The sequence below is a fragment of the Pseudomonas sp. 24 E 13 genome, assembly GCF_900004715.1.
GTDB lineage: Bacteria > Pseudomonadota > Gammaproteobacteria > Pseudomonadales > Pseudomonadaceae > Aquipseudomonas > Aquipseudomonas orientalis_A.
Genome location: NZ_CVTO01000125.1, coordinates 7,028 through 64,404 on the forward strand (window position 1 = coordinate 7,028; position 57,377 = coordinate 64,404).

The 57,377-nt window shown below is 60.4% G+C and carries 49 protein-coding genes and 1 tRNA gene (1 of these 50 cut by a window edge); 20 read left to right on the plus strand and 30 right to left on the minus strand.

All coding sequences use genetic code 11. From position 1 onward, the window contains the following. Nucleotides 1-371 precede the first annotated feature (371 nt). From BFP90_RS15105 to BFP90_RS15120, 4 genes are all read left to right on the plus strand, one after another. The gene (locus BFP90_RS15105) at nt 372-2,177 is read left to right on the plus strand and encodes a phenylacyl-CoA dehydrogenase (protein ID WP_065885477.1); all 1,806 of its coding nucleotides are present in this window, start codon (nt 372-374) and stop codon (nt 2,175-2,177) included. Between the two features lie 341 nt (nt 2,178-2,518). Further along, a complete protein-coding gene (locus tag BFP90_RS15110; RefSeq protein WP_065897230.1) occupies nt 2,519-3,808 on the plus strand; it encodes a GGDEF domain-containing protein in 1,290 nt (429 codons plus the stop codon). A 90-nt stretch (nt 3,809-3,898) separates the two neighbouring features. Then, entirely contained in the window at nt 3,899-5,668 is a 1,770-nt protein-coding gene (locus BFP90_RS15115; protein WP_065897233.1) for an acyl-CoA dehydrogenase C-terminal domain-containing protein, read from the plus strand. 145 nt (nt 5,669-5,813) lie between these two features. Continuing rightward, nucleotides 5,814-7,592 (plus strand): acyl-CoA dehydrogenase C-terminal domain-containing protein, encoded by a 1,779-nt coding sequence (locus BFP90_RS15120; RefSeq protein WP_065897238.1) that lies wholly within the window; start codon nt 5,814-5,816, stop codon nt 7,590-7,592. Between the two features lie 226 nt (nt 7,593-7,818). On the opposite strand, the gene BFP90_RS15125 is transcribed toward BFP90_RS15120, so the two are convergent. After that, nucleotides 7,819-8,718, minus strand: coding sequence for a LysR family transcriptional regulator (locus tag BFP90_RS15125; protein WP_065885481.1), 900 nt, complete (start codon nt 8,716-8,718; stop codon nt 7,819-7,821). Nucleotides 8,719-8,927: 209 nt separating this feature from the next. On the opposite strand from BFP90_RS15125, the gene BFP90_RS15130 reads away from it, so the two are divergent. The 4 genes from BFP90_RS15130 (at nt 8,928) to BFP90_RS15145 (ending at nt 11,334) form a co-directional block, all read left to right on the plus strand. After that, nucleotides 8,928-10,190, plus strand: coding sequence for an aspartate aminotransferase family protein (locus BFP90_RS15130; RefSeq protein ID WP_065897239.1), 1,263 nt, complete (start codon nt 8,928-8,930; stop codon nt 10,188-10,190). 223 nt (nt 10,191-10,413) lie between these two features. Beyond that, a complete protein-coding gene (locus BFP90_RS15135) occupies nt 10,414-10,779 on the plus strand; it encodes a type II toxin-antitoxin system RelE/ParE family toxin (RefSeq protein ID WP_065885483.1) in 366 nt (121 codons plus the stop codon). After that, entirely contained in the window at nt 10,763-11,083 is a 321-nt protein-coding gene (locus BFP90_RS15140; RefSeq protein WP_065885484.1) for a helix-turn-helix domain-containing protein, read from the plus strand. The genes BFP90_RS15135 and BFP90_RS15140 overlap by 17 nt, the downstream gene beginning before the upstream one ends. A gap of 92 nt (nt 11,084-11,175) precedes the next feature. After that, the gene (locus tag BFP90_RS15145; protein ID WP_003194776.1) at nt 11,176-11,334 is read left to right on the plus strand and encodes a YqaE/Pmp3 family membrane protein; all 159 of its coding nucleotides are present in this window, start codon (nt 11,176-11,178) and stop codon (nt 11,332-11,334) included. Nucleotides 11,335-11,339: 5 nt separating this feature from the next. Here BFP90_RS15145 and pqqE read toward each other — a convergent pair whose 3' ends face one another. The 9 genes from pqqE to BFP90_RS15190 all read right to left on the minus strand — a co-directional run bounded on the left by pqqE (nt 11,340) and on the right by BFP90_RS15190 (nt 20,239). Further along, nucleotides 11,340-12,470, minus strand: a complete 1,131-nt coding sequence (gene pqqE, locus BFP90_RS15150) for a pyrroloquinoline quinone biosynthesis protein PqqE (RefSeq protein WP_057723647.1) — start codon at nt 12,468-12,470, stop codon at nt 11,340-11,342. Then, the gene (pqqD, locus tag BFP90_RS15155; RefSeq protein ID WP_065885486.1) at nt 12,463-12,738 is read right to left on the minus strand and encodes a pyrroloquinoline quinone biosynthesis peptide chaperone PqqD; all 276 of its coding nucleotides are present in this window, start codon (nt 12,736-12,738) and stop codon (nt 12,463-12,465) included. Before pqqD ends, pqqE begins: the two co-directional genes overlap by 8 nt. Further along, nucleotides 12,735-13,487, minus strand: a complete 753-nt coding sequence (pqqC, locus tag BFP90_RS15160) for a pyrroloquinoline-quinone synthase PqqC (RefSeq protein ID WP_065885487.1) — start codon at nt 13,485-13,487, stop codon at nt 12,735-12,737. Before pqqC ends, pqqD begins: the two co-directional genes overlap by 4 nt. A gap of 10 nt (nt 13,488-13,497) precedes the next feature. Then, the gene (gene pqqB, locus BFP90_RS15165; protein ID WP_065897240.1) at nt 13,498-14,409 is read right to left on the minus strand and encodes a pyrroloquinoline quinone biosynthesis protein PqqB; all 912 of its coding nucleotides are present in this window, start codon (nt 14,407-14,409) and stop codon (nt 13,498-13,500) included. Nucleotides 14,410-14,479: 70 nt separating this feature from the next. Further along, nucleotides 14,480-14,554: a pyrroloquinoline quinone precursor peptide PqqA gene (pqqA, locus tag BFP90_RS15170; protein ID WP_003194766.1), complete on the minus strand. Its 75-nt coding sequence runs from the start codon at nt 14,552-14,554 to the stop codon at nt 14,480-14,482. Nucleotides 14,555-14,713: 159 nt separating this feature from the next. Further along, complete coding sequence (pqqF, locus tag BFP90_RS15175) at nt 14,714-17,089, minus strand: pyrroloquinoline quinone biosynthesis protein PqqF (protein WP_065897242.1); 2,376 nt, start codon at nt 17,087-17,089, stop codon at nt 14,714-14,716. A gap of 48 nt (nt 17,090-17,137) precedes the next feature. Beyond that, nucleotides 17,138-17,932, minus strand: coding sequence for a carbon-nitrogen hydrolase family protein (locus BFP90_RS15180; protein ID WP_065897244.1), 795 nt, complete (start codon nt 17,930-17,932; stop codon nt 17,138-17,140). 10 nt (nt 17,933-17,942) lie between these two features. Further along, nucleotides 17,943-19,625 carry a flavin monoamine oxidase family protein gene (locus BFP90_RS15185; RefSeq protein ID WP_065897275.1) on the minus strand — a complete coding sequence of 561 codons (1,683 nt, stop codon included), beginning with the start codon at nt 19,623-19,625 and terminating at the stop codon, nt 17,943-17,945. A gap of 167 nt (nt 19,626-19,792) precedes the next feature. Continuing rightward, the gene (locus BFP90_RS15190; protein ID WP_065885491.1) at nt 19,793-20,239 is read right to left on the minus strand and encodes an Lrp/AsnC family transcriptional regulator; all 447 of its coding nucleotides are present in this window, start codon (nt 20,237-20,239) and stop codon (nt 19,793-19,795) included. A gap of 263 nt (nt 20,240-20,502) precedes the next feature. Here BFP90_RS15190 and BFP90_RS15195 point away from each other — a divergent pair, with 263 nt between their 5' ends. Then, nucleotides 20,503-20,751, plus strand: coding sequence for a CsbD family protein (locus BFP90_RS15195; RefSeq protein WP_065885492.1), 249 nt, complete (start codon nt 20,503-20,505; stop codon nt 20,749-20,751). Nucleotides 20,752-20,915: 164 nt separating this feature from the next. Here the strand turns inward: BFP90_RS15195 and BFP90_RS15200 are convergent, their stop codons facing one another. The 7 genes from BFP90_RS15200 to rpsU all read right to left on the minus strand — a co-directional run bounded on the left by BFP90_RS15200 (nt 20,916) and on the right by rpsU (nt 29,995). Continuing rightward, complete coding sequence (locus BFP90_RS15200; RefSeq protein ID WP_065894155.1) at nt 20,916-21,203, minus strand: type II toxin-antitoxin system RelE family toxin; 288 nt, start codon at nt 21,201-21,203, stop codon at nt 20,916-20,918. A 9-nt stretch (nt 21,204-21,212) separates the two neighbouring features. Next, on the minus strand, nt 21,213-21,503 hold the full coding sequence (locus BFP90_RS15205; protein WP_065894157.1) for a Phd-YefM: 291 nt from the start codon (nt 21,501-21,503) through the stop codon (nt 21,213-21,215). 344 nt (nt 21,504-21,847) lie between these two features. Continuing rightward, nucleotides 21,848-21,924 (minus strand) — tRNA-Ile (locus BFP90_RS15210). Between the two features lie 17 nt (nt 21,925-21,941). Beyond that, entirely contained in the window at nt 21,942-25,313 is a 3,372-nt protein-coding gene (locus BFP90_RS15215; protein WP_065894159.1) for a bifunctional diguanylate cyclase/phosphodiesterase, read from the minus strand. 135 nt (nt 25,314-25,448) lie between these two features. Then, the gene (gene rpoD / locus BFP90_RS15220; protein ID WP_065897245.1) at nt 25,449-27,299 is read right to left on the minus strand and encodes an RNA polymerase sigma factor RpoD; all 1,851 of its coding nucleotides are present in this window, start codon (nt 27,297-27,299) and stop codon (nt 25,449-25,451) included. Nucleotides 27,300-27,366: 67 nt separating this feature from the next. Further along, a complete protein-coding gene (gene dnaG, locus BFP90_RS15225; protein WP_065885495.1) occupies nt 27,367-29,337 on the minus strand; it encodes a DNA primase in 1,971 nt (656 codons plus the stop codon). A 442-nt stretch (nt 29,338-29,779) separates the two neighbouring features. Next, nucleotides 29,780-29,995: a 30S ribosomal protein S21 gene (gene rpsU, locus BFP90_RS27480; protein WP_002551877.1), complete on the minus strand. Its 216-nt coding sequence runs from the start codon at nt 29,993-29,995 to the stop codon at nt 29,780-29,782. A 202-nt stretch (nt 29,996-30,197) separates the two neighbouring features. Here rpsU and tsaD point away from each other — a divergent pair, with 202 nt between their 5' ends. Further along, nucleotides 30,198-31,223 (plus strand): tRNA (adenosine(37)-N6)-threonylcarbamoyltransferase complex transferase subunit TsaD, encoded by a 1,026-nt coding sequence (tsaD, locus tag BFP90_RS15235; RefSeq protein ID WP_065885497.1) that lies wholly within the window; start codon nt 30,198-30,200, stop codon nt 31,221-31,223. Nucleotides 31,224-31,241: 18 nt separating this feature from the next. Here tsaD and plsY read toward each other — a convergent pair whose 3' ends face one another. Then, nucleotides 31,242-31,811: a glycerol-3-phosphate 1-O-acyltransferase PlsY gene (gene plsY, locus BFP90_RS15240; protein ID WP_057723660.1), complete on the minus strand. Its 570-nt coding sequence runs from the start codon at nt 31,809-31,811 to the stop codon at nt 31,242-31,244. Between the two features lie 74 nt (nt 31,812-31,885). Between plsY and folB the strand changes: the two genes are divergently transcribed. Both folB and folK read left to right on the plus strand, forming a co-directional pair. Beyond that, the gene (gene folB / locus BFP90_RS15245; RefSeq protein ID WP_065894165.1) at nt 31,886-32,239 is read left to right on the plus strand and encodes a dihydroneopterin aldolase; all 354 of its coding nucleotides are present in this window, start codon (nt 31,886-31,888) and stop codon (nt 32,237-32,239) included. Further along, complete coding sequence (folK, locus tag BFP90_RS15250; RefSeq protein WP_065897247.1) at nt 32,230-32,748, plus strand: 2-amino-4-hydroxy-6-hydroxymethyldihydropteridine diphosphokinase; 519 nt, start codon at nt 32,230-32,232, stop codon at nt 32,746-32,748. The genes folB and folK overlap by 10 nt, the downstream gene beginning before the upstream one ends. 72 nt (nt 32,749-32,820) lie before the next feature. On the opposite strand, the gene BFP90_RS15255 is transcribed toward folK, so the two are convergent. From BFP90_RS15255 to BFP90_RS15305, 11 genes are all read right to left on the minus strand, one after another. Further along, entirely contained in the window at nt 32,821-34,053 is a 1,233-nt protein-coding gene (locus BFP90_RS15255; protein WP_065897249.1) for a multifunctional CCA addition/repair protein, read from the minus strand. A 63-nt stretch (nt 34,054-34,116) separates the two neighbouring features. After that, nucleotides 34,117-35,682 carry a SpoVR family protein gene (locus BFP90_RS15260; protein ID WP_065885501.1) on the minus strand — a complete coding sequence of 522 codons (1,566 nt, stop codon included), beginning with the start codon at nt 35,680-35,682 and terminating at the stop codon, nt 34,117-34,119. Then, complete coding sequence (locus BFP90_RS15265) at nt 35,679-36,950, minus strand: YeaH/YhbH family protein (protein ID WP_065885502.1); 1,272 nt, start codon at nt 36,948-36,950, stop codon at nt 35,679-35,681. The genes BFP90_RS15260 and BFP90_RS15265 overlap by 4 nt, the downstream gene beginning before the upstream one ends. Nucleotides 36,951-37,063: 113 nt before the next feature. Beyond that, nucleotides 37,064-38,986, minus strand: a complete 1,923-nt coding sequence (locus tag BFP90_RS15270) for a PrkA family serine protein kinase (protein WP_065885503.1) — start codon at nt 38,984-38,986, stop codon at nt 37,064-37,066. A gap of 285 nt (nt 38,987-39,271) precedes the next feature. Next, nucleotides 39,272-39,601, minus strand: a complete 330-nt coding sequence (glpE, locus tag BFP90_RS15275; protein WP_065894173.1) for a thiosulfate sulfurtransferase GlpE — start codon at nt 39,599-39,601, stop codon at nt 39,272-39,274. 9 nt (nt 39,602-39,610) lie between these two features. Continuing rightward, the gene (locus BFP90_RS15280; protein ID WP_065897251.1) at nt 39,611-40,462 is read right to left on the minus strand and encodes a symmetrical bis(5'-nucleosyl)-tetraphosphatase; all 852 of its coding nucleotides are present in this window, start codon (nt 40,460-40,462) and stop codon (nt 39,611-39,613) included. Beyond that, nucleotides 40,462-40,842: a Co2+/Mg2+ efflux protein ApaG gene (gene apaG / locus BFP90_RS15285; protein ID WP_065885506.1), complete on the minus strand. Its 381-nt coding sequence runs from the start codon at nt 40,840-40,842 to the stop codon at nt 40,462-40,464. The genes BFP90_RS15280 and apaG overlap by 1 nt, the downstream gene beginning before the upstream one ends. 201 nt (nt 40,843-41,043) lie before the next feature. Beyond that, nucleotides 41,044-41,862, minus strand: a complete 819-nt coding sequence (gene rsmA / locus BFP90_RS15290; protein WP_065885507.1) for a 16S rRNA (adenine(1518)-N(6)/adenine(1519)-N(6))-dimethyltransferase RsmA — start codon at nt 41,860-41,862, stop codon at nt 41,044-41,046. Beyond that, nucleotides 41,859-42,848 carry a 4-hydroxythreonine-4-phosphate dehydrogenase PdxA gene (gene pdxA, locus BFP90_RS15295; protein ID WP_065897252.1) on the minus strand — a complete coding sequence of 330 codons (990 nt, stop codon included), beginning with the start codon at nt 42,846-42,848 and terminating at the stop codon, nt 41,859-41,861. Before pdxA ends, rsmA begins: the two co-directional genes overlap by 4 nt. Beyond that, entirely contained in the window at nt 42,845-44,179 is a 1,335-nt protein-coding gene (locus tag BFP90_RS15300) for a peptidylprolyl isomerase (RefSeq protein ID WP_082632017.1), read from the minus strand. The genes pdxA and BFP90_RS15300 overlap by 4 nt, the downstream gene beginning before the upstream one ends. Continuing rightward, nucleotides 44,160-46,937, minus strand: coding sequence for an LPS-assembly protein LptD (locus BFP90_RS15305; RefSeq protein WP_065897254.1), 2,778 nt, complete (start codon nt 46,935-46,937; stop codon nt 44,160-44,162). Before BFP90_RS15305 ends, BFP90_RS15300 begins: the two co-directional genes overlap by 20 nt. 130 nt (nt 46,938-47,067) lie before the next feature. On the opposite strand from BFP90_RS15305, the gene BFP90_RS15310 reads away from it, so the two are divergent. The 3 genes from BFP90_RS15310 to BFP90_RS15320 are packed head-to-tail and all read left to right on the plus strand — an operon-like array spanning nt 47,068 to nt 49,533. Beyond that, nucleotides 47,068-48,093: an aminoglycoside phosphotransferase family protein gene (locus tag BFP90_RS15310; protein ID WP_065897256.1), complete on the plus strand. Its 1,026-nt coding sequence runs from the start codon at nt 47,068-47,070 to the stop codon at nt 48,091-48,093. Beyond that, on the plus strand, nt 48,090-48,764 hold the full coding sequence (gene murU, locus BFP90_RS15315) for an N-acetylmuramate alpha-1-phosphate uridylyltransferase MurU (RefSeq protein WP_065894184.1): 675 nt from the start codon (nt 48,090-48,092) through the stop codon (nt 48,762-48,764). The genes BFP90_RS15310 and murU overlap by 4 nt, the downstream gene beginning before the upstream one ends. A gap of 1 nt (nt 48,765) precedes the next feature. After that, nucleotides 48,766-49,533: a TerB family tellurite resistance protein gene (locus BFP90_RS15320; protein ID WP_065894185.1), complete on the plus strand. Its 768-nt coding sequence runs from the start codon at nt 48,766-48,768 to the stop codon at nt 49,531-49,533. Nucleotides 49,534-50,125: 592 nt separating this feature from the next. On the opposite strand, the gene BFP90_RS15325 is transcribed toward BFP90_RS15320, so the two are convergent. Next, on the minus strand, nt 50,126-51,094 hold the full coding sequence (locus BFP90_RS15325; protein ID WP_065897258.1) for an alpha/beta hydrolase family protein: 969 nt from the start codon (nt 51,092-51,094) through the stop codon (nt 50,126-50,128). 75 nt (nt 51,095-51,169) lie between these two features. Here BFP90_RS15325 and BFP90_RS15330 point away from each other — a divergent pair, with 75 nt between their 5' ends. The 5 genes from BFP90_RS15330 to BFP90_RS15350 form a co-directional block, all read left to right on the plus strand. Further along, nucleotides 51,170-53,164: a sensor histidine kinase gene (locus tag BFP90_RS15330; protein WP_065897260.1), complete on the plus strand. Its 1,995-nt coding sequence runs from the start codon at nt 51,170-51,172 to the stop codon at nt 53,162-53,164. Nucleotides 53,165-53,182: 18 nt separating this feature from the next. Continuing rightward, nucleotides 53,183-53,812, plus strand: coding sequence for a response regulator (locus tag BFP90_RS15335; RefSeq protein WP_057723679.1), 630 nt, complete (start codon nt 53,183-53,185; stop codon nt 53,810-53,812). A gap of 204 nt (nt 53,813-54,016) precedes the next feature. Next, on the plus strand, nt 54,017-55,129 hold the full coding sequence (locus BFP90_RS15340) for an ABC transporter ATP-binding protein (protein WP_065885515.1): 1,113 nt from the start codon (nt 54,017-54,019) through the stop codon (nt 55,127-55,129). A 43-nt stretch (nt 55,130-55,172) separates the two neighbouring features. Beyond that, a complete protein-coding gene (locus tag BFP90_RS15345; RefSeq protein ID WP_065894189.1) occupies nt 55,173-56,213 on the plus strand; it encodes an ABC transporter substrate-binding protein in 1,041 nt (346 codons plus the stop codon). A gap of 148 nt (nt 56,214-56,361) precedes the next feature. Next, nucleotides 56,362-57,377, plus strand: partial view of an ABC transporter permease gene (locus BFP90_RS15350; RefSeq protein ID WP_065897264.1) — the 5' portion only. Its footprint extends 211 nt past the window's final position; 1,016 of the gene's 1,227 nt are visible here — the first part of the coding sequence; it begins with the start codon at nt 56,362-56,364; its stop codon lies off the right edge, out of view.

Sequence of the window (57,377 nt, forward strand, 5' to 3'; positions counted from 1 at the left end):
CGGCCCAGAGGCCGCCATCGGGGGCAAGCCCCCTCCCACATTTGGACCTCGGAGCGTCAGGTAGATACGCTTTAGCTCCCTCGCCAAAGGTGCGGTGTCGCACCGAAATTGTGTAGATGCCTATGGCCATCGGGGGCAAGCCCCCTACCACATTGTTTTGTGCCCTCTCGCTTAACTCCTACACTTCTTAATCATGTGGCATCACGCCACAGGCTTGGCCGTGCGCGCCATTGACCCGCATCAAGACAAACGGCGTCGGGCCGACGCTTGACAACCCCAGGTCGTAAACGTATGTTTCAAACACCTGTTTGACCGCCATCATCCTTTCACGCGGTTGTTCATCCCAGATACATCAGCAGAGGTTTATCGCTATGCCTGACTACAAGGCCCCCTTGCGTGATATTCGCTTCGTTCGTGACGAACTGCTCGGTTATGAAGCGCACTATCAGAGCCTGCCGGCTTGCCAGGACGCTACCCCGGACATGGTTGACGCCATTCTCGAAGAAGGCGCCAAGTTCTGTGAGCAAGTGCTGGCGCCGCTGAACCGCGTGGGTGACATCGAAGGGTGTACCTGGAGCGAGTCAGGCGTTAAAACCCCTGCCGGTTTCAAAGAAGCCTACAAACAGTTCGTCGAAGGCGGCTGGCCAAGCCTGGCCCATGACGTGGAGCACGGTGGCCAAGGCCTGCCGGAGTCCCTGGGCCTTGCCGTGAGTGAAATGGTCGGCGAAGCCAACTGGTCGTGGGGCATGTACCCAGGCCTGTCCCACGGCGCGATGAACACTATTTCCGAGCACGGCACGCCGGAGCAGCAAGAGGCCTACCTGACCAAGCTGGTGTCGGGCGAGTGGACCGGCACCATGTGCCTGACCGAGCCGCACTGCGGCACCGACCTGGGCATGCTGCGCACCAAGGCCGAACCTCAGGCTGACGGCTCCTACAAAGTCTCCGGCACCAAGATCTTCATCTCGGCCGGTGAGCACGACATGGCCGACAACATCGTCCACATCGTACTGGCGCGCCTGCCCGATGCACCGGCCGGTACCAAGGGTATCTCGCTGTTTATCGTGCCCAAATTCCTGCCCAACGCCGATGGTTCGATCGGTGAGCGCAACGCGGTGACCTGTGGCTCCCTGGAGCACAAGATGGGCATCCACGGCAACGCCACCTGCGTGATGAACTTCGACGCGGCCACCGGTTACCTGATCGGCCCGGCGAACAAAGGCCTGAATTGCATGTTCACCTTCATGAACACCGCTCGCCTGGGAACCGCGCTGCAAGGCCTGGCCCACGCCGAGATCGGTTTCCAGGGTGGCCTGAAATATGCGCGTGACCGCCTGCAAATGCGTTCCCTGACCGGCCCGAAAGCGCCGGAAAAAGCCGCCGACCCGATCATCGTGCACCCTGACGTGCGCCGCATGCTGCTGACCATGAAAGCCTTTGCTGAAGGCAACCGTGCGATGGTGTACTTCACCGCCAAGCAAGTGGACATCGTCAAGTACGGCACCGATGACGAAGCCAAGAAACAGGCCGATGGCCTGCTGGCCTTCATGACCCCGATCGCCAAGGCGTTCATGACCGAAGTCGGTTTCGAGTCCGCCAACCACGGCGTACAGATCTACGGCGGTCACGGCTTCATCGCCGAGTGGGGCATGGAGCAGAACGTTCGCGACAGCCGCATTTCGATGCTGTACGAAGGCACCACCGGTATCCAGGCCCTCGACCTGCTCGGCCGTAAAGTGCTGATGACCCAGGGCGAAGCGCTCAAGGGTTTCACCAAGATCGTGCACAAGTTCTGCCAGGCCAACGAAGGCAACGAAGCCGTCAAGGAATTCGTTGCACCGCTGGCGGCGCTGAACAAAGAGTGGGGCGAGTTGACCATGAAGGTCGGCATGGCTGCGATGAAAGACCGTGAAGAAGTCGGTGCCGCCTCGGTGGACTACCTGATGTATTCCGGTTATGCCTGCCTGGCTTACTTCTGGGCCGACATGGCGCGCCTGGCTGCCGAGAAACTGGCCGCCGGCACCAGCGAAGAGGCGTTCTACACCGCCAAGCTGCAGACCGCGCGCTTCTACTTCCAGCGCATCCTGCCGCGTACCCGCACCCATGTAGCGACCATGCTGTCGGGCGCCAAAAACCTGATGGACATGAAAGAAGAAGACTTCGGCCTGGCTTACTAAGCCTTACCGGGTTCAGAAAAACCGCTTCCTTCCGGGGAAGCGGTTTTTTTTGTGTGTGCGAAGGCCGCTGACCAAGCATTGAAGTGCGGTGAATGTGGGAGGGGGCTTGCTCCCGATTGCGGTATGTCAGCTACACGATTCGGCGGCTGTCACACTGCAATCGGGAGCAAGCCCCCTCCCACATGCGTTCTGTGCCGATCCGAAAAATGCGCGCTGACGCTAAGGCTTTAATGAAGCGTGCCGTTACAGTGATGGCAATGTGATACAGGTCGGACGGGTTGTGTTTAACTGGCTGTGTAGAAGCACCATGCCATTACTTTTTGCGGGTCGGAGTTCTACCCTTGTTACGCGTGTCCGCTGTGCGGTTCAGTCATTTCCTACCCTCGTTGCTGCTGTTGATGGCTGGGCTCTCGGCTGCTTATCTCAAGGACCTCAACGTTTTCTTCACCTCGCTGTTCAACGTGCTGCCGACCCTGGTGCTGTTGCTCGGCGGAGCGTACTGCGCGGTGTATCGGCGCCAGCGTGAGTTGTTCCTGATGGTCACGGTGTACGTCGTCTATTTCCTGCTGGACACCCAGACCGATTTCTACCGCGACAATGGTCGCGTGCGCGAAGACGCCGCCGTCGTGTTTCACCTGTGCTGCCTGCTGCTGCCCTTGCTGTTCAGCATGTACGCGCTGTGGCAGGAAAAGACTCACCTGTTCCGTGACTTTGTCGCGCGTTGCGCGGTGCTGTTGGCCGTCGGCAGCGTGGCGTTTGCGCTGGAGCAACGTTACCCACAGGGCGTGCTGGACTGGTTGGCCGAGATTCGCTGGCCGGCGCTGCATGGCGCGTGGATGAGCTTGATCCAGCTTTCATACCCGATGTTTCTGATTGGCTTTATCACCCTGGCCGCCCAGTACTGGTATCAGCCGCGCCCGCTGCACGCTGCGCAATTGGTGGGGTTGCTGGGGATGTTCTGGATGCTGCCGCAAACCTTCATCCTGCCGTTTACGCTCAACATCATGTGCAGCCAGGTGATGCTGATGATCGCTGCCGGTGTGGCGCATGAGGCGTATCAAATGGCCTTTCGCGATGAGCTGACCGGCTTGCCGGGCCGCCGCGCCCTGAACGAACGCATGCAGCGGCTGGGGCGCAACTATGTGTTGGCGATGAGCGATGTGGACCACTTCAAGCGTTTCAACGATACCCACGGCCATGACGTGGGCGACCAGGTGTTGCGCCTGGTGGCGAGCAAACTGTCCAAGGTCAGCGGCGGCGGGCGCGCCTACCGTTACGGCGGTGAAGAGTTCGCCGTGGTGTTTGCCGGCAAGAGCCTGGATGAATGCCTGCCGCACCTGGAGGCGATCCGCGAAAGCATAGCCACCTATGCGATCAAGTTGCGCAACCCGGACCGCCCCAATGACGACCATCAAGGTCGCCAGCGTCGGGCCGCCAGTGGTGCGTCCAGTGTGTCGGTGACGGTCAGCATCGGCGTGGCCGAACGTCAGGCCGAGCAGCGTAGTCCTGAAGAAGTGCTCAAGTGCGCCGATCAGGCGCTCTATGCCGCCAAGGGCGCCGGGCGCAATTGCGTGATCGCGGCCGGGCAGAACCGTCGCGGCGCCGTGCGCATGGAAAGCGCTGCCGGTTGAGTAATGGCGCTGTATTCAGCAGCGCTACAGTGATTGTTCGCGGCGTTGGCCGGCAGTAGGTTGAGTCCATCTGCCGCCGGAGACATCGCCATGCCTGAGTACAAAGCTCCCCTGCGCGACATGCGCTTTCTGATCGATAACGTGTTCGATTTCCATGGTCACTACGCGGCCCTGGGCGCGACGGACGCCAGCCCCGACATGGTCAGTGCGATTCTCGAAGAAGGCGCGAAGTTCTGCGAAAACGTCCTCGCGCCGCTCAATCGTAGCGGCGACGAGGAAGGCTGCCATTTTGACAATGGCGTCGTGACCACGCCCAAGGGTTTCAAGCAAGCCTTCGCCCAGTACGTCGAAGGCGGCTGGCACGGCGTGGCGGCGGACCCGGCCTACGGCGGCCAGGGGTTGCCGCAGTCCCTCGGGCTGGTGCTGAGCGAGATGATCGGCTCCAGCAATACGTCCTGGGGCATGTACCCGGGCCTGACCCACGGCGCAATGTCGGCGATTCACGCCCACGGCACCGACGAACAGAAAGCCACGTACCTGCACAAACTCACCGCCGGCGAGTGGACCGGCACCATGTGCCTGACCGAAGCCCACTGCGGCACCGACCTGGGTTTGATCAAGACTCGCGCCGTTCCCCAGGCCGATGGCAGTTATGCGCTCACCGGCAGCAAGATCTTCATCTCGGCCGGTGAGCACGACATGAGTGCCAATATCATCCATCTGGTGCTGGCCAAGCTGCCGGATGCACCGGCGGGGACCAAAGGCATCTCGTTGTTCATCGTGCCCAAGTTTCATGCCGATTCCGGCGAACGCAACGCCGTGCAGTGCGGCTCCATCGAACACAAGATGGGCATCAAGGCTTCGGCCACCTGTGTGCTGAACTTCGACGGCGCCAGGGGTTTCCTGATTGGCGAAGCCAACAAAGGCCTCAACTGCATGTTCACCATGATGAACCACGCGCGCCTGGGCACCGGGATGCAGGGGCTGTGCAATGGCGAGGCAAGCTTTCAGGGCGCGATCAAATATGCCGGGGAGCGCCTGCAAATGCGCTCGCTGACCGGCGCCAAGTCCCCGGACAAACCCGCCGACCCGATCATCGTGCATGCTGATGTACGTCGCATGTTGCTGACCATGAAAGCCTTCAACGAGGGCAACCGTGCGCTGACCTACTTCACCGCCCAGTTGCTCGACACCGCGCACTTGAGCCGCGACGCCGCCCAGCGCCAGGAGGCCGAGGACCTGTTGGCCTTCCTCACGCCGATCTGCAAAGCCTTCATGACCGAAACCGGGCTGGAGGTGACCAACCACGGTATGCAAGTGTTCGGCGGCCATGGCTATATTCGCGAGTGGGGCATGGAGCAACTGGCGCGTGATGCGCGGATTGCGCCGATCTACGAAGGCACCAACGGCATCCAGGCGCTCGATCTGCTGGGGCGCAAGGTGCTGGGCAGCCAGGGCAAGTTGCTGCGCGGCTTTACCAGAATCGTGCATAAGTTCTGTGCCGCCAATGCCGAACATCCGCAACTCAAGGCCCATGTCGAACAGCTCAATCAGTTGAACCAGCAATGGGGCGAGCTGACGCTGAAGGTCGGTACGGCGGCGATGAGCAATCCCGACGAAGTGGGAGCGGCGGCCATGGACTACCTGATGTACAGCGGCTACATCATCCTCGCCTACCTGTGGTTGCGCATGGCGATTGCGGCGCAGGCGCACGACGACCCAGGGTTTGCCCAGGCCAAGCAGGCGACGTGTGACTTTTATTTCAAGCGCCTGTTACCGCGCACCACGGTGCACAGGGCTGCCGTGGAGGCGGGCAGCGAATGCCTGATGAGCCTGCCGGCGCAGGCATTTGCATTGTAAACGTGCGGCAACAGCCTGGTTCGTGACTTACAAATACTTGTCGGTCACGAACGGACCCTATGTGTCTTAAAAGTTGTTCGGGTACACTCGGAGCCTGTAAAACCGATCCTATCGAATCACTTTTCACGTTCTCACGAGGTTTGCCATGGCTGATTACAAAGCGCCGTTGCGTGATATGCGCTTCGTCCTCAACGAAGTTTTTGACGTCGCCACCACCTGGGCGCAGTTGCCTGCCCTGGCAGACACGGTTGACGCCGAAACCGTTGAAGCCATCCTCGAAGAGGCCGGCAAGGTCACCGCCAAGTCCATCGCGCCGTTAAGCCGTGGCGGTGATGAGCAAGGCTGCCGCTGGGTGGACGGTGCCGTCAGCACGCCGGACGGTTTCCCACAGGCTTACGCGACCTATGCCGAAGGTGGCTGGGTGGGCGTCGGCGGCGATCCGGTGTATGGCGGTATGGGCATGCCCAAGGCGGTGTCGGCGCAGGTCGAGGAGATGATCAACTCGTCCAGCCTGGCGTTCGGCCTGTACCCGATGTTGACCTCGGGCGCTTGCGTGTCGATCAATACCCACGCCAGCGACGAACTCAAGGCCACCTACCTGCCGAAGATGTATTCCGGCGAATGGGCCGGTTCCATGTGCCTGACCGAAGCCCATGCCGGTACCGACCTGGGCATGATTCGCACCAAAGCCGAGCCGCAGGCGGATGGTTCCTACAAAGTCAGCGGCACCAAGATTTTCATTACCGGCGGTGAACACGACCTGACCGAAAACATCATCCACTTGGTGTTGGCCAAGCTTCCTGATGCACCGGCGGGGCCCAAGGGCATCTCGCTGTTCCTGGTCCCCAAGTTCATGGTGAACGCCGACGGCAGCCTCGGTGCCCGCAACCCGGTGACCTGCGGCTCTATTGAACACAAGATGGGCATCCAGGCCTCCGCGACGTGCGTGATGAACTTCGACGAAGCCGTCGGCTACCTCGTCGGTGAGCCCAATCGTGGCTTGGCGGCGATGTTCACCATGATGAACTACGAGCGCCTGGGGGTGGGTATCCAGGGCCTGGCTTCCGGCGAGCGCTCCTATCAGAACGCGATTGAATATGCCCGCGATCGGGTGCAGAGCCGTTCGCCATTGGGCGCCCAAGCCAAGGATAAACCGGCCGATCCGATCATCGTGCACCCGGACGTGCGCCGCATGCTGCTGACCATGAAGGCGGCGAACGAGGGCGGTCGTGCGTTCTCCACCTATGTGGCCACGCAGTTGGACATCGCCAAGTTCAGCGAAGACGCTGCTGCCCGTGAGCGCGCCGACAACCTGGTGGCGCTGCTGACGCCGGTCGCCAAGGCGTTTCTCAGCGACCTGGGCCTGGAAACCACCGTGCTCGGCCAGCAAGTGTTCGGTGGCCACGGCTACATTCGCGAGTGGGGTCAGGAGCAATTGGTGCGTGACGTGCGCATCACCCAGATCTACGAAGGCACCAACGGTATCCAGGCACTGGATTTGATGGGGCGCAAGATTGTCGGCAGCGGTGGCGCGTTCTACACCTTGTTCGCCGATGAGATCCGCCAGTTCATCGCCAGTGCCGGCGCGCAACTGGGCGAGTTCACCCGCCCGCTCGGCGCGGCGGTGGACAACCTGGATGAATTGACCGCCTGGGTGCTGGACCGTGCCAAAACCAATCCGAATGAAATCGGCGCGGCATCGGTGGAATACCTGCACGCGTTTGGTTACATGGCGTATGCCTATATGTGGGCACGCATGGCCAAGGCCGCGTTGGGCAAAGAGACCGAAGACGATTTCTATGCCAGCAAGCTGGGCACGGCGCGCTTTTACTTTGCGCGCCTGTTGCCGCGTATTCATTCGTTGAGCGCGTCGGTGAAGGCCGGTAGCGAGTCGCTGTTCCTGATGGATGAAGCACTGTTCTAGGGGCGAAGCGTGCGTGTAAGCAATCTCTTACATGACGTGCTGCTAATCGTCCTCTATCGCCAAATTGGATCCACGGATAATCTACTTCACATGGACGTCGCGCAGGAAGCGCAAAGCAACAACACGGACACGTAGGATTCTGCCAGGATGGCGGAGTGAAATGGATGTCAGGGAAACAGTCTGCAAAGCCCCGCTTCGGCGGGGTTTTCTTTTGCCCGCGAAAAAGTCAGGCGCCCGCCTGCGGGGCATTCATCACGTCTTCGAGCAACGTGCGCAGCAACGCCACCGTCGCTTGCTGGCGCTGCACGTCACGGCACACCAAACCGACTTTCAACGGCACCCTGGGTTCGCTCAAGGGTTTCCACAGCAGCGACTGGCTGTTGTGTTCGTCCTGGGAACGCCCCGGCAACACAGTGGCCAACTGCGTATGAGGCAGGCTGTCGAGAATCCCCGCCATGGTATTGAGCTCGGCCTGCACCTGCGGGCGTCGGCCCAGGTTGGCCAACTGACCCTGCCAGATCTGCCGTACCTGGAATTCCTCCCCCAGCAGCAACATCGGCAACTCCGCTGCCTGTTTCAGCGAGACCTTCTTGAATTCCCGCAAGGGATGTTGCTCAGGGATGACCACCTTCAATTCATCCTCGTACAACAACACGCCATGCAGGCCCGGTTGGCGGGGTGGCAGGTAGCTGATGCCGATGTCCAGCGAGCCGTTGAGCAGCCGCCGCTCGATCTCAAGCCCGGTCAATTCGTAGATCTGCACGACCAGGTGCGGTTGGGCCTTGCGCACCCGCTCGAGCATTTGCGGCACCAGGCTGGTGTGCACGGTTTGCAGCACACCGATGGCCAAGGTGCGCATCGCCTGGCCCTTGAAGTTACGCAACGCCTCCACGGCTTGCTGCATGCCGTCGATCAGGGGCAAGGCGTGGTTGTACAGCGTGTGTGCGGCGAGTGTGGGGAGCAGGCGCTTGCTGCTGCGTTCGAACAGGCTCACGTCGAGGTTCTGCTCCAGTTGGCGAACCTGCTGCGACAAGGCCGGCTGGGAGATCGACAGACGCTCTGCGGCACGCCCTACGTGGCCTTCCTCATACACCGCGACGAAATAACGCAGTTGCTTGAAATCCATAAAATTTGCTTATCGAAAAAGCTGGAAAATCGAAATGGCCGTTGGCCTCCGAGCGGCCTAGTCTAGCGCCTATTCGCAGGGCTTACAGGGCCGAATCGGGCAATGACTCACGTTTTTGGTAATGGCGTTTACATAGGCAAGACAAAACACCGCGTCGCGCTGTTGGTACCCGACACCTACCCAGGTGCGGTTGCTATCGGGGCTGAACTGTGAACCTGTTCCGGCGTCCGGCGCCCAGTCTTGACGACCTGGTACTTCATGCTCCGCCTGATGATTTTTCCAGCCAATGCCTGATGCCCACTGTCGCGCGTCCCTGCGAGGTGTTTGTCCAGGGTCAAGGCGCCTGGCTTTCGGACAGTAACGGCCGTGCCTACCTGGATTTCAGCCAGGGCGGCGGCGCCAACAGCCTCGGCCACAGCCCACAGGCGGTGCGCGACGCCATCACCGAACAGATGCAAACCGTGATCAACCCGGGCATGGGCTTGTACAACCGGGCGCAGCTCGACCTGGTTGATCGCCTGTGCCATCACACCGGCAGCGATCAGGCCTACCTGCTCAACAGCGGTGCCCAGGCCTGCGAAGCCGCAATCAAACTGGCGCGCAAATGGGGCCAACTGCATCGCGGCGGCGCTTATCACATCATTACGGTGAGCAACGGCTGCCACGGCCAGAGCTTCGCCGCGATGTCGGCTTCGGCCGTTGCCTGGGAAAACCGTTTCGAGCCGCAGTTGCCGGGTTTCAGTCATGTACCTTTCAACGATCTGCCGGCTTTGCACGCCGCCGTCGATGCGCATACCGTCGCCATCATGCTGGAGCCGATCCAAAGCGCCGCCGGTGTCATCCCTGCGACCGAACACTACCTCAAGGGCGTCGAACGTCTGTGCCGCGAACTGGGCATCCTGCTGATTCTCGATGAAGTGCAAACCGGGATCGGCCGCTGCGGCAGTCTGCTCGCCGAGCAGCAATATGGCATTCGCGCCGACATCATTACCCTCGGCAAAGGCCTGGGCGGTGGCGTGCCGCTGGCGGCGTTGCTGGCACGCGGCACCGCCTGTTGCTTCGAAACGGGCGAGCTGGACGGTACCCATCACGGCAATGCGCTGATGGCCGCAGCGGGGATCGCGGTGCTCGAGGCCGTCTTGACCGACGGCTTTCTCGAACACGTACGCGAATCCGGCCTCTACCTGGCAGAAGGCCTTACCCGCCTGGCCTACCGTTACGAGCATGGGCAACTGCGCGGCAACGGACTGATATGGGGCCTGACGCTGTCGGACGATTGCGCGGCTGCGGTAGTAAAGGCCGCGCTGCACGAAGGCCTGATCCTCACGGCTGCGCAGCCGGATTGTCTGCGTTTCACCCCCGCCCTGAACATCAGAAAGAACCACATTGACGAAATGCTCCTGCGCCTGGCCCGTGCCTTCTCTCGGGTACGCACCGCCCAACTGCAATGCCGCAAGGGCATTGCCGTCTGACCCCATTTTCTGAACCGTCTCGCGGGATACGCGGCGCCTCCAGCCTGATTCTTTTGGCTGGGGGCGTTTTTTTGCGTGCGTAATTTTTGGACTGAAAAGGTTGCTTGTGCGTCGTCGGAAACAATGGCTTTTTAGCGGGCTTCGGCAAGGAATGTCGATGGGGGCGCCCAACGCCCTCTTCTAATCTATACCACTGAGTGGTATGTTTTCGAGAAGGATTTTCATGAAGCTCAGATTGTTCAAAACTCGGAATTTTGCGAAAGCAGCCAGCAAAGCTTGGATAAGCGATTCTGAGCTAAAAGAAGCATTCAGCGATTTGCTGAACGGGCAGGCTGAAAATTTGGGCGGCGGCGTTTGGAAGAAGCGGCTGAACCAAAATCGCCATCGCTCCATTGTCCTGGCTAAAGGCAGGCACTACTGGGTCTACCAATTGCTGTTCGCCAAGCAGAGTCAGAGCAATATCAGTCAGCGTGAACTGGATGGCTTTCGGTTGCTGGCCAAGCTCTACGAAGACTTAAACCATGTCCAGATTCAGCAATTGCTGGATTTAAAAGAGTTTGTGGAGATACATCATGACCAGGAAATATAAAAGTGAGGCGCTTGAGTCTATTCACCAGTCCGCCGAAGCGCTTTATACAATTGGCGCCATCAGCAAAACCACGCTTCGTGAGTTCGACGAAACGTGTCTGGCAACGGTGCCTGCACATATGCCAGCCGAGCAGATCAAACACTTGCGTGAAAGCAGCCACGTCAGCCAGCCCGTGTTCGCGCGCTACCTGAACACCAGCGCATCGACTGTTAAGCAGTGGGAGTCCGGCGAAAAACAACCCAGCGGCATGGCGCTCAAGTTGTTGAGCATTGTTCAAAAGCATGGCCTGCAGATTCTGGCATGAGATGGCCCGATGCCAGAAACCACTGAACCCTCACGAAGCGCCAATGTCGATTAGCTACACGGCTCACACGAGCCGATTTTTGGAGCTGACCCATGGACATCATTCGTATCATCATCGCCATTCTGCTGCCGCCACTGGGTGTGTTCCTGCAAGTAGGATTTGGCGGCGCATTCTGGCTGAACATCCTGCTGACCCTGTGCGGTTACTTCCCCGGCATCATTCACGCCGTGTACATCATCGCCAAGCGCTGAGGCCCTCAGCCTTTTGCGATGAGGCGTGAATTGCGCTCATTGCGAAACGCCAGCTGTTCAATGGTCTGGGTGGCATGTTCGGCCTCTTCCCGCGCTTGCAGGATGATGCCGTGCTGCTCGGACTTGCTGCACACCGGGTCTGCGTTACTCGCATCCCCGGTGAGCATGAAAGCCTGGCAGCGGCAGCCGCCGAAGTCCTTTTCCTTCTCATCGCATGAACGGCACGGCTCGGGCATCCAGTCGTAGCCGCGAAAGCGGTTGAAACCGAACGAGTCGTACCAGATGTGCTGCATGCTGTGGTCGCGCACATTGGGAAACTGCACCGGCATCTGTCGGGCACCATGGCAGGGCAGGGCGGTACCGTCCGGCGTGACTGTCAGGAAAATACTGCCCCAGCCATTCATGCAGGCTTTCGGGCGTTCTTCGTAGTAATCCGGCGTGACAAAAATCAACTTGCACGGGTGGCCTTCGGCTTCGAGCCTCGCGCGGTATTCGTTGGTGATGCGTTCGGCGCGCACCAGTTGTTCCCGGGTCGGCAATAACCCCACACGGTTGAGCTGTGCCCAGCCGTAGAACTGGCAAGTGGCAAGCTCGACAAAGTCCGCCTCGAGCGCGATACACAGCTCGATAATGCGGTCGATCTTGTCGATGTTATGCCGGTGGGTGACGAAGTTCAGCACCATCGGATAACCGTGGGCTTTCACCGCACGGGCCATTTCGAGTTTTTGCGCGAAGGCTTTCTTCGAGCCGGCCAGCAGGTTGTTGACCTGTTCGTCGCTGGCCTGGAAGCTGATCTGGATATGGTCCAGGCCGGCCTTTTTGAAGTCGCTGATCTTCTGTTCGGTCAGGCCGATGCCGGAGGTGATCAGGTTGGTGTAGAAACCGAGCTTGCGCGCCTCGCCGATCAGCTCGGCCAGGTCCTGGCGCACCAGCGGTTCACCGCCGGAAAACCCAAGCTGCGCGGCGCCCATCTCGCGGGCCTCGCGAAATACCTTGATCCACTGTTCGGTGCTCAACTCCTTGCCCTGCTCGGCAAAATCCAGCGGGTTGGAACAGTACGGGCACTGCAGCGGGCAGCGGTAAGTCAGCTCGGCGAGCAGCCAGAGCGGCAGGCCGATAGCGGGTTTTTCAGGCAAGGGTGATCCAGTGCTCGGCACGGGCGACCTCCATGAATTGCTCGATGTCATCACCGAGTTCCGGCACGCCGGGGAATTGCTGGTCCAGCTCGGCGATGATGGCGGCCACGTCGCGCTCGCCGTCAATCAGTCCACCAATCAGCGCGGCGCTGTCGTTGAGCTTGATCATGCCTTCCGGGTAGAGCAGCACATGGCCTTTTTGTGCGGGCTCGTATTGATAGCGATAACCCGGGCGCCAGGTCGGTTTTTTGCTGCGATCAAAACTCATAGGGTGATCCCTTTATGCCAGACCCGCTCTGCGGTCACGCTGTGGTACGGCGGGCGGTTCAGTTCGTAGGCCATGCTCATGGCGTCGAGCATGCTCCACAGGATGTCCAGTTTGAACTGGAGAATTTCCAGCATGCGCTCCTGGCCTTCACGGGTGGTGTAGTGCTGCAGGGTGATCGCCAACCCGTGTTCCACATCACGACGGGCCTGGCCCAGCCGGGTGCGGAAGTATTCATAGCCGGCCGGGTCGATCCACGGGTAATGCTGCGGCCAGCTGTCGAGGCGCGACTGGTGGATCTGCGGCGCGAACAGTTCGGTCAACGAACTGCTGGCGGCCTCTTGCCAACTGGCACGGCGGGCGAAGTTGACGTAGGCATCTACCGCAAAGCGTACGCCGGGCAGCACCAGTTCCTGGGAGCGCAGTTGGTCGGGATCGAGGCCGACGGCCTGGCCCAGGCGCAGCCAGGCTTCGATGCCGCCGTCTTCTCCGGGCGCGCCATCGTGATCGAGCAGGCGCTGGATCCATTCACGGCGGATTTCCCGGTCCGGGCAGTTGGCCAGGATCGCGGCGTCCTTCAGGGGAATGTTCACCTGATAGTAGAAGCGGTTGGCGACCCAGCCCTGGATCTGCTCGCGGGTGGCGCGGCCGTCGTACATCGCCACATGGTAGGGGTGGTGGATGTGGTAGAAGGCGCCTTTGGCGCGCAGGGCTTGTTCGAATGCTTCAGGGGTCATCGGTGTATCAGTCATCTGAGGTCTCCTACAACTCAATGCTCATGCCGTCGTAGGCTACTTCGACATTTCGCCGCACCAGCTCGGCTCGCTCGGGTGAGTCTTCATCGAGGATCGGGTTGGTGTTATTGATGTGGATAAGCACTTTGCGCTGCTTTGGCAACTGCTCCAGCACTTCGAGCATACCGCCAGGACCGTTCTGCGCCAGGTGGCCCATTTCGCGGCCGGTGCGGTTGCCGACGCCACGGCGCTGCATTTCGTCGTCGTCCCACATCGTGCCGTCCACCAGCAGGCAGTCGCTGCCGGCCATGATCTCCAGCAGCGGCGCGTCGACCTTGCCCAGGCCTGGGGCGTAGAACAGTTTGCCGCCGGTGCGCAGGTCTTCGACGATCAGGCCGATGTTGTCGCCCGGGTGCGGGTCGAAGCGATGCGGCGAATAAGGCGGCGCCGCGCTGCGCAGCGGCAGCGGGGTGAAGCGCAGGTTGGGGCACGCCTTGATGGTGAAGCTGGCGTCCAGCTCGATACGGTTCCAGGCCAGGCCGCCGTTCCAGTGAGTGAGCATGGTGAACAGCGGGAAGCCGGTACTCAGGTCTTCATGGACCATATCGGTGCACCACACCTGGTGCGGGCAGCCCTCGCGCAGGCTCAGCAGGCCGGTGGTGTGGTCGATCTGGCTGTCCATCAGGATGATCGCGCCGATACCTGTGTCACGCAGGGCGCGGCCCGGTTGCATCGGCGCAAAGCCCTGCAACTGCGCGCGGATATCCGGCGACGCATTGCACAGCACCCAGTTCACACCATCGTCGGAAATCGCAATGGACGACTGGGTACGCGCCTGGGCCCGCAGGCTGCCATCACGAAAACCTGCGCAGTTCACGCAGTTGCAGTTCCACTGCGGGAAGCCACCGCCGGCGGCGGAACCTAGAATCTGGACAAACATGATCGCTCCATCAGCAAAGCTCAAAACAAAAACGCCCCGGGCGAACCGAGGCGTTGTAGTACCCAGCGAATTAACGGCTGGCGAAGTACATGGTGACTTCGAAACCGATGCGCAGATCGGTGTAGGCAGGTTTGGACCAGGTCATATTCATACTCCTATCAAGGGATGGGGATGTTCACTACCAAGTAGTACATATAGTCCACCTCCCATGGGAGATGTTCAGATATTGCGTGTGAATATTACGCAATTCTTTTCGAGTTAGCGCTGTCTTGAAAGAAAAAGCCTGTTGCAGGGTTGGCAACGATCAATCGGCCGAGTGCCACGCCCGTAGGGGGCACGGCCCGTTGGCGAGGCAACGCCAGCCGCCTGTGGCGTCGTTCAGCTGTTGAGCGGCGCGCTGTACATCTTGCCGCGAGCAGGTTTGTATCAAATCTTGTAATTGCTCCAGGTAGTCCGATGGGCGACCCGCCAGGTGCGCGTGCCACAGCAAATCGGCGGCTTGGGTGATAGGCAGTGACTGGACCCTGAATTGCTGCGCCAGAGCCTCGTTACCCATGTCGGCGCTGCGCTCGATCAATGACGGCAGTTGTGCCAGAAAGGTCTGCACCTGTTCGACGATTTCATCCAGGGAAGCGCTGGGGGACTGCACGCCGAACAGCAGGCCGGTTTGCCCATTGAGCTGTCGGATGCCGCTGAAAACCGCGTAGCCGATTTGTAGTTCAACGCGCAGGCGCTGATAGAACGGCCCTTGCAGCAGATGACCGAGCAAGCGCCAGGCGGCTTCATCGCTCAGGGCCTGGGTGGGTGTCGGGCAGAACAGCAACAGCGCTGCTTCGCCGGAATCGGTGTTTATCTCATGCCAGAGACGCTGGTCCTGGAGATTTTCAGGCGGATACTGAAGCGGTGCAGGTTGCCCAGGCAGTCGTGCCGAGGCGGTTTTGATGGCCGCTTCACAGGCTGCCGGTAAACCTGCGCCCAGCCCATGCCAACGCGCGGTGGCCCATGAGGCTGGGGTTGCCTGGGACGTTGGCTGAACACCGGCACAGCAACCGGGCAATGCCTTGAGCAGTTCGCGGATGGCGATCATCGGTGCCGAGGGCGGTGGCGGCAGATGTGCATCGGCAGTGGCCAAGCAGTGCGCCAGCGCTTCGAGCACGGCGGGCATGGGTTCGTGGACGCCAAGCATTTTTACCTGCCAGTCATTGGCGATGGTTTCGAAACACAACTCGACACCCGCCTGAGCGGCACGCTCGCGTAGCGGCTGCAACAGGTTTTCCAGACCGGCAGGCACGCCGCAGTCAAATCGCCAGCGCAGGTACAGCGCGCCTTCGTCAGTGTCATTGGCCAAGGCCTGGCTGAAGGTCAGCGCCGACAGGTCCCGTCGTCCCCGTGAGCGATCCTGGGCGAATGTGCGCAAGCCACGGTGGGCGCTGGTCTGGCCGCGAATCAAGCCGGCCCGTTCTTCCTTGACGGGCGGGCGCAGGAACGGGTTATTCGGTGGAAGCTGCCACCCGCGCGTGGCAGGCGGCAGGTGCAAGGCGTCGAGCATGGCCTTGAGGGCTGCGAGGCTTTGCTCCGATAAATCTTCGGTGTCGTTGCGTGCCAGCGCCAGGGCGCCCTGGACCTGCTGCTGGCGCGCAGTGAGCAAGGCGAACTCTTCGCGTAACGGCGCCCAGTCGCTGTGTGCGAAAAAACTCAGCCAGTCGTACAACAGCGCCTCGATCTGTGTGGTCGAGTCGCTTTGGGTGTCGAGGGTAAAGTCGATATCCAGCACGGCCTGTCCGCCAAAGTGATACGGCACCGAGGCGTGCACTGCCGTTGCCAGGCGTCGATCCTTGAGTTCAGCGAGCAAGCCGCCCGGCGCCGCACTGTTGAGCCAGGTACAGAGAAACGCCAGCGCTTCGCGCGGTGCATCACAGGTGATGACCTGGTGCAGATGATGATCGGCAGCGTGCTGATAGCCCCGCGCTTGCCCGGCCATCAGCGCCGGTGGCGCAGCCTGGGGATGCAGCGGGCCAGGGCTCAACTGCGTACTGAATCGCTGCGCCAGCGCTTCCAGGTCTTCCTGGGATTGCGGGCCGGCCAGGCTCAATGTCATCTGCCCGCTCTGATAGAAGCGTTGATGAAATTCGCGCAGCGCCTGCTGAAAGGTCTCACGTTCAACTGGCAGGCTGTCGCGATTGCCCGCATGAAAGCCGCGCAGCGGATGATCAGCGGCCAGGCCCTTCAGCAAGGCTACCTGTTGCTGCGCCTTGGCATCCTGAGACCAGGCCACGAACTCCGCATGCAGCACTTCGCGCTCGCGCAGTTGGTCGTCAATGGCCAGGCGAGGGTGCGTCAGCATGTCGGCCAAGCGCACCAGCCCTTCGTCGAAGGTCGACACCGGCAGCTCGAAAAAGAATTCGGTGACGCGCTCCCGGGTACTGGCATTCACTTGCCCGCCATGGCGCTGTACGTAGGTCATCAGCCCTTCGCCTGTAGGAAAACGCTCAGTTCCCAGAAACAACAGGTGCTCTAGAAAATGCGCCAGCCCCGGCCATGCCAACGGCGCGTCATGACTGCCCGCCGCCACGCGTAAAACGGCGGCGCAGCGCTTCAAGCGCGGCGCAGGGCGCAGGCAAAGGTGCAGGCCATTGGCCAAAGTCAGGTGCAGAGGGTGAGGGTGAACCGGCGCAGGCATGGGCACTTCCGAAACGGGGCAAGTGCCTATGCTAGCAAACCCGGTGGGTCAGGGCTTGTGCAGTGCGCCGTAAAGCTCGGGGCGACGGTCCTGCAAGTAGTGATTGGCGGCGCGGGCGTCGAGGATCGCTTGCCGCTCCAGCGTGCCGACGATCAACGTTTCATCCAGCCCCGCCTGGGCGATGCGCTGACCATCCGGCGCGGCAATGCTGCTTTGGCCGCAGTAGTGAATATCGCCCTCGTGCCCACAGTAATTGGCGTAGGCCACGAAACACTGGTTCTCGAACGCCCGCGCCCGCACGGTGACGTCGGCGACAAAGTCGAACGGCACCATATTGGCGGTGGGCACCAGGATCAGCTCGGCACCGGCCAGGGCCAGGCGGCGCGTGGTTTCCGGGAACTCCAGGTCGTAGCAAATCAGGAAACCCAGCTTCCAGCCGTTCAATTCCACCAACGGGAAGTCGTCGTCACCGGCGCTGAACATCGAATGGTCCAGATCGCCAAACAGATGCGTCTTGCGGTAGTTGCACAGGCGTGTGCCATGGGCGTCGATCAACTGCACGGCGTTGTAGACCTGGCCATCCTCGGTCCGCTCCGGATAACCGTACAGAATCGCCAACCCGGCACTTTGTGCGATTTCGGCAATGGTTTGGGCAGACTCGCCATTCTGAGCCTCGGCCAAGGCGCCTGCTGCCTCGGCGCCAATGTTGTAGCCCGTGAGGAACATCTCCGGCAACACGAGCACATCGGCTCCCGCTGCTTCGTGCGCCAGTTGCCGCAGACGTGTGAGATTACCGGCGACATCCAGCGGCAGTGGCGGGCATTGGTACAGGGCGACACGCATGTCAGGCTCCTTATTCGGGCAGGGCGATGGGCCCAATCTCGTCAAACACATCGCCGGGCCCCGGATTTTCCGGGTGGGTGCTGCCGCCGAAGTGGGTCATGATGCCCCACACCGCGTTCAGCGAGGTCTGCACCGCGCCTTCAACCCAGGCCGGTGTCCAGGAAACGTCGTCGCCGGCGATAAAAATCCCACGTTGCTCGGCGGGCATGTCCTTCTGCATGAAGTGCGCATACATGCGCTGGTTATACCGATAATGGCCGGGCAACGCGCCTTTAAAGGCACCGAGGAAATGCGGATCAGCTTCCCAGGACACAGTAATCGGGTCGCCGATGATGCGTGCCTTGATGTCGACTTTCGGATAGATCTTGGCCAGCGCGTCGAGTGCCAGCTTGACCCGCTTATCGATGGGCTGGGGCAGCATTTTCAGCGCGTCGCTCATCCACGAGTAGGACAGGCAGATCACACCCGGCTTGTCGTCGCCGTTATCGAACAGATAGGTGCCACGGGTCAGGCGGTCGGTGAGGGTCATGCTCATCAGGTCGCGGCCGGTTTGCGGGTCTTTGTCTTTCCAGAACGGGCGGTCGACCATGACGAAGGTTTTCGATGACTGCATGTAACGCGTGCGGTCCAGGGCCATCCACATTTTTTGCGAGAACAGGGTTTCGTCGCATTCGATCTGGGTGGTCAGCAGCCAGCTCTGGCAGGTGGTCAACACGGTGGCGTACTCGCGGGTGTCACCGTAGTTGTCGGTGACGGCGAAACGACCGTCGGCGGCGTGGGCGATGCGCTTCACCCCGGCCCGTGGCGCGCCTCTGTGCAATGAGCTCAGGCTGGTGCCGGCTGGCCAGTGGGCACAGCGCTCGGGTACGTGACGCCAAATGCCCATGGGCACTTGCGCCACACCGCCGACCACCAGGTGTTGATGGTCGTCACAGTTGGTCATTACCACGCGGAAGATTTCCAGCATCGAGTTGGGGAAGTCCGAGTCCCAGCCGCCGGTGCCGAAACCGACCTGGCCGAAGACTTCGCGATGATGGAACGACAGCTTGGCGAACGCTTTGGAGGTGGCGACGAAATCGTAGAAGGTGCGGTCGTCCCACAGCGGCACCAGCTTATTCCACAGTGCCTTGAGGCGCGGCACGTCGCGGTCGCGGATCGCTTGCTGGATATCGCTGAACTGCGAACCGGCTTCCAGGGCGTCGGCCCAGGCGTCGGCCACTTCCTGGAACAGCGCGGGCAAGTCGGACAGTTTTTGCGCGTAGTGCGTCTGGCCTTCCAGATCGATAACGGTGCTGCCGGATGCCGGCGTCAGCGGGTTGGGGAAGGGTTTGGTTTCCAGGCCCAGTTTGTCCACATAGTGATAGAAGGCGGTGGACGACACTGGAAAACGCATCCCACCCAGCTCGGCGATAATGCCTTCGGCGCCTTCAAAAGCCTGGGAGCGCAGGCGACCGCCCATCTTCGAGGCTTCGTACACCACCGGCTTCAAGCCCAGCTTCATCAGTTCGTAGGCCGCCACCAGTCCCGCAATGCCGGCGCCTACGATCGCCACTTCAGCGCCGTGATTGGCGGCAGGAATACTGCCCAGGCCGGCGGGATGCTCGATCCAGTCATCAAAGGCAAACGGAAAATCCGGGCCGAAGATAGTGATGGGTTTTTTACCGTCAGTGGGGTGGCGATGGGGCTTGGCGATGCTGCTGGACGGAATGCTCATGGCTGACCTTACTGACGACTCGGCGGGAGAGGGCCCGTTGAGTATAGGAAAAGATGGCAGCCAGTTTAGGGAGCGTCGCGCTCGTTAATAAGACGCAATGTGTCGTCGGATTGCACTTATTTTAGTCATTATGACGAGCTGTTTGGTCAGATAGGTTGTCCACGGTCCAATTTGTTACTGAGAATGATCGAAGTCGTGGTTTTCTCCACACCATCGACACTGCCGATCTGATCGAGCAATTGATCCAGCTGCTCCGGCGACTCAGTGCGCAGCCACGCCACATAATCAAACTCGCCGCTCACCGCGCACAACTGCTGGACCTGAGCCATTGCACTCAACCTGCGCAGCACCTCCTTGCCCGAACGCGGCTGCACGGTAATCCCGACATAAGCCTGCAAACCGCCATCCGCCAAGCGCTGGCCCAGGCGCACGCCATAACCGGTAATCACCTGGGTTTTCTCCAGACGGGCCAGGCGCGACGTCACCGTGGTACGCGCAATGCCGAGTTGCCGGGCAAGCATTGCCACGCTTTCGCGAGCGTTGAGCTGCAAGGCGGCGATCAGTTGGCGGTCGATCTCGTCCAGGGTGGGCAAGGGGAGAAGCTCCAGTGCGGGGGTCGTGGGCATGCATGTTACAGGCTTGGTTCGGCTTACAGAACCGCTACGCCAGACACACGAAAGCCGCGCAATGCGCGGCTTTTTTTGGCTCAAGTGCCACCCTCCAACCGTGGTTTGGCCTCTCTGGCGCCTTATCTACTTTGAACTTATCCCAGACCCCATCCCCCTAAAGATTTGCAGATAACCCTGGCCCAGGCAGACCCTGGGTTTCCCACTTACACGCAAAGGTTTGGTGAGTTATGAAGAGTGAACAAGTCGAAGGCGTTACAGAGAAGCTTGCCGGCAAGGCACAGAGCGCCGTGGGTAAATTGTTTGGTGATTCGAAGCTGGAAGCCGAAGGTGCTGGGCGCCAAGCTGCCGGGCAACTGACTCAAACTTATGGCGACGCGCTGGACAGCGTATCGACTTTCGTTAAGGAAAAACCGGTTGCGGCCATCGCGATTGGTGCAGTGGCTCTGTTGGTGCTGGACCGTTTGTTGCGCCGTTGAGGTGAGTGGGGCCTCCCACGCCTGTTAACAGGCTGCCAATGGTGGGCTGCTGCATTCCGTGAACTCGTTTGTTATGGATGCTCGCGGCACGCTGGCGGGAGGCTCAAGTCTCTCAGTAATGGTTGTTACTGCCTCGTAACAAAGGGGAGCCCGCCATTGCGGGCTTAGACTCGTTTTTTAGCCGTGTCGTAAATTTCGCTGTCACGGCGAGCTCCGACAGCAACGATTAGAACCTCGATTTTCTTCCCATCGACCCGGTAGACGATTCGAGTGTCGCCCGTCCGGATTCTGCGACACCCAGCCAAGCTGCCGCTTAAAGGTTTTCCGCTTTTGTCAGGCTCGCCGTTTTCAATCCTGTCTTCAATCACATCAAGGATCCGGTTTGCCGCCGCAGAACCAAGCTTATCGAAATCTTCTTCTGTATCCGGGTGGTATATGACGACCCAAACCATCGCAAATCCTTAGTCTTTTCTGGCGTACCTGGTCCGCATATCTGCGTGGGAAATAGCCTTTTGTGGGTCGAAATTTGCCAATCGATCACGTGCCGTCGCTTCAATACGAAGGTCTTCAAGCTCATCAAGCATCTCTTGGTAAGCCTGGACGTTTACGATGACTGCTGCGGGCTCATTATCTTTGAACACAACCAGATGATCGGTGGTGCGGCTCGATACCTCTTTGAGCTTCGCACTGAATCCTCGAACCATCGCGGTAACCGATACGGCCTGATCAGCTCGCTCAAGCAACGCTGCCATGACTGTTACTCCATACGAAATACACATGAAACACAGATATGCATACGATGATGCGTTAAATACTGTGCGTTTAACTGCGTAAAGTATTGCGCAGCATTTCACGCTATTCAACCATTGGTTGAATATATTTATGTACGAAACGTGGTGTTTTCGCTTCGTGTACTCGCAATGACTTCGGAGCTCATGGGATTCCCAACAAGGTTGGTAACTGAGCGGAATGAGGGCGTAGCGGAGAAAATGACAGTGGACGCTTTTTGGACACTTTTGGCTTTATGGAGCAATAGACAGAGCAAAAAAGGGGAATTATAAAACGACAAAGGCCACGTAATACGTGGCCTTGAAGGTGGTGGGCCCACACGGACTTGAACCGTGGACCAAAGGATTATGAGTCCTCTGCTCTGACCAACTGAGCTATAGGCCCTTGTAACTGGACGCGGATTATAACGACGGTTTCCTCGCTGTGCCATCCGTAAAATCCCTCATCCGTGTACGAAGGAAGGTTTCGGCAAATAGCTCCGGTGGCAGGGGCAGGCTGACGATGTAGCCTTGCATCTGTTCACAGCCTTCTGCGGCGAGGAATGCTTGCTGTGCGGGGTTCTCCACGCCTTCGGCGATGATGGTGAATTGCATGCTGTGGCCGAGGGCGATGATGGCGCGCACGATGGCGACGTCGTGAGGGTCGTCGGGCAGGCCGCGGACGAAGGATTGGTCGATCTTGAGGAAGTCCAGCGGCAGGCGCTTGAGGTAGCTGAGGGACGAATAGCCGGTGCCGAAATCATCGATTGCCAGTTGTACGCCCAGTCTTTTGAGCTGGTGCAGCACCGCCAGTGCTTCTTCCGCCTGGCTCATGATGAAGTTTTCGGTGATCTCCAGTTGCAGGCAGCCGGGCTCCAGGCGGTAATCGCGCAGCAGTTGTTCGATGCGCGACAACAGATTGGGGTGTCGCAGCTGCGCGCCGGCGAGGTTGACCGACAGCGGCCCGAAGTCCTCGAAAGCGCCTTGCCAGACATGCAGCTGTCGACAGGCCTGTTCCAGTACCCAATCGCCAATTTGCAAAATAGTGCCGTTCTCTTCGGCCAGGGCGATGAAGTGTTCGGGCGGGACGTCGCCGAAGGTGGGGTGGTGCCAGCGAATCAAGGCTTCGGCGCCGATCAGTTCGTGGGTGATCAGGCTGCGTTTGGGTTGGTAGTACAGGCTCAACTCTTCACGTTCGATGGCGCGGCGCAGCTCATGCTCCAGCGCTACGCGTTCATTGGCCTGGGCCGTCAGGTCGCGGGTGTAGCTTTCAACACGGTTGCGGCCCTTGGCTTTGGAGCGGTACATCGCGGCGTCGGCGTTTTTGACCAGGGTGGCGACGTCGGTGCCGTCCTGTGGGTACAGGCTTGTACCGATACTCGCGCTGATAAAGAACTCGTGTTCGCCGGCCTGGAAGGGCGGTGTGAAGCAATCGAGCAGTTTGTTCGCCAGGTATTGCGCGTCGCTGGCCTGTTGCAGGCCGGGCAGCAGGATGATGAATTCATCGCCGCCCAGGCGGGCGACGGTGTCGATATCGCGCAGTTGTTCCTTGAGGCGTACGGCGATGTCTTTGAGCAGCAGGTCACCGACCGGGTGGCCCAAGCTGTCATTGATGTGTTTGAAGCGGTCCAGGTCGAGAAACAGCACGGCGCCTTGATTCCCGCTTTCCTGCTGGCCATTGAGGGCCGCTTGCAGTCGACTTTCAAACAGCGTGCGGTTGGGCAGGCCGGTCAATGGATCGTGATGGGCCTGATAGTCGAGGCGCGCCTGGGCGAGCTTGAGGCTGGAGATGTCGGCAAATACCGCGACGAAGTGGGTGACCACCTGGTCGCTATTGCGCACCGCGCTGATGGTGAGCCAGCTTGGGTAAAGCTCTCCGTTCTTGCGGCGGTTGGAAATCTCGCCCTGCCAGTGTCCCTGGGTCGTCAACTGGTGCCACATTGCGGCATAGAAGGCGCTGTCGTGCAGGCCGGAGGCGAGCAGGCGAGGGGTGTGGCCAAGTGCTTCGGCTTCGCTGTAGCCCGTGATTTCGCTGAACGCGCGATTGACGGCGCTGATGTTCTGCCGCGTATCGGTGATCAAGACGCCTTCGGCAGTGCTCTCGAACACGGTGGCGGCCTGTTGCAGTTTTTCCTGCATTTGCTGGCGTTCGGTGATGTCGCGGGCGATGGTCAGCATGCAGTCTTCTTCGCCGATGGGCAGCGGGCGGCTGGACAGTTCGCAGAGGCGAATCCGGCCATCGACGTGGCGAATACGGCAGATGAAGTCGCGCACAAAGCCGTCGCGCTTCATCAATTCCAGCATGTGCTTGCGTTCATTGAGGTCGACCCATATGCCGAGGTCCAGGGTGGATTGATCGAGCGAAGTGGCGCTGGTGTAACCGGTCAGGTGGCTGAAGCCTTCGTTCACTTCTATCAGCAGGCCATCGCTTTGACGGCTCAGCAACAAGCCATCGGGGGAGGCATGAAACGCCTTGGCGAACTTCTGCTCGGACAGCAGCAGTGCCTCTTCCGTACGTTTGGCCTCGCTGATGTCGATCATCAGACCGCGCAGCACCGGTTCCGGGCCGTATTTGATCAGGCTGACAATGTCGCGCACCCACAGGCAGCGGCCGTCGGCAGTGATGACACGGTAGTCGATGCTGTGATCACGGTTAGCGCGGGTTTCACGGTAGCAATAGGTTTCGGCGCGCACCAGGTCGGCGGGGTGAATGATGTTGCGCCAGAAGCCGGGGATCAGCCAGTGGGCACGGGGGTAGCCAAGCAGTTCCTCAGCATGGGGCGACACGTAGCTGTAGGTGAAATCGCTGATGCTGGCTTCCCAGGCGATGGCGGACAGGCTCTCCACCAGGCCGCGATAGTGGTACTCGCTGCTGCGCAGTTGCTGCTCAAGGGCCACTCGGCGGGAAATTTCCGAGCTGAGCCGGCGATTGATTCGAATGACTATGGCCAGCACGGTACTCAGCAGCAACACCGCAGGCAGGCCGTACATCAACAAATCTGCCCAGAACGTGCGGTGATCGCTGAAACTGCCCACCCAGTGCTGCTGGATCGCATCGGTTTCGGTTGGGCTGAGATCGGCGAGGACCTTGTCCAGGATACCCACCAGTATTTTTTCATCCCGTGGCACGCCCATTGCCAACTGATAGCGGTAGGGCGTTTCGCCGCTGACGTACAAACCATCGAGTTTCAGTTGGCGCAGGCTCCAGACGCTGGACGCCAGGTCACTGACTACCGCATCCACTTCATCGATGGCCAGGGCCTGCAGCGTGGAACTGACGTTAGGCATCGCGACGAGATTGAGGTCCGGGTGGTGGGTGCGCAGTAATTCATGGGGCGCATAGTTTTCCACCACGGCGATTTTCAGTCCGTACAGGTCCTTGAGGCTGCGTGGTTTCGCACCGCCTTCATGGGCCAGTATCACGATGGGAAAGTCGATATAGGGGCGCGTGAAGGCCAGGAAGCTCTGGCGTTCCGGGGTGGACATGACGCCGGGTAGCAGATCGAGCTGATTGTTGCGCGCTTGTTCGAGCACGGCGGTCCAATTCGCCGGCTCGATCAACTTGACCCTGATGCCCAGGCGATCCTGGATCAGGCGTACATAATCGGCGGCCAGGCCCTGGTAGCGGCCATTTTCATCACGGTATTCAAAGGGTGGCCATGACGCATCCACCCCAAGGCGCAGCTCCTGATGGTCCGTCAGCCAGCTACGCTCATCATCAGTGAGAGTCATCGCGCCAGCCGTTGCGGTCCAGGTCAGCAGCGACAGCAGTATCACGGTCGGCAATCTGGGCATAACGGTCTCGTTATGGCACGGGGAATGTCTCGAGTGTAGACGGGCATTGCGAGGGCGGGGCGTTGCGGGGGAGTAAATGTGTAGAAAGAAATGGCTGGAAAGCAAAACCCCCGGCCTGGGCCGGGGGTTCTGTTATCACTCGTCGAGGAAGGAGCGCAGATGCTCGCTTCGCGTCGGGTGGCGCAACTTGCGCAGCGCCTTGGCTTCGATCTGACGGATCCGCTCACGGGTCACGTCAAACTGCTTACCGACTTCCTCAAGGGTGTGGTCGGTATTCATGTCGATGCCGAAACGCATGCGCAGTACCTTGGCTTCACGGGCAGTGAGGCCGGAGAGTACGTCGCGAGTCGCTTCCTTGAGGCTCTCAACGGTGGCGACATCGATAGGCGACTGCATGGTCGAGTCTTCGATGAAGTCACCCAGATGGGAGTCTTCGTCATCACCAATCGGCGTCTCCATGGAGATCGGCTCTTTAGCGATCTTCAATACCTTGCGGATTTTATCCTCAGGCATTTCCATGCGTTCGCCCAGCTCTTCCGGGGTCGGTTCGCGACCCATTTCCTGCAACATCTGCCGGGAAATACGGTTGAGCTTGTTGATGGTCTCGATCATGTGCACCGGAATACGGATGGTGCGGGCCTGGTCGGCGATCGAGCGAGTGATCGCCTGACGGATCCACCAGGTGGCATAAGTCGAGAACTTGTAGCCGCGACGGTATTCGAACTTGTCCACAGCCTTCATCAGGCCGATGTTGCCTTCCTGAATCAGGTCGAGGAATTGCAGGCCGCGGTTGGTGTACTTCTTGGCGATGGAGATCACCAGACGCAAGTTGGCTTCAACCATCTCTTTCTTCGCGCGGCGGGCCTTGGCCTCACCGATCGACATGCGACGGTTGATGTCCTTGATCTCGGCGATCGTCAGGCCTGTTTCAGTCTCCAGTGCGCTCAGTTTCTGCTGGCAACGGATGATGTCCGGCTGCAGGCGACCAATGGCTTCGGCGTATTTCGACTTGCCTTTGGCCAGGGCGTCACTCCAGGTTTCGTCAACTTCGTTGCCCGGGAACTGGCGCAGGAAGTCGGTACGCGGCATGCGCGCATCACGGACACAGAGCTGCATGATGGCACGCTCTTGTGCACGCAGACGCTCAAGGGCGCTACGAACCCGTTCAACCAGGCCTTCGAATTGCTTGGGCACCAGCTTGATCGGCATGAACAGCTCAGCCAGGGCCAACAGCTCGGCAATGGCCTGCTTGTTGCCACGACCATGCTTTTTCAGCGCCTTGCGGGTGATTTCCATTTGATCGGAGACCGCACCGAAACGCTGGGCAGCGACGACCGGGTCTGGACCGCTTTCGACTTCTTCTTCGTCGTCGGTGCTGGCTTCAGCCTCGTCTTCGTCGGTATCGTCGTCCGCTTTCGGCGCTTTTGGATCAACCGGCGGCGGTACTTCGGCGGCAGGTGGCGCAATGCCGTCGTCCGGGTCGATATAACCGCTCAGGACGTCGGACAGGCGGCCACCTTCGGTGGTGACGCGAGTGTACTCGGAGAGAATGTGGTCAACCGTGCCAGGGAAGTGCGCGATTGCGCCCATCACTTCACGGATGCCCTCTTCGATACGCTTGGCGATTTCGATTTCGCCTTCACGTGTCAGCAACTCGACGGTACCCATTTCACGCATATACATGCGCACAGGGTCAGTCGTGCGACCGATGTCGGTCTCCACCGCGGCCAACGCGGCAGCGGCTTCTTCAGCGGCTGCCTCGTCGGTATCGGCGTCGGCCAACATAAGGGCGTCCGCATCCGGAGCACTCTCGTGTACGGGGATCCCCATGTCATTAATCATGCGGATGATGTCTTCCACCTGCTCAGGATCTGAAATATCCTCAGGCAGGTGGTCGTTGACCTCTGCGTAAGTCAGATACTTCTGCTCACGACCAAGGGTGATCAACTCTTTGATACGAGACTGCTGTTGCGCTTTTCCGGACATAACACCCTATCCACTGAAGGTCTTGGCGGGCAAAAAACAAGCCGAGGATTATACCCGAGCTATGACCTCACACGCCAGCTGAGGTCGGGTTTGATGTGCAAACGTTCTGTTTTAAAAGGTCGCGCATCTGTTTTGCTATCTGAATTTGCTCTTCAGCCGACAATCCCGGCTGTCTTGCTCTCTTAATGAGCTCATCGAGGGTCTGTGTGTGCTGACCCGCGGATAACCTATTAATGGTGTCTAAAAACTGTTGTTCAAGGTTATCGCCGTCAATTAGCCACTCCTTTTCCGCAAGTGCCTTTAACAAACGGCCCTGTTCCGTGCCATGCCAGCGAGCCATCAGCTGGATTGAGTTTAGCTTAGGATTTTTCTGCACGGCCTCGATCAAGGCGATAAGCACCTGAGCGTAGGTGTTGCTCGCGTTGGCGAAATGGTCGGCGCTTTCAACCTTGCCCGCCAATTGCGGGTGATGGATGAGCGTGCGCAAGGCAATCAGCGTCGGCGCTTCCACGGCAACCGGAGTGCGCGGGGCATGGGCCTCATCGCGGTCGCCGCGTTTGCCATTCTTGCTCCAGGGCTTCTTGTCCCATTTTTTGCCGCCGGCGCCGGGCTTTTTCGGCGTCCATTCCTGCTGGGGCGCATACGCCTCCTGCGGTTGGTGGAAGTCGGAATAGTCCGGCATGGCGTCGTAATCCATGCCAGGGTCGTAGGCCGGTGGTGCATCTTGCGGTGCGTTATGCACCAGTTGGCTGACGGCTTCGCCGCTCAAACCGGTGATTTCCAGCAAGCGCATGCGCATCAGTGATTTCAGGTTGGCGCCGGGGACTTTATCGATCAGCGGCGCTGCGAGGGTGGCCATATGGGCCTTGCCTTCAAGCGAGCGCGGGTCGGCCTCTTCGGTCAGTTGCTGGAAGAAATAGTCCGCCAGCGGCTGTGCGTGTTGATTGATGCGGGCACGGAACGCGTCGGTGCCTTCGGAGCGCACCAGGGTGTCCGGGTCTTCGCCTTCGGGCAGGAACAGAAAGCGTGCGCGGCGCCCATCCTGCAGGCTCGACAGCGTGGCCTCGAGTGCGCGCCAGGCGGCGTTGCGGCCGGCCTGGTCGCCGTCGAAGCAGAACAGCACGCTGGGCACCACGCGAAACAGGCGTTTCATGTGTTCTTCGCTGGTGGCGGTACCGAGCGTCGCCACTGCATTGCGCAGGCCTTGCTGGGCCAGGGCGATCACGTCCATATAGCCTTCAACCACGATGATTTCATCGAGGTTGCGGTTGTTCTTGCGTGCCTCAAACAGTCCGTAGAGTTCCTGGCCCTTATGGAAAACCGGGGTTTCCGGAGAGTTCAGGTACTTGGGCTTGTCGTCTCCCAGCACGCGGCCACCGAACGCGATGATGCGGCCGCGGCTGTCGCGTATCGGAAACATTACGCGGTCACGGAAGCGGTCATAGCGCTTGCCGGTCTCGGCATTTTCCACCAGCAGGCCGGCATCAATCATGGCTTTTTGCTGGAGCGTATCGCTGCTCAGGTGCTTGTACAGATTGTCCCAGCCGGGCGGTGCAAAACCGAGGCCGAAGTCCCGGGCGATTTCACCGGTGAGGCCGCGGCCCTTGAGGTAATCGACGGCGGCCTTGCGCTGCGGATGGCTTTTAAGTGCCTGTCGATAGAAGTCGGCAGCGGCGGTCAGCAGTGGATACAGCGGCGAGTCAGTGGGCTGTCGCGGTTTGTGCGCGCGGCCACTTTCTTCGCGGGGGATCTCCATGCCGGCGGCTTTTGCCAGGTCCTCGACGGCCTGGGGGAAATCCAGGTTGTCGTGGTCCATCAGGAAGCCGAGGGCGTTGCCGCCTGCACCGCAACCGAAGCAGTAATAGAACTGCTTGTCCGGGCTTACGCTGAACGACGGGGTTTTTTCTTTATGGAACGGGCAGCAGGCGGTGTAGTTCTTGCCGGCTTTTTTCAGTTGCACGCGTGAGCTGACGACATCGACGATGTCGGTGCGGTTCAGAAGGTCGTCAATAAAGCTCTGGGGAATCAGCCCGGCCATGGCGTTCTCGTCATCACTGCGTGTAAATGAGGGCCCGTGAAATGTTCAAGCGCACGTTGGGTGCCTGATCATTATCGTCTGCATGGGATGTCAGAGAGTGTATCTGCCGAACATTCGCTGACGTTAGTTTCTATCAGTGTTCGACGAATAAAAGTTGCCCGTGAGTCCGGGCTTGACCTGTGGGCGGTCTCGGAAGCTCAGCTATGGGCACAGTCGACACAGTATGATCGCCTGCTTGAAGAATTAGGTGTGCTCGTCAGTAGCCTTGTTAGGCTCGTCAGAAGAGACGTGCACCGCTGGCAAAAGAGCCAGTCCTGACGTTTGAAGCGGTGTCTCGGTCGCGTGTGCGGCGTCGACGATGAAGCATCAAGCGATATCCGCAAATGCCAACAGCCCGGCTGAGGGCCGGGCTTGGCAGAAGCTTGCTACGAACGTCTGTGTATTAGTACAGACGAACGGCGCGGCGCTGCTCGCGCTGAACTTTCTTGGCGTGACGCTTAACAGCGGCTGCTGCTTTACGCTTACGCTCAGAAGTTGGCTTCTCGTAAAATTCGCGGCTACGAACTTCAGCCAGAACACCGGCTTTTTCGCAGGAGCGCTTGAAACGACGCAGAGCTACGTCGAAGGGTTCGTTCTCTTTTACTTTGACGGCTGGCATCCAGAGCTACCTTCTTTCATTACCGGGATCAACGTTCTCGTCGCAAAAAATTCGCGGCTGAGGTCGTCGGTTTTTAAGGGTTGCGGATGTTAACCCCTCATTGGCAGGAATGCAAAGCCTCTGATCGAAAACCGCTAGGCGGGAGGGGGAGTGGCGACTATTATGCGCGCCTTCGAATTCAGCCTCTACAAGGCGCAAACCCATGCTAGTACTGGGACTTGAAACCTCCTGCGACGAAACCGGTGTCGCACTTTACGACAGTGAACGCGGGCTCCTGGCCGATGCACTGTTCAGTCAGATCGACCTGCATCGCGCCTATGGCGGCGTGGTGCCGGAGCTTGCCAGCCGTGATCACGTCAAACGTATGCTGCCATTGATCCGCCAGGTGCTGGATGAAGCCGGCTGCGTGCCGACCGAGATCGATGCCATTGCCTATACCGCAGGTCCCGGATTGGTCGGAGCCCTGCTGGTTGGGGCTTCCTGTGCTCAGGCGCTGGCATTTGCCTGGGGCATTCCGGCCCTCGGTGTGCACCACATGGAAGGTCATTTACTGGCCCCGATGCTGGAAAAAACACCGCCGGCGTTCCCGTTCGTCGCTTTGTTGGTTTCGGGGGGGCATACGCAGCTGGTTCAGGTCGACGGCATCGGTCAATACACGTTGTTGGGCGAGTCGCTGGACGACGCCGCCGGCGAAGCATTCGACAAGACCGCGAAGATGATGGGGCTCAATTATCCCGGCGGTCCGGAAATCGCCCGGCTCGCCGAAAAAGGCGTGGCCGGTCGTTACACATTCCCACGGCCGATGTGTGATCGCCCTGGTTTGATGTTCAGCTTCAGCGGCCTGAAAACCTCGGCGTTGAATACCTGGCAGCAGAGCGTCAGCGCCGGGGACGACGGCGAGCAAGCCCGTTGCGACATCGCGCTGGCGTTCCAGCAGGCCGTGGTAGAGACTTTAACCATCAAGTGCAAGCGTGCCCTGAAGCAGGCCGGCATGAAGCGGCTGGTGATTGCCGGCGGCGTCAGCGCCAACAAGGCCTTGCGCAGCTCGCTGGAGAAGATGCTCGGGGAGATGAAGGGCGATGTGTTTTACGCGCGTCCTGAGTTTTGCACCGACAATGGCGCGATGATCGCCTACGCCGGCTGCCAACGCCTGCAGGCCGGGCAGCATGAAAGCCTGGCGATCAGCGTGCAGGCGCGTTGGCCGATGGAGCAGTTGTCGCCGTTGTAGGGGGTAACGTGGACCCCGTTAAAAATGCCGTTCGCGCCCGGCAAACAGGTCGCGTAGATTGCCGCGGTGGCGCCAGACGATCAGCAGTGTCAGCACGCTCATCGGCAGCAGCGCCGCCGGTTCCTGCCAGGCCAGCAAGGGCAGGGTGAGCGGTGTGGCGATCAGTGCCGCCAGTGAGCTGGTACGGGTCAGGTAAAACGTCAGCAGCCAGGCAAGCACCGCCAGTAAGGCTGCCGGAGGGTAGATGCCCAGCAGCATGCCGGCCGCCGTGGCGACACCTTTGCCGCCGCGAAAGCGGAAGTACAGGGGGAACAGGTGGCCGAGGACGGCGCAGATGCCCACCCAGGCCTGCTGTTGCAGGGTAAGGCCCGCGAGGCTGGCGATCAGTACGGGCAGCAGGCCCTTGCAGAGGTCGCCCAGCAGCGTCAGCACGGCAAGTTTCTTGCCGGCCAGGCGCAACATATTGGTGGCGCCGGCATTGCCTGAGCCACTCATTCGCGGATCGGGATTTCCCGTCAGGCGGCTGAGCAAAATGGCAAAGGACAGCGAGCCGAGCAGGTAGGCGAGAATCGCCAGTGACCAAAACATGCTAACTATTCCGGGCGAGGACGCCCTGATTCTAACGGGGCATCGCGCCCTTGTCGTGCTGCGGAGAAGAGTGCTTGGACAGAGTGTTTATCGAAGGCCTGGAAGTCGACACCGTGATCGGCGCCTACGACTGGGAGCGTGGCATACGTCAATGCCTGCGCCTGGACCTGAGCTTTGCCTGGGACAACCGTCCGGCCGCCGCCGGTGATGACCTGAGCCTGGCCCTGGATTACGCCAGCGTGTCCGCGCGTATCCAGGCCTTTGCCGAACAGTCCCAATACCAACTGGTGGAAACCTTCGCCGAGCGCCTTGCCCAAGTGCTGATGAGTGAATTCCAGATTCCCTGGCTGCACCTCAAATTGACCAAGCCAGGCGCCGTCCCGGCCGCCAAGGGCGTGGGCGTGGAGATCGAGCGCGGATGTCGCTGACTCAGGTTTACCTTGGCCTTGGCAGTAATATCGAGCGCGAGCTCAATTTACGTGCGGGCCTTGATGCGCTGGCGAGCTTTTTGACGGACATGCGCTGTTCGGCGGTGTTCGAAAGCCAGCCGGTGGGTATCAAAAGCGGGCCGTTCTTCAATCTGGTGGTGTCGGGCTGCACCGACCTGCCGTTGATGGCGCTGGACCGCCGGTTGAAATCCATCGAGGCCGACAATGGTCGTTATGCGCCCGATCGCAAAGGCTTGCCGTTGGACATCGACGTGCTGCTGTATGGCGATCTGGTGGGTAATTTCGACGGTTTGATCCTGCCGCGCGCAGAAATCCTGAAAAACGCTTTTGTGCTGTGGCCGCTGTCGATGATGGCGCCGGATCGTGTTCACCCGGAGGCGGGCAAGACCATGGCCGAGCTGTGGCGAGATGCGCAAATTGAACAGGTGCTGGCGCCCGTGGCGTTTGAATGGCAGGGCCGGCAACTCACGGCAGACGTGCTTCTGTAGGAGCCGAGCTTGCTCGCGAAGAACGTGAACGATAACGCGGCGCTCTCAGGTTTTTCGCGAGCAAGCTCGCTCCTACAATGGGCTTTGTTGTTCCTTGTAGGCTTTGAGTGCGTTAAGCCGTTCGCGCTTGAGCGCCTCACCCAGCGCGGGGCCTTTGAAGCCTTTTTCCAGCAACGGTGCTACCTGCACCTCGCGCGCAACCTTCGCTGCGCCACGCAAATAATCGGCCTGTGGATAAGTTCGCTGTTCAAAGCCCTTGCGACCCCGCGCATCCATCTCGCAGGCGAGCACAAACTCCTCAAAGCGTTGCGGGCGACGGTAGACGTCAAAACTCTGCAGCAACTCCAGTAGTGTCGAGGCCTTCAGCTCCAGGGCTCGATGGCCGTGGGTGTGATATTGGCCCACCAGCAGCGCCAGTTCCTGGCAATCCCTTGGCACTTTGAAGCGTTCATTGACGGCCTTGATCAGCTTCAAGCCCCGATGTTCGTGGGCAATATGCTGCGGCAACTTATCCACAGGCGTCAGGCCCTTGCCTAAGTCGTGCAGCAGGCAGGCCCAGCGTACGGTCAGCGGTTGCTTGTACAAGGCCGCCTGCTCCAACACGCTCAATGTGTGCAGGCCCGTGTCGATCTCGGGATGATGGGCTGCGGGCTGCGGTACGCCGAACAGCGCATCCACCTCCGGCATCAAGGTTTTCAGCGCATTGCAGTCGCGCAGCACCTGGATAAACACCTGAGGCTGATCTTCCATCAGTGCCCGGGAAATTTCTTTCCAGCTGCGCTCCGGGGTCAGCGCCTCCAGTTCGCCGGATTCGCTGAGCTGACGCATCAACGCAAGCGTTGGCGCAGCCACGGTGAATCCGAGGTGCGCATAACGCGCGGCAAAGCGCGCAACGCGCAGCACTCGCAAGGGATCCTCGGCGAAAGCGGGCGATACGTGACGTAAAATACGCGCGTCCAGATCGCGCTGGCCGTGGTAAGGGTCGGTCAGATTGCCCTCATCGTCTTCAGCCATGGCATTGATGGTCAGGTCGCGACGAATCAGGTCTTCTTCCAGCGTGACTTCGGGGCTGGCGTGAAATACGAAGCCGCCGTAACCCCGGCCACTTTTACGTTCGGTGCGGGCCAGGGCGTATTCATCGCCGTTTTTTGGGTCCAGGAACACGGGGAAGTCAGCACCGACCGGCTTGAAGTCTTTGGCCAGCATCTCTTCGGTGGTGGCGCCGACGACAACGCGGTCGATGTCGGTGACCTTGATGCCCAGCAGGCGATCACGCACCGCACCGCCGACTTTGTAGATTTTCATGAAAAAGCCTCCATTAGCGGCACAGGATACCGCCTGTGCCTGGCCAATGGATGCTTTGCCGTTTCAGAGATGCACGACGGCCAGGTCCAGGCGGCCGTAGTCGTTATCGTTGTGATCGCTGCGCGGTGGGACATGGTGGGTTTTCATCACCTGGTCGCCCTGCAGGGTTTCCAGGTGGATGTCGAAGCCCCATAGCCGGTGCAGGTGCTTGAGCACTTCTTCGGTAGATTCGCCCAGGGGTTTGCGGTCGTGCTGCTGGTGACGCAAGGTCAGCGAGCGATCCCCGCGCACATCGATGCTGTAGATCTGCACGTTGGGCTCGCGGTTGCCCAGGTTGTACTGCGCCGCCAGGGTCTCGCGGATAGTCCGATAGCCCGGCTCGTCATGGATGGCCGGCACCACCAGGTCCTCCTTGAGGTCGTCGTCCATGATGCTGAATAGCTTGAGATCGCGAATCACCTGCGGGGACAGGTACTGCAAGATGAAACTCTCGTCCTTGAAACTGCTCATGGCGAACTTGATGGTGGACAGCCAGTCGCTGCCGGCGATTTCCGGGAACCAGCGGCGATCCTCTTCGGTTGGGTGCTCGCACATGCGACGGATGTCGCGGTACATCGCAAAGCCCAGTGCGTAGGGGTTGATGCCGTTGTAATAGGGGCTATCGAACCCGGGCTGGAACACCACGCTGGTGTGGGACGTGAGGAACTCCATCATGAAGCCGTCGGTGACCAGGCCTTCGTCGTACAGGTCGTTCATCAGGGTGTAATGCCAGAACGTCGCCCAGCCCTCGTTCATCACCTGAGTCTGGCGCTGCGGATAAAAGTATTGGGCGATCTTGCGCACGATGCGCACGATTTCCCGCTGCCAGGGTTCCAGCAACGGGGCGTGCTTTTCCAGGAAATACAGGATGTTTTCCTGAGGTTCGGCGGGGAAGCGTGCATTGTCCTTGTCACTGTTTTTGCCGGCACGCTTTGGAATGGTGCGCCACAGATCGTTGATCTGCTTCTGCAGGTGTTCCTCACGCTCCTGCTGGCGCAGGCGCTCTTCTTCTGCCGAAATCGGATAGGGCCGTTTGTAACGGTCGACGCCGTAGTTCATCAGGGCGTGGCAGGAGTCGAGCAAATCCTCTACCGCGTCAATGCCGTGGCGCTCCTCGCATTGCATGATGTACTGCTTGGCGAATACCAGGTAATCGATGATCGAACTGGCGTCGGTCCAGGTGCGGAACAGGTAGTTGCCCTTGAAAAAGCTGTTATGCCCGTAGCATGCGTGGGCCACCACCAGCGCCTGCATGCAGATGGTGTTTTCTTCCATCAGGTAGGCGATGCACGGGTCGGAGTTGATTACGATCTCGTAGGCCAGGCCCATCTGGCCGCGGGTGTAGGACTTTTCGGTGCTGAGAAAGTGTTTGCCGTAGGACCAATGGTGATAGCCCAGCGGCATGCCGACGGAGGCGTAGGCGTCCATCATCTGTTCGGCGGTGATCACTTCGATCTGGTTGGGGTAGGTGTCCAGCGCATAACCGGCCGCGATGCGGCTGATTTCCCGGTCATAGGCCTGGATTAGTTCAAAGGTCCACTCGGACCCGGTGGAGATAGGTTGGCGCTTATGCTCTTTTTTGGCGGTCATGTCACTAACCTGCGCTGGAAGAGTTCACGGAAGACCGGGTAGATATCGCCGGCCGAGACCAGTTGCTGCTGGGCGAACGTGTCGGCAAAGGCTTCGCCGATACGCTCGTATTCGAACCACAGCGCCTGGTGCTCACGGGGGGTAATTTCGACGTAGGTGTAGTACTGCACGAAGGGCATGATCTGGTTGATCAGGATATCCCGGCAGATCGGCGAGTCGTCGTTCCAGTTGTCACCGTCGGAAGCCTGGGCCGCATAGATGTTCCACTCATTGGCCGGGTAGCGTTCGGCCATGATTTCCTGCATCAGTTTCAGTGCGCTGGAGACGATGGTGCCGCCGGTTTCGCGCGAGTAGAAGAATTCCTCTTCGTCGACTTCCCGGGCGCTGGTGTGATGGCGGATAAACACCACGTCGATCTTGTCGTAGTTCCGTTTCAGGAACAGGTACAGCAGGATAAAGAAACGCTTGGCGATGTCCTTGGTGGCCTGGGTCATGGAGCCGGACACGTCCATCAGGCAGAACATCACGGCCTTGGAGCTGGGGTTGGGTTGCTTGACCAGCAGGTTGTATTTCAAATCGAAGGTGTCAAGAAACGGCACACGGTGAATACGCGCGCTGAGTTTCTCGATTTCGATTTCTATTTCCTGGATATCGCCGAAATTATCCGGTTCTTCGCGCTTCAAACGCGCCAACTCTTCCTTGGCGTGCTTGAGCTTTGCACGGCTGCTGCCTGACAGGGCGATCCGACGGGCGTGGGCTGAGCGCAAAGTGCGGATGATGTTGATGCGGGACGGGTTGCCCTCGTTGCTGATACCGGCGCGTACGGTTTTGAAGGTGTCGGTGCCGGTCAGGTTGCGTTTGACCAGGTTGGGCAGCTCCAGGTCCTCGAACATGAATTCGAGGAACTCCTCCTGCGTGATCTGGAACACGAATTCGTCCATGCCCTCGCCGGAGTTGCCGGCCTTGCCCGCGCCCTTGCCTCCACCGCCTCCTTGAGGGCGCGCAATGTGTTCACCCGTGGTGAACTCCTTGTTGCCGGGATGCACAACGGTCTGCTTGCCGCCCCGGCCGTGGTGCAGCACGGGTTCGTCGATGTCGCGTCCCGGAATGCTGATTTGTTCGCCATGCTCCATGTCGGTGATGGAGCGGCGGCTGACGGCCTCTTCAACCGCCTTTTTGATATGGTCACGGTAACGCCGCAGGAAACGCTGGCGGTTTACCGTGCTCTTGTTCTTGCCATTGAGGCGTCGGTCGATCACATAGCTCATGGGGAGCCCTCCGGGCAGCTTCACGTTACAAGCTTCAAGCCGCGAGCTGGAAGCTTAAGGACAAGCGGTCGACTGCCAGGCGTAACGCCTGGCAGTGAGCACCTGTCGCTGCCTTATTGCGATTTGCGCACCCGCAGGTACCACTCTGAGAGCAGTCGTACCTGTTTGTCGGTGTAGCCGCGCTCGACCATTCGTGTGACGAAGTCGTTGTGTTTTTGCTGGTCCTCCTTGCTCGCCTTGGCGTTGAAGCTGATAACCGGCAGCAGATCCTCGGTGTTGGAGAACATTTTCTTCTCGATCACCACCCGCAGTTTCTCGTAGCTGAGCCAGGTTGGGTTCTTGCCGTTGTTGTTGGCGCGGGCGCGCAGCACGAAGTTGACGATTTCGTTGCGGAAATCCTTCGGATTGCTGATGCCGGCGGGTTTCTCGATCTTCTCCAGCTCTTCGTTGAGCGCCACGCGGTTGAGGATTTCGCCGGTTTCGGGATCGCGGTATTCCTGGTCCTGAATCCAGAAGTCGGCGTACAGCACGTAGCGGTCGAAGATGTTCTGGCCGTACTCGCTGTAGGACTCCAGGTAGGCGGTCTGGATTTCCTTGCCGATGAATTCGATATAGCGCGGCGCCAGGTATTCCTTGAGGAAACGCAGATAGCGCTCGCGGGTTTCGGCCTGGAATTGTTCCTGTTCGATCTGCTGCTCCAGCACGTAGAGCAGGTGCACCGGGTTGGCGGCGATCTCGTGGGGGTCGAAGTTGAAGACCTTGGAGAGGATCTTGAACGCGAAGCGTGTCGACAGGCCGTTCATGCCTTCATCGACGCCCGCCGTGTCACGGTATTCCTGGATTGATTTGGCCTTGGGATCAGTGTCCTTGAGGTTTTCACCGTCGTACACGCGCATTTTCGAGTAGATATTCGAGTTCTCCGGCTCCTTGAGGCGCGACAGCACGGTGAACTGGGCGAGCATCTTCAGGGTGTCGGGGGCGCAATGGGCCTTGGCCAGCGAGCTGTTGAACAGCAGTTTGTCGTAGATCTTGATTTCATCGCTGACCCGCAGGCAGTACGGCACCTTGACGATGTAGATACGGTCGATGAAGGCTTCGTTGTTCTTGTTGTTGCGGAAGGTGTGCCATTCCGATTCGTTGGAGTGCGCCAGCAGGATCCCGGTGAACGGAATCGCGCCCAGGCCTTCGGTACTGTTGTAGTTACCTTCCTGGGTGGCCGTGAGCAGTGGGTGCAGCACCTTGATCGGCGCCTTGAACATCTCCACGAACTCCATCAGGCCCTGGTTGGCCCGGCACAGTGCGCCCGAGTAGCTATAGGCGTCGGCGTCGTTCTGCGGGAATTCTTCGAGTTTGCGGATATCGACCTTGCCCACCAGCGCCGAGATGTCCTGGTTGTTCTCGTCGCCCGGCTCGGTCTTGGCGACGCCGATCTGGTTGAGGATCGATGGGTAGAGCTTGACCACCCGGAACTGGCTGATATCGCCGCCGAACTCGGACAGGCGCTTGGTGGCCCAGGGCGACATGATGGTATTGAGGTAGCGCCGGGGGATGCCGAAGTCTTCTTCGAGGATCGCACCGTCTTCGGTGGCGTTGAACAGCCCCAAAGGCGACTCGAACACCGGTGAGCCCTTGATGGCGTAGAAGGGCACCTTCTCGATCAGTTGTTTGAGTTTTTCCGCCAGGGACGACTTGCCGCCACCAACGGGACCGAGCAGGTAGAGGATCTGTTTCTTCTCTTCCAGGCCCTGGGCCGCATGGCGGAAGTAGGAGACGATCTGGTCGATGCATTCCTCCATGCCGTGGAAGTCTTCAAAGGCCGGGTAACGCCGGATCACCTTGTTGGAGAATATTCGCGACAGGCGCGAATTGTTCGAGGTGTCTACCAGCTGCGGCTCGCCAATCGCCAGCAGCAGGCGTTCGGCGGCAGACGCATAGGTGCTGCGGTCCCGTTTGCACAGCTCAAGATACTCTTGAAGCGTGAGTTCTTCCTGCTGTGTGGACTCGAAACGTTGTTGGAAGTGGCTAAAGATACTCATGACGTCGTCACCTCGCTCGATACGTGGAGCCGACGCCGGATCAATCAGTCGATGCTGGCAGCCATTGGCGTTCCCCAATGGCTGTTTTCCCCCCAGAACACCCTGAAACGCTACCGATGACCCGCGCGCCGGTGTACCGGCTCTCCCCTGATTTGGATGGCCTGCACTTAAGGATAGTTGGTAATCGGGGAGTTCAAGGCGCGATACGTAATTAGTTTGGCTGCGCCGTTCGTCAGAAACGGCGCAAGCCCAAGCGTCACGCGGGGTAGCGGGGTGTGAAAAAAATTATTGCGAATCGCTTGAAGAAATTTCCGCAGGATAGGTCGCGCGCCACAGCTCAAAGCCGCCATCGAGGCTATAAACGTCGGAGAAGCCCTGGCTGACCAGATAGGCTGCGGCGCTTTGGCTGGAGTTACCGTGATAGCACGCCACGATCACCGGCGCGTCGAGGTCGGCGGCGCGGATGAAGTCGGCGATGTTGACGTTGTCCAGATGCTGGGCGCCGGCAATGTGGGCTGCAGCGTAAGTCGGCTGGTCACGGATATCGACGACCACGGCGCCTTGCTCGCGCAGGGCCTGGGCTTGTTCGGGAGGGATACGTTTGAATTCGCTCATGGCGGGCTCCTAGGGCTTGGCGGCGGCCGTCTGTAGGGTGGGTGCAGGGGATTCACACTGGCAACTGATACGCTCGCCGGTGTCGATGTTCATCAGGGTCATGGCGCCGCCCCACACGCAGCCGGTGTCGAGGGCGAACACGCGGGGTTCTTCGCATTTGCCTTCAAGGGCGGCCCAGTGGCCGAAGATGATCTTCGTGTCCCGGGTCTTGCGTTCCTTGTGGGCGAACCAGGGCTGGTAGCCGGGCAGGGCAGTGTCGGCGCCTTCCTTGCTCTTGAGGTCCAGCTTGCCCTGCGCCGTGCAGAAACGCATGCGCGTGAAATAGTTGGTGATCACTCTCAGGCGGGCAACGCCGGTGAGCTCGTTGTCCCACTTCACTGGCTCGTTGCCATACATGCCGTCGAGGTAGGCGGTGTACAGATTGTCATCGGCCAGGGCGCTTTCGACTTCGGCGGCGCACTTGAGGGCTTTCTTCAAGGTCCATTGCGGTGGGATGCCGGCGTGGACAAGGGCGATGTTACGGGCCTCGTCGTAGTGCATGAGCTTTTGTCGGCGCAACCATTCCAGCAACTCGGCGCGGTCCGGTGCTTCGAGGATCTCGCGCAGGGTGTCGCCTTTTTTCAGGCGCTCGATGTTCTGGCCGGCCGCGAGCAGGTGCAGGTCATGGTTGCCCAGTACGCAGACCAGCGAATCGCGCAGGTTATAGAGGTAGCGCAGGGTTTCCAGCGACTGCGGGCCACGGTTGACCAAGTCGCCGACCAGCCACAGGCGATCATTCACGGGGTCGAAGGCGACCTGTTCAAGCAGGCACTTGAGGGGCTCCAGGCACCCTTGCAGGTCACCGACCGCGTACGTCGCCATCAGTGCAGGGCTCCGGGCACCGCGAGGCGGAAGGGCTTGATGGTCGCGTCGAACAAGTGGCCGTCGGTGGCTTTCATCTGATACGAGCCCTGCATGGTGCCGACCCTGGAGGTCATCACCGTGCCGCTGCTGTAGGTATGGCTGGCGCCGATGTCGATCAACGGTTGCTGGCCGACAACGCCCGCGCCGCGTACTTCTTCAACCTGACCGTCACCGTCGGTGATCACCCAATGGCGTGACAGCAACTTGGCCGGCACCAGCCCGTTGTTTTTCACCGTGATGGTGTAGGCAAAGGCAAAGCGGTTGAGTTCGGGTTGCGATTGGTCCGCCAGGAAGCGGGTGACGACGCTGACGTCGATCTGGTAGCGAGGATCGGACATGCAAGAGGCCTTAAAAGCAAAAGCGGAGGACAGCAGATGCGGATCAGTCTAGGCCAAGAGGTGGGCACTAGGCCAGACATGCTGTCGGGTATGACAGGGTTCAAGTGTGGGAGGGGGCTTGCCCCCGATAGCGGTGGTTCAGTTAAACCTTCCTGCACTGACACAACCTCATCGGGGGCAAGCCCCCTCCCACATTTGTCCTTACACCTGCTCTGCTGCTGGCGCAGGCTGGATAGCCAACTGGTCGGCCAGGCGCACGAATGCGGCCAGGTCCAGTTGCTCGGGACGCAGGCTGCCATCGACGCCGGCAGCTTCGATCTCGGCATTGCTCAACAGCGCCTTGAGCGTGTTGCGCAGGGTCTTGCGGCGCTGGTTGAACGCTTCGCGTACGACACGCTCGAGCAGTTTGTGGTCCTTGGCCGGGTGCGGCAGGACGGCATGGGGCACCAGGCGCACGATGGCCGAGTCGACCTTCGGCGGCGGGTTGAACGCGCCCGGGCCGACGTTGAACAGGTGTTCGACGCGGCAGTGGTACTGGACCATGATCGACAGCCGGCCCCAATCACCGCCACCTGGGCCAGCGGCCAGGCGCTCCACCACTTCTTTTTGCAGCATGAAGTGCATGTCGCGGATGATCCCGGCGTTGTTCAGCAGGTGGAAAATCAGCGGGGTGGAGATGTTGTACGGCAGGTTACCGACAACGCGCAGGCTGTTGGGCGCGGCGTTGAGGGTGTTGAAGTCGAACTTCAGCGCATCGCCCTGATGCAGGTTGAAGTTGGGCTTGCCGGCAAATTGCTGATTGAGGATCGGGATCAGGTCCTTGTCCAGCTCCACCACATCCAGTTGCCCGCCACTGGCCAGCAGGCCTTGGGTCAGTGCGCCCTGGCCCGGGCCGATTTCCAGCAGGCGGTCTTCTGGCTTGGCATGGATGGAGCGCAGGATGCGGTCGATCACGCCAGCGTCGTGCAGGAAGTTTTGCCCGAAGCGCTTGCGCGCCCGGTGTTGGTAATGCTCGGTCATATACGGGTCTCGGCCATCTGATAGGCGGTTTCCAGGGCCACGTGCAGGCTGCCGGTATCGATCTTGCCGCTGCCCGCCAGGTCCAGGGCAGTGCCATGGTCGACGGAGGTGCGGATGATCGGCAGGCCCAGTGTCACGTTGACTGCGGCGCCGAAGCCTTTGTATTTCAGCACGGGCAGCCCCTGGTCATGGTACATCGCCAGCACTGCGTCGCAGTGCTCCAGATATTTGGGGGTAAACAGAGTGTCTGCGGGCAATGGGCCGCGCAGGTCCATGCCTTCCTGGCGCAGACGCTCTAATGTCGGTTCAATGATGTCGATTTCTTCATGGCCCAAATGGCCGCCTTCACCGGCGTGGGGGTTGAGCCCACAGACCAGGATGCGCGGTTGGGCAATGCCGAATTTGTGTTGCAGGTCGGCGTGCAGGATGCGCGTGACGCGTTCTATGCGCTCGGCGGTGATGGCGTCGGCGATATCGCGCAGCGGCAGATGGGTGGTGACCAGCGCGACGCGAAGGCCACGGGTGGCCAGCATCATCACGACTTGTTCGGTGTGGGTGAGTTCGGCCAGGAATTCGGTATGGCCGGAGAAGGCGATACCGGATTCGTTGATCACGCCTTTATGAACGGGCGCGGTGATCATGCCGGCGAAGTCGCCGTCGATGCAGCCTTGGCCCGCGCGGGTCAGGGTTTCCAGCACAAAGGCCGCATTGGCCTTGTCCAGTTGCCCGGCGGCGACCTTGGCATGCAGCGGGGTGTCCCACACATACAGGCTGCCCGCCGGCGCCGGCAGGTCGGGCCAGTTGCCCGGTGCAACGCTCAGCAGGTTGACAGCCACACCCAGCTGTGCGGCCCGCTCAAGGAGCAGGTCGCGGCTGGTAATGGCAATCAGGGGGTGTGGCTGGGGTTGCGAGGCGAGCAGCAGGCACAGGTCTGGACCAATGCCGGCCGGCTCGCCGGGTGTTACCGCGAAACGCTGGGGTTTCACTGCGCTGCCTGGTCGGTGCCTGTTTGCTCGGCGGCCGGCAGCTTGTTTTCTACGTAGGCTTCGTCACGGATCTGACGCAGCCAGGTTTGCAGCTCCTCGTCGTACTTGCGGTTGCGCAGTACGGTCAGGGCTTGCTGTTCGCGGGCCTGGTTGGTGTTGTCGGTGGCGCGACGGCCAAGGACTTCCAGTACATGCCAGCCGTATTGGGTCTTGAACGGCTTGGACAGCACACCTTGCGGCGTATCGGCCATCACCTGCTGGAACTCCGGCACCAGGGCTTTCGGGTCGATCCAGTTCAGGTCACCGCCGTTGAGGGCCGAGCCTGGGTCTTCCGAGAAACTCTTGGCCAGGGTGGCGAAGTCTTCACCGCTTTCGATGCGGTCATAGATCTTCTGGGCCAGTTCCTTGGTTTGTGCTTCGGTGCGGATTTCGCTGGGTTTGACCAGGATGTGACGAACGTGTACTTCGTCCTTCAGCGAGGTCTCGCCGCCGCGCTTGCCGAGCAGCTTGAGGATGATAAAGCCGCCTGGAGTACGTGCAGGCTGGGTAATGTCACCCACGTTCATGGCACTGAGCTCACGGTCGAACGGCGGCGGCAGTTGAGCGGCTTTACGCCAGCCCATGTCACCACCGTCGAGCGCGTTGTCGCTGCCGGACTGGGCAATCGCCATTTGAGCGAAATCAGCACCCGCCTTGAGGCGGTCGTAGATCGCCTGGGTCTTGGCCGCGGCGGCATTGAGCTGCTCGGCGTTGGCGCTGTCTGGCGTCGGGATCAGGATATTGGCCAGGTGCAGCTCTTCGGAGAGTTGCATCTTGCCCAGGTCCGAGGCCAGGAAGTTCTTCACTTCCTGCTCCGACACCTGCACCCGCTCCGCTACGCGACGTTGACGTACACGGCTGATGATCATTTCACGCTTGATCTGGTCACGCGCGTCCTCATAGGACAGGCCATCATGCGCCAGGGCTGCGCGGAACTGATCGATGCTCATGTTGTTGCGTTGAGCGATGGTGCCGACGGCCTGGTTGAGCTCTTCGTCCGAAATACGGATGCCGGAGCGCTCGCCGATCTGCAGTTGCAGGTTTTCGACGATCAGGCGTTCCAGCACCTGGGGCTCCAGGACGCTGGTCGGCGGCACACCACCGCCACGCTTGGCGATGGTCTGCTGAACTTCCTTGACCCGCTGGTCCAGCTGGCTCTGCATGATCACGTCGTTATCGACGATGGCTGCGACTTTATCCAGCTGTTGCACCGCGGCATGCGCCGAGGCGGCACCCAGGAACAGCGCGCCCAGCACTAGCGGGCGCAAACACTCAGAAAGCTTTGTCTTCACGTTCACGATAACCTTCAATGCCTTTGTCGAGGAAGCTCTCTACCTTGGCGCCGGTCAGGCCGCCGAGTCCTTTGAGGACGATCTGGAAGAAGAGCCCGTGGTCACCCTTTTCGTTAAGCGGGGCGATCTGGCTGTATTCGTCGTTGGAAACCCAGTAACGGTTGATGACGCGCAGTTTCCAGCAGCAGTTGTCGTACTCGAAACCACCAAAGGCTTCCAGGGTACGGTTACGTGCATAGTCATACTGCCAGCGGGTGATCAGGTTCCACTGTGGAATGATCGGCCACATCATCGAGAAGTCGTGTTGCTGGATTTTGTAGTAATCCTTCACGTAGTTCGGATCGCCCGGCCTGCCGTAGTCACCACCGAACTGCCATTTGTTGGTCAGCTGGTTATAGACGACCTGGTCGTTGCGATAGCGATAACCGAGGTTGATAACCTTGTTCGGGTCGTTCTCCGGCTGGTAGTGGAACATCGCGCTGCCGGACCGTGGGGAGTGGCTCTCGGGATCCCAGTTGTAGTCGGCGGTGGCACGCCAGTCGCGGTTGAAGTGGAATTCGTATTCCAGCGCGATAGGCGATACGTCGGTACGCGCGTCATCACGATCGGCGGCCAATACGCCTGGCAGTTGAACCTCACGGTCCTTGAAGTACACGGCCTGACCTACCGACACGCGTTGGCGCTCAAAACCGTTATCTTCGATCCAGCGGCTGGTTACGCCCAGGGACAGCTTGTTCTCGTCACCGATCCGGTCGGAACCGCTGAAGCGGTTGTCGCGGAACAACGAGGAATAGCTGAACGAGTATTCACTGGTATCAAACACCGGAATATCGCTCTGGTCCTTGTTCGGTACGTAGAGGTAGTAGGCCCGTGGTTCGAGGGTCTGGTTGAAGTCCTTGCCGAACAAATTGGTTCTGCGGTCGAAGTACAGGCCGCTGTCTACGCTGGCAACAGGTATTGCGCGGTCCTGGGAGCTCTTGAAAGTTTGACCGGCAAGCGCCATTTGATTCTTGCCTGTACCATCAAGGTCAAGATCGTACTTGGTGTAGACGTATTTGAGCTTCGGCGTAATAAAACCGTAAGTCCAGTTCATCGGGTATTCGACGGCTGGCGCGACGTTCAGACGAGTACCGTTGGCGCGGGTAAGACCCAGTACGTTGCTATCCAGGCGAGGTGAAACCAAGCCGTTTTCGTCGGTGAACGTACCGCTCTGCAAGTCACGATCAAAGCGTACGGCTTCGGTTTCATAACTGAAGTTCAAGCCGCCCGGATGAAACGGCAGTTGGCCGTTCAGCGTGAGCTGCGGCAACCGGTCATACGGCGTGATTTGAGAGATTGTGGACAACTGGTACGCCTGGACATTCAAGCGAGCCTGATAAGAATCGCCTCGGTACGTCAGGGAACCCTGCTGGTTCAGGAAGTCCCGGTTCTGGACACCCTCCTCGAAGGTCTTCAAGTCCTGGAAGTAGTAAGGATCGCTGATCTTGGTGTAGTCCACCTGGGACGTCAGGCGCGAATCCAACCCACCCCTGTGCTGCCAGTTGAGCATGTAGCGGGTTTTTTCGTAATCGGTCTGGTTCTTGCGCTCGTCGTTGTCGTCGTTCAGGTACGCCCCGCCGAACTGGCCTTCGCTGGACTTGGTGAGGTAGCGGAATTCGCCTTCCATCAACAGGCCGCGCTTGGTCATGTATTGCGGGTACAACGTGGCGTCGTAGTTCGGTGCCAGGTTGAAGTAGTACGGCGTCACGAGGGTAAAGCCAGTCTCACTGCCGGTGCTGAAGCTCGGCGGCAGGAAGCCGGACTGACGGCGGTCGTCAATCGGGAAATAGATGTAAGGGGTGTACAGGATCGGGATGTTCTTGACCCGCAACGTCGCGTTGGTGGCCGTACCGAAACCGGTGGCCGGGTTCAACGTGATGTTGTTGCCCTTGAGCTGCCAGGCGTTGCTGTCCGGCTCGCAGGTGGTGTACGTACCGTCCTTGAGACGGATGATCGCGTTCTCGGCACGCTTGGCGTACAGCGCGTTACCGCGGATACGCGACTTGTGCATCACGTACTCGGCGTTGTCGATCTGGGCCGCGCCGGTATCGAGCTGGACCTGGGCACGGTCGCCCACGATCAGCGCGCCGTTGTCGCGCAGGCGCACGTTGCCGTTCAGCTCGCCACGGTTCTCGGCCTGGTACAGGCTGGCTTCGTCGGACTCCAGCTGCATGCTGCCCTGGCGCATGACGACGTCACCGGCCAGAGTGGCGACCTGCTGTTCCTGCTCGTAACGAGAAGCCTTGGCACCGATGAAGGTCGGCGCATCGCTCTTGTTCGTCTTGTCATTCATGCCAGGACGCGTCGGCTCGATGTAGGCACCGCCGCAGTAAGGGCCGGTTTCGGCCAACTGTGCTGCGGTCAGTTTCTCGCGAGGCACCCAGTCCAGGTGGCTGTAGTCTTTGCTGCGCGAACGCAGCCCACGGCCCTTGGCTTCGGTGACCAGCATGGTCTTGGGCTCGGCGTCGACGCTGCCGCCAGCCTCGCCCTGCGGCGTGCTGTTGGCCGAGCTGACGGCAGAACCGTCATGCACCGGGCGCGGTGGCAATGGGGCGGCGGCCGTTTTCGGCGCGCAATCCCAGGCACCCGAAGCAGAGACTGAGCAGTCATACTGTTCCGCGGCGACCACGAATGAGGTGGCGAAAGGTTGCAAGGCCAGCAGACTGCCGGTTACCAGCAACGGAAATTTTCTACGAAACGCGGGGGATTTCAATGCCATCTTATTAGTCCGGGCTTCCTGCGTGCCATCTGCCCGCGGTTTGGGCCGCACGCCTCTCGATGGTCTGAAAAAGATGCGTGATAATAAAGCATGCCCCGCTTGACGGCTAGCGCCGTCGGAGACCCTTGTAATGCCCGAGCACGATCTACGTTTACAACAGCTGGAAGTCTGGCTGGATGAGCAGTTGCCGATTCTCTTCAACGCTCAGGACTGGGGCCCCGTACCCCCGGCCACATTGACCGCGGCCAGCAGCGACGCGAGTTTCAGGCGTTACTTCCGGTGGGAGGGTGGGGCGCATACATTCGTCGTAATGGACGCGCCACCGCCCCAGGAAAACTGCAAACCTTTCGTCGATATCGCACATTTGCTCGCGAAATCGGGAATTAATGTGCCAAAAATTTATGCAGAAGATTTGCCCCGAGGCTTTCTTTTGCTCAATGACCTGGGCCGAAAAACCTATCTGGACGTGATTGACGAGCAAAACGCCGATCAATTGTTCGCCGACGCCATCGATGCGCTGCTGGCGTTCCAGCAGTTGCCGATGGACGCGCCGTTGCCCAGCTATGACGTCGCCCTGCTGCGTCGCGAGCTTGAGTTGTTCCCTGAATGGTACGTACGCCGGCACCTGGGTATCGAGCTTGATACCTGCCAGCAGGCCCTCTGGCAACGCGTCAGTGACCGCTTGATCGACAGCGCCCTGGCCCAGCCCAATGTGCTGGTGCACCGCGACTATATGCCGCGCAACCTGATGATCAGCGAGCCTAACCCTGGGGTGCTGGATTTCCAGGATGCGGTCTATGGCCCGGTGACCTATGACATTACCTGTCTGTTCAAAGACGCCTTCCTCAGCTGGCCCCAGGCCCGCGTGCGCGCGTGGCAGCGCGGCTACTGGGAACGCGCCAGTGAGTTGGGCATCCCTGTGCAGGATGATTTTGAAGAGTTCCTGCGTGCCAGCGACCTGATGGGCGTGCAGCGTCACCTCAAGGTCATCGGCATCTTCGCGCGGATCTGCCACCGCGATGGCAAACCACGCTATCTGGCGGACGTGCCGCGCTTCTTTGCTTATATAGAAGCGGTGCTGGCCGACCGGCCGGAGTTAAGTGACCTGGGTGAGCTGCTCAGCAGCCTGCGCCAACCGGCCGAGGCTTGCGTATGAAAGCGATGATCCTGGCGGCCGGCAAGGGCGAGCGCATGCGCCCGCTGACGCTGCATACGCCCAAACCGCTGGTGCAGGCGGGCGGCAAACGGCTGATCGAGTATCACCTTGAAGCGCTGGCCAAGGCCGGCTTCACCGAGATCGTGATCAACCACGCCTGGCTCGGTCAGCAGATCGAAAGCTACCTGGGTGACGGTGCCCAGTTCGGCGTGCGTATCCGTTATTCAGCTGAAGGCGAGCCGCTGGAAACCGGCGGCGGGATTTTCCAGGCGCTGCCGTTGCTGGGTGACGAGCCGTTCCTGGTGGTAAACGGCGATATCTGGACCGATTACGACTTCAGCCAATTGAAGCGACCGCTCCAGGGCCTGGCCCATCTGGTGATGGTCGACAACCCGGCACATCATCCGTCCGGCGGGGATTTCTACCTGGACGACGGCGTGCTTCATGATGCGGCGCCCGGTGCCGATAACCTGACCTTCAGTGGCATTTCCGTGCTCGACCCTCAATTGTTCGCGGGTTGCAGTGCGGGTGCCTTCAAGCTGGCGCCGTTACTGCGCGCGGCGATGGCCAACGGTCGGGTGACGGGTGAACACATGAAGGGACGCTGGGTGGATGTCGGAACGCTTGAACGTCTGGCGCAGGTCGAAACCTTGCTGACAGCGGGACGATAGGATGCTGTGGCCAGGGACGCTGATCGGCGCCGGGGCTGGCTTTGCGATTGCCAGCATTCCGGGGGCTTTGTTGGGTGCATTGCTGGGGCAGGCGCTGGACCGGCGCCTGCAATTGCACAGCTGGGCGCAGTTGCGCGAACGCCTTGGCGGCCGCCCCGCGTTGCGCAACGACGAATTGTTGTTCGTGCTGCTGGGGCGCCTGGCCAAAAGCAACGGTCGCATTGTGGACGGGCATATCCAGCAGGCGCGCCAGGAAATGCGCGCACTGGACATGACCGAGCCGGCCCAGCGCCGAGCCATCATGGCGTTTAATCGTGGCAAGTCCGGCACTGACCGTGTGCGCAGTTATCTGCGCGTGCTCAAGGCGCAACCCCATGCCGCCGAGGGTGTTCTACGTGCGTGCTGGCGGATGGCCTGGGCGGATGGCCGGGCGGATGATGCCGAGCGTGACCTGATCGAACGGTGGGGCAAATGGCTGGGCTGGACGCCGCAACAAATCCGCGCGTTGGCCTCCGATTACGCGCCGGCGCGCAAGCCGTTGGTGAACCGTGTCGGTGCTTATCAGGAGGCGTTGCGGATTCTGGGGGTGACGGCGACCGCTGAGCCGTCGGTAATCAAGCGCGCCTATCGCCGCCTGCTCAGTCGCCATCACCCGGACAAGATCGCCGGCAGTGGCGCCAGCCCCGCGCAAGTGCGCGAGGCGACCGAGCGTACCCGTGAGTTGCATAACGCTTATGCGTTGATTCGCGAGCGGCGGGACTTTCGCTGACATCGCCGATCAAATGTGGGAGGGGGCTTGCCCCCGATGGCCATAGGTATCTACACAGTTTTGGTGCTACACCGCACCTGTGGCGAGGGAGCTAACGCGTATCTACCTGACGCTCCGAGGTCAAAATGTGGGAGGGGGCTTGCCCCCGATGGCGGCCTCTGGGCTAGCCAGGATGTTGGATTGGACCGAGTACATATCCGTTTCTGCGGTAACGGCTGCTTAGGGTTCCGCCCTGACGGCGGCTCACTTTTGAAAAGCGCAAAAGTAAGCAAAACGCTCTTGCCCCACCACTCGGCACCTCGCCTAGGCTCGGTGTGCCCTCGCTCCGGCTTGAATCCGTGGGCCGCCGCCACGCGCCATCCATGGCGCGGGGCGGCTAACCCGGCGTCCTGCCGGGTTGCCCACGGATTCAAGCCTGCGTTCGGCCAGCGTGGTTTAACGGGGCGCCTGAGATCAAAAGCAGATCAAGATCAAGAGCGGCTCGCTTCGCATCGTGGTTACGGTTGGGCGCTGTTGAGTTGTGTAGATACTTATGGCTATCGGGGGCAAGCTCCCTCCCACATTGGTTATTCAACACTTTCGAAAAATGTGTTCAATCGGCCTGCGGGCTTAACCAGCCGCGAACTCGCCGGTAGAGCTGTTCCTGCTCGGCGGCATCGTTGCCGGGCAGGGCGTGGAGTTGCACCGGCTTGTAGCCTTCGTTCTTGCCGCGCTTGGCCGCCTGGATACGGGCCAGTGCGTTTTTGCCGTCCTGGGCGCCGTCCTGGTAGAACACATCCGCCGTAGGTACTTTCAGCGCTGGGGCCAATTGCTGCAGGTCCGGTTGACGAGCGGCGGGTGTCTTGCCGGCCACCATCACCAATTTCTGCACCTGGGCGGGTTGTTTCTCGCTCAGGTAACGCGCAGCCCACCATGCGCCGGTGCCGTGACCGAGCAGTGCCACACTGCGGGCGCCCTGGGTCTGGGCGAAGGCGACGGCAGCGTCGATGCGGTCGAAGATACGTTTGGCGTCGGTCTTGTCCTGTTCATCCGCGCCCGGTACCACTGCCGGGTCAGTGCCTTCGGCTTCCGCGCTGGCGGCCTGTTCGACGGGTTTGGCGACCGTGCTGCCGTCCTTGCTGCTGGTATCGACCGCCGCTTTGGGCGGCTCGATGACGCGTGGCGGCAGGGTGTCCAGATTGACGTCCGGCAATGACAGGCTGAGGGTGCCCCAGGCAGCGTCCGGCAGTTTGCGCCGCAACGGGCCGATCGCTTGCGGCCAGTCGGCATTTTCGCCGGCACTTGGCACGATAATCACCACGCCCTGGGGGTCGGCGCTGTTGGCGGGCCTCCACAGGGCCAGGAACGACTCGCTGCCGGCCTGCAATTGTTGTTGTTCCTGTTGCGCAACCTGGCGTTCGAGCGCGCGGGCTTCTGCCTCGCTGCGCTCGGGCAAGGGCTGGCGCTCGGCGGGTTTTTCCGCGACGGCTGCAGGCGCATCGGCGGCTTGAACAGAAAAGGCGCTGGTAAATAGCAGCGACAGGCACAATGCTGGCAGTGCCGAACGGTTTAGAGGTGGCATCGTTAAATCCCGGCCGGAAGATCTCAGCAGCCTAATGGGTTGATCGGTATTTGTCAGTGATGTGAGACGTGGATCATGGGTTTTCGCTTGCTGCTGGTTATCGGCTGTCTGTGTGTTGCCTTGATGGCGAACGCAGCGCCTGCCCCCGTCGTGCCCCAGGCGCAACTGGATGCGCAGCAGCGTGCGTGGCTGGCGCAGCACCCGCAATTGCGGGTGGGCCTGGTGTTGCAGGCGCCTTACGCGCAATACGACCGACGGCTGCAGCGGTTGTCCGGGGCCAATGTCGAGTTGATGCAGTGGCTGGCCAGGGCACTGGGCATCGAGCTGACCTGGCGCAACTTTCCCGATCAGCAGCAATTGGAGGCCGCCGTGCGCGACGGCGAGGTGGACATCGCCCCCGGCCTGCAGCAAACCCCGGCCGGCTTGCGCCTGTGGTTGTTCAGCGACCCTTATATGCGCGTGCCCCAGCATATTGTCGGTATTCGTGAAGGCGGCGGCGCGGTGGAGCTGGAAAAACTCGACGCACAATCGCGCATCGCGGTGCGCATGCCCAGCACGGTGGCCGACTACCTGCGCAGCACCTATCCCAACCTCAACCTGCAAGGCGTGCCCATGGAGCGTCAGGCCCTGCAGTTACTGGTGAGCCGGCAGGCCCGCTATGCGGTGGTGGATGAGGCGCAACTGGGCCGGTTGTCCGGCGAGGCGGAGTTTGCCGGGCTGGCGGTGGTCGGCGATATCGGCCTGCCGCAGTTGCTGCGGGTGGCCACGCGGCGTGAATGGCCGCAGCTGGCCGGCATCATGCAAAGCGCCTTGCGGGCGATACCCGCCCGCGACCTCGACCAATTGCACAGCCGCTGGCTGCAGCCTCAGTACCCGCGTTTATCAAATGCCATGGGCGTGTGGAAAAATCTTAGCGTGCTGCTTGGGCTGTTACTGCTCGCCAGCCTCGCCGCGGTGCTCTGGCAGCGCCGCCAACAACGCAACCTGGAGCACGACCTGTTGGCGGCGCGGGAGGAAAGTGCGGCGCGCGCCGCTGGCGCTGAAGCCTTGCGCCTGACGCAGTTTTCCATCGATCAAAGTACGGTCGGCATCCTGTGGGTCAATTGGGACAGTCACGTGCGTTACGCCAATCGCGCCGCCGAAACCATGCTCGGCTATGGCGCTGGCGCATTGATCGAGCGACCGCTGATCGATTTCGACCCGACATTGACCATGGACCGCTGGCTCAATCTGTGGAAACGAGGGCGGGCCAGCGAGGAGGGCGCGCAGACCTTCGCCACCGACTGCCTGCGCGCCGACGGCAGCATCCTGCCGGCAGACGTGTCGTTGAGTTTTCTGCGCTTTGCCGACGGCGAGTACCTGGTGGTTTACCTGACTGACGTCACCGAGCGCCGCCGTTATGTGGCCGCCCTGCTGCAAAGCGAGGCACAGTTGCGCCAATTGTCAGCCCACCTGGAAACGGTGCGCGAAGAAGAAAAGGCGCGTATCGCCCGCGAAGTACACGACGAACTGGGGCAGATGCTCACCGTGCTCAAGCTGGAAACCTCAATGTGTGAATTGGCCTATGCGCAACTCGACCCGGGCCTGAACGAGCGCTTGAACAGCATGAAGCGCCTGATAGCCCAGCTTTTTCAATTGGTACGTGATGTCGCGACGGCGCTGCGCCCGCCGATTCTCGACGCCGGCATTGCCTCGGCCATCGAATGGCAGGCACGACGCTTCGAAGCGCGCACGCAGATTCCCTGCCTGGTACGCGTCCCGGAAAACCCGCCAATACTGAGCGACGCCAAGGCCATCGGCCTGTTCCGCATCCTGCAGGAGGCGCTGACCAATGTGATGCGCCATGCCCAGGCGCATACTGTGGAGCTGACGCTGGGCGTGGATGGCCCGAACCTGCGGCTGACCATCAGCGATGACGGTATCGGTTTCGTGCAGGCGCAGGGGCGAGCGGTATCGTTCGGCCTGGTCGGCATGCGCGAACGGGTACTGATCATGGGCGGGCAGTTGAGCCTGGTCAGCGAGTTGGGGGAGGGCACCACCCTGAGCGTCACGGTGCCGCTGGATGCATAACGATAAGAGGAAACCCCTGTGATCCGCGTACTGGTAGCCGAAGACCACACCATTGTCCGGGAAGGCATCAAGCAATTGATCGGCCTGGCCAAGGACCTGCTGGTGGTAGGCGAAGCGAGCAATGGTGAGCAATTGCTGGAGACCCTGCGCCATGTGCCGTGCGAGGTGGTGTTGCTGGATATCTCCATGCCCGGCGTGAATGGCCTGGAGGCTATCGCGCGTATCCGCGCGCTGAGCAACCCGCCGGCGATCCTGGTGCTGTCCATGCACGATGAGGCGCAAATGGCCGCCCGCGCCCTGAAGGTGGGTGCGGCCGGCTATGCCACCAAGGACAGCGACCCGGCATTGCTGCTGATGGCGATTCGCAAGGTCGCGGCGGGTGGGCGCTATATCGACCCGGACCTGGCAGACCGCATGGTCTTCGAAGTCGGCCTGACGGATTCGCGCCCCTTGCACTCGCTGCTGTCGGAGCGCGAGTTTTCGGTGTTCGAACGTCTGGCACAAGGCGCCAACGTCAACGACATCGCCCTGCAGTTGGCCCTGAGCAGCAAAACCATCAGCACGCACAAGGCGCGCTTGATGCAAAAGCTCAATATCACCTCCCTGGCCGAGTTGGTGAAATACGCCATGGAACACAAGCTGCTGTAGCGGCGTATCCATTAACGACACCGCGCAAGCGCCGCCCGGCGAAGACTTGCCGCTGCACTGTCCCATGCCCGCCATCCGTGTAGGGCGATCCCTACCCCGAACCTTCCATCCGGCTGATGGGATTCTCTCCTCGCCCCCGATTTCCGGGGCCTCGCGCCTGGACTACGCTTGTGTCACAGCGGTCCAAAACACAAAGGTGCGGATATGAGCGAGGTGGATTCAAATGATGTGCTGGTCAGCTTTCGTGGCGTGCAGAAAAGCTACGATGGCGAAAACCTGATCGTCAAAGACCTCAACCTGGAGATTCGCAAGGGTGAGTTCCTCACCCTGCTCGGGCCGTCCGGTTCGGGCAAGACCACCAGCCTGATGATGCTGGCCGGCTTTGAAACACCCACCGCCGGCGAAATCCAGCTGGCCGGGCGCTCGATCAATAACGTGCCGCCGCACAAGCGCGACATCGGCATGGTGTTCCAGAACTATGCATTGTTCCCGCACATGACCGTGGCCGAGAACCTGGCGTTTCCCCTGTCCGTGCGTGGCTTGAGCAAGACCGACATCAGCGAGCGGGTCAAGCGCGTGCTGAGCATGGTCCAGCTCGACGCGTTCGCCCAGCGCTACCCGGCGCAACTGTCCGGGGGCCAGCAACAGCGGGTGGCGTTGGCTCGCGCGTTGGTGTTCGAGCCGCAGCTGGTGCTGATGGACGAACCCCTCGGCGCCCTCGACAAGCAATTGCGCGAACACATGCAGATGGAAATCAAGCATCTGCATCAGCGCCTCGGCGTGACCGTGGTGTATGTGACCCATGACCAGGGCGAAGCCTTGACCATGTCCGACCGCGTGGCGGTGTTTCACCAGGGCGAAATCCAGCAGATCGCCGCGCCGCGCAGCCTGTATGAAGAGCCGAAAAATACCTTTGTGGCCAACTTCATCGGCGAAAATAACCGTCTCAATGGCCGTCTGCACAGCCACACCGGCGAGCGCTGTGTGGTGGAGCTGGCGCGCGGCGAAAAGGTCGAGGCGCTGGCGGTGAACGTCGGCTCGATCGGCGGCCCGGTGACGCTGTCGGTGCGTCCGGAGCGCGTCAGCCTCAATGGCGCAAGTGACCGCTGCATCAACCGTTTTTCCGGGCGGGTGGCGGAGTTCATCTACCTGGGCGACCACGTGCGTGTGCGCCTGGAAGTCTGCGGCAAGACCGATTTTTTCGTGAAACAACCGATTGCCGAGCTGGACCCGGCCCTGACGGTCGGCGACGTAGTACCGATTGGCTGGCAAGTCGAGCACGTTCGCGCACTCGACCCACTTCTAGAGGCGAATTGATCGCCCCCTGGCTTCACCAACCCTGCACGTGGAGAGCACAACAATGTTGAGATCCCTTAAGTATTCGGCCCTGGCTATCGGCCTGATGGGCGCGACACAGGCCATGGCAGGCCCGGACCTGACCGTCGTTTCCTTTGGCGGCGCGAACAAGGCGGCCCAGGTCAAGGCCTTCTATGCCCCGTGGGAAAGCGCGGGCAACGGCAAGATCATTGCCGGTGAATACAACGGTGAAATGGCCAAGGTCAAAGCCATGGTCGACACCAAGAGCGTGTCCTGGGACCTGGTGGAAGTGGAGTCGCCTGAACTGTCCCGTGGTTGCGACGAAGACATGTTCGAGCCCCTCGACCCGAAACTGTTCGGCAACGGCGCCGACTACGTCAAAGGCGCGATCCAGCCCTGCGGCGTGGGCTTCTTCGTGTGGTCGACAGTGCTGGCCTACAACGCCGACAAACTCGCCAGTGCGCCGACCAGTTGGGCGGATTTCTGGGACACCAAGAAATTCCCGGGCAAGCGTGGCCTGCGCAAAGGCGCCAAATACACCCTGGAATTTGCGCTGATGGCCGACGGCGTAGCGCCCAAGGACGTCTACAAAGTGCTGGCCGGCAAAGATGGCCAGGACCGTGCATTCAAGAAACTCGACGAACTCAAGCCGTCGATCCAGTGGTGGGAAGCCGGTGCACAGCCGCCGCAATACCTGGCCTCGGGTGACGTCGTGATGAGCTCGGCCTACAACGGCCGGATCGCCGCCGTGCAGAAAGAAAGCAACCTCAAAGTGGTGTGGAACGGCGGCATCTACGACTTCGACGCCTGGGCCATTCCAAAAGGCCTGGCCAAGGATCGCGCCGAAGCGGCGAAAAAATTCATCGCCTTCTCGGTGCAGCCGCAGCAGCAGAAGATCTATTCGGAAAACATCGCCTACGGCCCGGCCAATACCCAGGCCGTGCCGTTGCTGGCCAAAGACGTGCTCAAGGACATGCCGACCACGCCGGAAAATATCGCCAATCAGGTGCAGATCGATGTGAGCTTCTGGGCCGATAACGGCGAGCAGCTTGAGCAGCGCTTCAATTCCTGGGCCGCCAAATAATCCATGTGGGAGGGGGCTTGCCCCCGATGACGGTGTGTCAGACGACGGCTGATTTGACTGATCCACCGCCATCGGGGGCAAGCCCCCTCCCACAGGGGATCTGTTGTGTTTGACAGATTGCATCCACTTTCAAGACCCGGAGTTTTCCATGGCCCTCGCCATTCCCACCCTCAAGCAGCGCCTGGCCCGTGCCGAGCGGCTCAATCGCTGGAAGGCCCAGGCCTTGATTGCGCCGCTGGTGCTGTTTTTGCTGCTGGTGTTCCTGGTGCCCATTGTTGCGCTGCTCTACAAAAGCGTCGGCAACCCGGAAGTGGTCGCAGGCTTGCCGCGCACAGTGGTGGCAGTGACGGCCTGGGACGGTCGTGGCTTGCCCGGCGAGTCGGTGTACCAGGCGCTCAGTGAGGACCTGGGCGAAGCGCGCAAAAACCAGACCCTGGGCGATCTGTCCAAGCGCTTGAACATGGAACTGGCCGGCTATCGCAGCTTGCTGACCAAAACCGCGCGGGCGCTGCCGTTTACCGACGCGCCGGCCTCTTATAAAGCTGCGCTTGAAACCCTCGATGAACGCTGGGGCGACCCGGCGTACTGGCAGGCGATCCGACGCAATACCAGCAGCCTGACGCCTTACTACCTGCTGGCGGCCGTCGATCACCGTATCGACGACCTGGGCGAAATCGCGCCGGCCACCCAGGACCAGGCTATCTATCTGGATATCTTCGCCCGCACATTCTGGATGGGCCTGGTCATCACCGTGATCTGCCTGCTGCTGGCCTATCCCCTGGCGTACCTGCTGGCCAACCTGCCGGCGCGTAAAAGCAACCTGCTGATGATCCTGGTATTGCTGCCGTTCTGGACCTCGATCCTGGTGCGGGTGGCGGCGTGGATCGTACTGCTGCAATCCGGCGGCCTGATCAACAGCGCCCTGATGGGCATGGGCCTGATCGATACGCCGCTGGAGTTGGTGTTCAACCGTACCGGTGTGTACATCTCCATGGTGCATATCCTGCTGCCGTTCATGATCCTGCCGATCTACAGCGTGATGAAGGGCATTTCGCCAACCTACATGCGTGCGGCGATTTCCTTGGGCTGTCACCCCTTCGCCAGCTTCTGGCGCGTGTACTTCCCGCAGACCTACGCCGGTGTCGGCGCCGGTTGCCTGTTGGT

What these genes read in the sequence shown, in the direction of transcription:
- BFP90_RS15105 (WP_065885477.1), top strand. Translation starts at nt 372, where the DNA reads ATGCCTGACTACAAGGCCCCCTTGCGTGATATTCGCTTCGTTCGTGAC.
- BFP90_RS15115 (WP_065897233.1), top strand. Translation starts at nt 3,899, where the DNA reads ATGCCTGAGTACAAAGCTCCCCTGCGCGACATGCGCTTTCTGATCGAT.
- BFP90_RS15120 (WP_065897238.1), top strand. Translation starts at nt 5,814, where the DNA reads ATGGCTGATTACAAAGCGCCGTTGCGTGATATGCGCTTCGTCCTCAAC.
- BFP90_RS15125 (WP_065885481.1), bottom strand. Translation starts at nt 8,718, where the DNA reads ATGGATTTCAAGCAACTGCGTTATTTCGTCGCGGTGTATGAGGAAGGC.
- BFP90_RS15135 (WP_065885483.1), top strand. Translation starts at nt 10,414, where the DNA reads ATGAAGCTCAGATTGTTCAAAACTCGGAATTTTGCGAAAGCAGCCAGC.
- BFP90_RS15140 (WP_065885484.1), top strand. Translation starts at nt 10,763, where the DNA reads ATGACCAGGAAATATAAAAGTGAGGCGCTTGAGTCTATTCACCAGTCC.
- BFP90_RS15145 (WP_003194776.1), top strand. Translation starts at nt 11,176, where the DNA reads ATGGACATCATTCGTATCATCATCGCCATTCTGCTGCCGCCACTGGGT.
- pqqD (WP_065885486.1), bottom strand. Translation starts at nt 12,738, where the DNA reads ATGAGTTTTGATCGCAGCAAAAAACCGACCTGGCGCCCGGGTTATCGC.
- pqqC (WP_065885487.1), bottom strand. Translation starts at nt 13,487, where the DNA reads ATGACTGATACACCGATGACCCCTGAAGCATTCGAACAAGCCCTGCGC.
- pqqB (WP_065897240.1), bottom strand. Translation starts at nt 14,409, where the DNA reads ATGTTTGTCCAGATTCTAGGTTCCGCCGCCGGCGGTGGCTTCCCGCAG.
- pqqF (WP_065897242.1), bottom strand. Translation starts at nt 17,089, where the DNA reads ATGCCTGCGCCGGTTCACCCTCACCCTCTGCACCTGACTTTGGCCAAT.
- BFP90_RS15180 (WP_065897244.1), bottom strand. Translation starts at nt 17,932, where the DNA reads ATGCGTGTCGCCCTGTACCAATGCCCGCCACTGCCGCTGGATGTCGCC.
- BFP90_RS15195 (WP_065885492.1), top strand. Translation starts at nt 20,503, where the DNA reads ATGAAGAGTGAACAAGTCGAAGGCGTTACAGAGAAGCTTGCCGGCAAG.
- BFP90_RS15200 (WP_065894155.1), bottom strand. Translation starts at nt 21,203, where the DNA reads ATGGTTTGGGTCGTCATATACCACCCGGATACAGAAGAAGATTTCGAT.
- BFP90_RS15205 (WP_065894157.1), bottom strand. Translation starts at nt 21,503, where the DNA reads ATGGCAGCGTTGCTTGAGCGAGCTGATCAGGCCGTATCGGTTACCGCG.
- BFP90_RS15215 (WP_065894159.1), bottom strand. Translation starts at nt 25,313, where the DNA reads ATGCCCAGATTGCCGACCGTGATACTGCTGTCGCTGCTGACCTGGACC.
- rpoD (WP_065897245.1), bottom strand. Translation starts at nt 27,299, where the DNA reads ATGTCCGGAAAAGCGCAACAGCAGTCTCGTATCAAAGAGTTGATCACC.
- dnaG (WP_065885495.1), bottom strand. Translation starts at nt 29,337, where the DNA reads ATGGCCGGGCTGATTCCCCAGAGCTTTATTGACGACCTTCTGAACCGC.
- rpsU (WP_002551877.1), bottom strand. Translation starts at nt 29,995, where the DNA reads ATGCCAGCCGTCAAAGTAAAAGAGAACGAACCCTTCGACGTAGCTCTG.
- tsaD (WP_065885497.1), top strand. Translation starts at nt 30,198, where the DNA reads ATGCTAGTACTGGGACTTGAAACCTCCTGCGACGAAACCGGTGTCGCA.
- plsY (WP_057723660.1), bottom strand. Translation starts at nt 31,811, where the DNA reads ATGTTTTGGTCACTGGCGATTCTCGCCTACCTGCTCGGCTCGCTGTCC.
- folK (WP_065897247.1), top strand. Translation starts at nt 32,230, where the DNA reads ATGTCGCTGACTCAGGTTTACCTTGGCCTTGGCAGTAATATCGAGCGC.
- BFP90_RS15255 (WP_065897249.1), bottom strand. Translation starts at nt 34,053, where the DNA reads ATGAAAATCTACAAAGTCGGCGGTGCGGTGCGTGATCGCCTGCTGGGC.
- BFP90_RS15260 (WP_065885501.1), bottom strand. Translation starts at nt 35,682, where the DNA reads ATGACCGCCAAAAAAGAGCATAAGCGCCAACCTATCTCCACCGGGTCC.
- BFP90_RS15265 (WP_065885502.1), bottom strand. Translation starts at nt 36,950, where the DNA reads ATGAGCTATGTGATCGACCGACGCCTCAATGGCAAGAACAAGAGCACG.
- BFP90_RS15270 (WP_065885503.1), bottom strand. Translation starts at nt 38,986, where the DNA reads ATGAGTATCTTTAGCCACTTCCAACAACGTTTCGAGTCCACACAGCAG.
- glpE (WP_065894173.1), bottom strand. Translation starts at nt 39,601, where the DNA reads ATGAGCGAATTCAAACGTATCCCTCCCGAACAAGCCCAGGCCCTGCGC.
- BFP90_RS15280 (WP_065897251.1), bottom strand. Translation starts at nt 40,462, where the DNA reads ATGGCGACGTACGCGGTCGGTGACCTGCAAGGGTGCCTGGAGCCCCTC.
- apaG (WP_065885506.1), bottom strand. Translation starts at nt 40,842, where the DNA reads ATGTCCGATCCTCGCTACCAGATCGACGTCAGCGTCGTCACCCGCTTC.
- rsmA (WP_065885507.1), bottom strand. Translation starts at nt 41,862, where the DNA reads ATGACCGAGCATTACCAACACCGGGCGCGCAAGCGCTTCGGGCAAAAC.
- BFP90_RS15305 (WP_065897254.1), bottom strand. Translation starts at nt 46,937, where the DNA reads ATGGCATTGAAATCCCCCGCGTTTCGTAGAAAATTTCCGTTGCTGGTA.
- BFP90_RS15310 (WP_065897256.1), top strand. Translation starts at nt 47,068, where the DNA reads ATGCCCGAGCACGATCTACGTTTACAACAGCTGGAAGTCTGGCTGGAT.
- murU (WP_065894184.1), top strand. Translation starts at nt 48,090, where the DNA reads ATGAAAGCGATGATCCTGGCGGCCGGCAAGGGCGAGCGCATGCGCCCG.
- BFP90_RS15320 (WP_065894185.1), top strand. Translation starts at nt 48,766, where the DNA reads ATGCTGTGGCCAGGGACGCTGATCGGCGCCGGGGCTGGCTTTGCGATT.
- BFP90_RS15325 (WP_065897258.1), bottom strand. Translation starts at nt 51,094, where the DNA reads ATGCCACCTCTAAACCGTTCGGCACTGCCAGCATTGTGCCTGTCGCTG.
- BFP90_RS15330 (WP_065897260.1), top strand. Translation starts at nt 51,170, where the DNA reads ATGGGTTTTCGCTTGCTGCTGGTTATCGGCTGTCTGTGTGTTGCCTTG.
- BFP90_RS15340 (WP_065885515.1), top strand. Translation starts at nt 54,017, where the DNA reads ATGAGCGAGGTGGATTCAAATGATGTGCTGGTCAGCTTTCGTGGCGTG.
- BFP90_RS15345 (WP_065894189.1), top strand. Translation starts at nt 55,173, where the DNA reads ATGTTGAGATCCCTTAAGTATTCGGCCCTGGCTATCGGCCTGATGGGC.